We start from the raw sequence: 57,089 nt of genomic DNA on the forward strand, positions 1-57,089 counted from the left end.
ATGCTCCTGGCCTGGGACAACAGTGTGCAGATCCGGCTGCTGGTCAAGGACTCGTTCTTCAAGGGGCCGCTGGCCCCGGTCATGCGCGCCACCGGCGCCGTCGAGCTGGACCGGGCCAACCCGGGCGCCACGATCCGCACCCTGCTCGCCGAGTCCGAGACCGACGAGGCGTTCCTGCTCGGGATCGCGGCCGAGGGCACCCGGAGCAAGGGGGAGTACTGGAAGTCCGGCTTCTACCGGATCTCCCAGCAGACCGGCATCCCGATCACCCTCGCCTTCCTCGACGCCCCGTCGAAGACCGTCGGCTGGGGGCCGACCTTCTCGCCCACCGGCGACGTCGTCGCCGACATGGACCGGATCCGGGAGTTCTACGCCGACAAGACCGGCTTCAAGCCCAAGGGGACGACGCCCCCGCGGCTGCGCGAGGAGGGTCGCGCCGCAGGCTGAGCCGCGACGCCGTGCCGGAGGGGGGACTTGAACCCCCACGCCCGAAGGCACAGCATCCTAAGTGCTGCGTGTCTGCCGATTCCACCACTCCGGCTGGTTGGACCCGCGAAGTCTAGATGGCGAGCCGACGCTGCCGAGTCCTAGCCCGTTGCACGCCTCCGGTCGTTTCCGCCTGTGTCACCGGCGCTCTCGGAGGTCGGGCGACGGTGCCCTTCGGCCCGCTCGAGCGGCCGAGTGTCCCCTGGGGCGGTCGCGGAGTATCGCCCGCGGCTTCGACCGCTGAAGTTGTCGGTCTGCGAGTGGCAGTTCGGACACAGGAACCGCAGGTTCTCGGCTTCGTTGTTCTCGAAGTCGCCGTCGATGTGGTCGACGTGAAGTCGGAGAGGACGAGAACGCCAGGTCCCGTCGTTGGCACATCCTTCGCAGACGTAGGGTCGACCGATCTCCGCCAGTGCTCGTCGTAGTAGTGGTGGCTTGGTCCGCTTGCCGCTGCTTTCGGTGCGGATGAGGATCTGGGTAGCCGTGAGACGCACGCGCGCCGCTCCCCGCTGGCTGCGGACGAAGTGGCTGGTGTCGATCTCGAACCGTTTGATCATCCGGCTGATATGCGCGTGCGTCCCGCCAGCCTGGATGAGCCCGAGGTGCCGGAGCACGCCGGCGACCGACGTGGACTGGGCGACCGCATCGGCGAGGAGCTCAGGTGTGTACTTGCGCCACGTTCCCATGGGGGCAGCCTGATCACCGTCACCGACAGTCAGGCCCCGCCGTCCACAGGCCCGCAGATCGCACGGGGTGGCGCGTGGACACCGCCGACGCATCACCCTCCGGAGTCTTGGTACGGCGAGCCCCGCGGCCTAGGGTCAGGAGGGTGTCAACGGCGACGCAGGTGACGGACAAGTCCGAGCTCCTCGAGCGGGCGGCTGCGCTCGCGCGGTCCGGGACGGGGACGGGCGGCCCGCCCCACGAGCGGGTGGGCGAGCTGTTGCGGGCGTACTTCCGCCACGTCGCCGCGGAGGACCTCACGGACCGCACCGACGTCGACGTGTACGGCGCGTTCGCGTCGCACTACCGGCTGGCGGGCCGGCGGCCGCAGGGCACGGCGCAGGTCCGGGTGCTCACACCGACCCTGGGCGAGCAGGGCTGGTCGGCGAACGGTCACTCCGTGGTCGAGGTCGTCGTGGACGACATGCCGTTCCTGGTCGACTCGCTCACGATGGAGCTCTCGCGCCAGCTGCGCGAGGTGCACGTCGTGGTGCACCCGCACTTCGACGTCGAGCGCGACATCACCGGCGAGCTGCAGGCGGTGCACGTCATCGACGACGGGGCGCTCGACCCGCACGAGGGCACGGTCCGCGAGTCCTGGATGCACGTCGAGATCGGCCGGGTGTCCGAGGGCGAGGACCTCGAGGCCGTGGTCGACCAGATCCACCAGGTGCTGCGCGACGTGCGCGAGGCGACCGAGGACTGGGGCCGCACCCGCGGCCGGATGCTCGAGATCGTCGAGGAGCTCGGGGAGGCCGGACCCGAGGGGATCGACTCCGAGGAGGTGCGTCAGGCGCGCGAGCTGCTGACCTGGCTGGCCGACGACCACTTCACGTTTCTGGGCTACCGCGAGTACCAGCTCACCGACGACGACCGCCTCCTGGGCATCCCGGGCACCGGCCTCGGGATCCTGCGCAACGACCCCGACCTGACCGCGAGCACCCGGCTGCCCGACAAGGTGCGCGACAAGGCTCGCGAGCCGCGGCTGCTCGTGCTGGCCAAGGCCAACTCCCGCGCGACGGTCCACCGGCCGGCGTACCTCGACTACGTCGGCGTGAAGACCTTCGACGAGACCGGCCAGGTCACCGGGGAGCGGCGCTTCCTCGGGCTGCTGTCGAGCACGGCGTACGCCGAGTCGCTCACCCGCATCCCCCTGCTCCGCGAGCGCGCGGCCGAGGTCCTGCGCCGCAGCGGCTACAACCCGCGCAGCTACGCCGGCCGGGCGCTGATGGACACCCTGGAGAGCTATCCGCGCGACGAGCTGTTCCACACCCCGGTGGAGGAGCTCGCGCCGATGGCCGAGACCGCGATGCACGCCCGGGAACGCCGGGCGGTGCGCGCGATCATCCGGCGCGACGTCTACGGGCGGTACGTCTCGGTGCTCGTCTACCTGCCGCGCGACCGCTACAACACCGGCGTCCGCGAGAAGTTCTCCCGGATCCTGCAGGACCGGCTCGGCGCGGAGTCGGTCGAGTTCACCGTCCGGATCAACGAGTCGACGACCGCCCGGGTCCACTTCGTCGTCCACCTGCCCCAGGGCGCCGAGCTGCCCGACATCGACACCGCCGACCTCGAGCGCCGGCTCACCGAGGCCTCCCGCTCGTGGCACGACGACTTCCTGGCCGCCGTGATCGCGGAGTACGGCGAGGCGGCCGGCTCCGTCCTCGGGCGGCGGTACGTCGACGCCTGGCCCGAGGCCTACAAGGAGGACTTCTCGGCGCGGACCGCGTCGGTCGACCTCGGGCGGATCGAGGGCCTGCGTGGCGAAGAGGGCATCGACCTCTCGCTCTACCAGCCGCTGGACGCCGGTCGGGGCGAGGCCCGGCTGAAGGTCTACCGGGTCGGCGAGCCGCTGTCACTGTCGGCGGTGCTCCCGATGCTCTCGTCGATGGGCGTGGAGGTCGTCGACGAGCGGCCCTACGAGCTGGCCCGTCCCGAGGGGGAGCCGCGCTCGTTCGTCTACGAGTTCGGGCTGCGGTCCGGTGAGCACCTCCGCCCCGAGGCGCGCGAGCTGTTCCAGGACGCGCTGCGCGCGGTGTGGGACGGCTTCAACGAGACCGACGGCTTCAACGCCCTGGTGCTCGGCGCCGGGCTCACCTGGCGGCAGGCGACCGTGCTGCGCGCCTATGCGAAGTACATGCGCCAGGGTGGCTCGCCGTTCGCCCTGGACTCGATCGAGGGCGCGCTGGGCGCCAACGTCGACATCACCCGGCTGCTGGTGCGGCTCTTCGAGGCCCGCTTCGACCCGACGGTGCCGGACCGGGAGGCCGCCGAGGACGACCTGGTCGCGCGGATCGGCGCCGCGCTCGACGACGTCGCCAGCCTCGACCACGACCGGATCCTGCGCTCGTACCTGACCCAGGTGCGGGCCACCCTGCGCACGAACTACTTCCAGCGGGCCGACGGCCGGCCGAAGCCGTACATCAGCCTCAAGCTGGAGCCGTCGGCGATCCCGGACCTGCCCCACCCGCGGCCGAAGTTCGAGATCTTCGTCTACAGCCCGCGGGTCGAGGGCGTGCACCTGCGTTTCGGCTCGGTCGCGCGCGGGGGACTGCGCTGGTCCGACCGGCGCGACGACTTCCGCACCGAGGTGCTCGGCCTGGTCAAGGCGCAGATGGTGAAGAACACCGTGATCGTGCCGGTCGGGGCGAAGGGCGGCTTCTACGCCAAGAACCTGCCCGACCCGTCGGTGGACCGGGACGCGTGGCTCGCCGAGGGCGTGGCCTGCTACCGCACCTTCATCTGCGGGCTGCTCGACATCACCGACAACCTGGTCGAGGGCGAGACGGTGCCGCCGGCGGACGTCGTACGCCACGACGGCGACGACTCCTACCTCGTCGTCGCCGCCGACAAGGGCACGGCGACCTTCTCCGACATCGCCAACGGCGTCGCCACCGACTACGGCTTCTGGCTGGGCGACGCGTTCGCCAGCGGTGGCTCGGTCGGCTACGACCACAAGGCCATGGGCATCACCGCCCGGGGCGCGTGGGTCTCGGTGCAGCGGCACTTCCGCGAGCGCGGCGTCGACTGCCAGAGCGAGGACTTCACCGCGGTCGGCATCGGCGACATGTCCGGCGACGTCTTCGGCAACGGGATGCTCTGCTCCGAGCACACCCGGCTGGTGGCCGCGTTCGACCACCGCGACATCTTCCTGGACCCCGCGCCCGACGCGGCGACGTCGTACGCCGAGCGGAAGCGGCTCTTCGAGCTGCCCCGGTCGAGCTGGCAGGACTACGACACGACGCTGATCTCCGAGGGCGGCGGCGTCTACCCCCGCTCGGCCAAGAAGGTCCGGATCACCCCCCAGGTCCGCGCGGCTCTCGGGATCGCCGACGGGGTCGAGTCGATGACGCCGGCCGAGCTGATGCGGGCGATCCTCACCGCCCCCGTGGACCTGCTGTGGAACGGCGGCATCGGCACCTACGTCAAGGGCGCAGCCGAGACCCACGCCGACGCGGGCGACAAGGCCAACGACCCGATCCGGGTCGACGGCGGCGAGCTGCGCGCGGCCTGCGTGGGGGAGGGCGGCAACCTCGGCTTCACCCAGGCGGGCCGGATCGAGTACGCACTCCAGGGAGGTGGGGGAGCGGGCGGCCGGATCAACACCGACTTCATCGACAACTCGGCCGGGGTCGACACCTCCGACCACGAGGTCAACCTGAAGATCCTGCTCGACCGGGTGGTCCGCGACGGCGACCTGACGACCAAGCAGCGCAACGCCCTGCTGGCGGAGATGACCGACGAGATCGCCCACCTGGTGCTGGCCGACAACTACGAGCAGAACCTCGCGATCGCCAACTCGCTCAGCCACGCGCCGTCGCTGCTGCACGTGCACGAGGAGATGATGCGCAAGCTGGAGGCCGACGGCGTCCTGGACCGCGAGATCGAGGGACTGCCGCCCAGCAAGGAGGTACGCCGGCGCCTCGACCGCGGCGAGGGGCTCACGGCGCCCGAGCTGGCGGTGCTGCTGGCCTGGACCAAGATCGTGCTGGCCGACGAGCTGCTGGCCTCCGACCTCCCGGACGACCCGTACCTCGACCTGGACCTCCGGGCCTACTTCCCGAAGGCGGTCCGCGAGGGCTTCGCGACCCAGGTCGCGGCGCACCCCCTGCGCCGCGAGATCATCGTGACCCAGGTCGTCAACGACCTCGTCAACGGTGCCGGGATGACCTTCTGGCCGCGGCTGGGTGGCGAGACCGGGGCGGACGCCGCCGAGCTGACCCGCGCCAACTTCGTCGCCCGCGAGATCTTCGGCTCGCTGCCGCTGCGCCAGGAGCTCGCGAGTCAGGACAACGCGCTCGAGGCCGGGGTCCAGACCCGGATGCGCCTGGAGATGCGGACGCTGGTCGAGCGGGCGTCGCGCTGGCTGGTCACCAACCGGCGGCCCCCGATGGACAGCCAGGCCACCGTCGACCAGTTCCGAGGACTGGTGCAGGTGGGGATGGTCGAGCTGCCCGACCTGATCACCGGCCGGGAGCTCGACGCCTTCCTGGCGCGGCGCGACCGGCTGGTCGAGCAGGGCGTCCCGGAGGAGCTCGCCACCCGGGTCGCGGTGCTGCCGCCGGCGTACATGCTGCTCGGCATCGTCGAGAACGCCCAGCGCGCGGACCTCGATCCGCGCGACGTCGCGCGGGTCCACTTCGCGCTGGGGGAGCGGCTCGGCCTGCCGGCGCTGGTGCAGCGGATCCTCGCGCTGCCGCGCGCGGACCGCTGGCAGACGATGGCGCGGGCGGCGCTGCGCGACGACCTGCACGCCGTGCACTCCCAGCTCACCGCCCAGGTGCTGCGGACCACCCCGGACGACGAGCCGGCGCCGGGCCGGATCGCGAGCTGGGAGGACGGCGACGCGGTGACGGTCGCGCGGGCCGCCGCGACGCTCGACGAGATCTGTGCCGACGACCAGGCCGACCTGGCCCGGATGTCGGTGGGGCTGCGCGTCGTACGGGGGCTGCTCTCGAGCTGACCCCAGGCCCGATCGGGCTACAGACGGAGGACCGGAAGGGTGCCTAGCATCGCCGGGATTCTCGGCCTGACACCCGGATTGGCGACACCCTGTGACCTCGCGGCTCCTCCATCTCCTCACCGCTCTGGCTCTCGCACTCGTGGGGATGGTCGGCTTCTCGACGGTCGCCGCGGCGCCCGTGCAGGCCAAGGACCTCAACTGCTCCGACTTCCCGAACCAGGCGGCGGCGCAGAAGAACCTCGACGACAACCCGGGCGACCCCAACGGCCTCGACCACGACAACGACGGGATCGCCTGCGAGTCGAACCCCTGCCCCTGCGCGGGTCCGGGCGACCAGGACGCGCCCGACCCGCAGCCCGGCAAGCCGAAGCCCAAGCCGAAGCCGAAGCCCAAGCCCGTGATCAAGGTCGTCAAGGTGGTCAGCGGGGAGCTGGTCCGGGTGCGTGAGGGCAAGCGCCCGGCCACGACGCTGCACCTGCTCGGGGCGTCGGTGCCCGACGGCGACCGATGCCGCGCGAAGGCTGCGAAGAAGGACCTGCGCGGCTGGATCAAGCGGGGCATGGTCGTGAAGGTGCACCGCGACACGCGCGCACCCAACCGGGACTCCGACGGCTACCCGCTCCGGCACCTGGTGCGGGTCAAGGGGAACTACGACGTCGGCGGCAGCCAGGTCGCCAGCGGCTTCGCGGACGCCGAGGACCGGATCGACTACGCCGACAAGAAGCGCTACCTCCGCTGGGAGAAGAAGGCGGTCGCCGCCGGCGAGGGCTACCACGGCAGCTGTCCCTGACCGGCCACCAGTAGGGTCGCTGCCGTGCCAGCGATCGAGGTTGTCGACCTGACCATGACGTACGGCGAGCTGCGGGCGGTCGACGGCGTCAGCCTGGAGGTCGGCGAGGGTGAGTTCGTCGGCATCCTCGGCCCCAACGGCGCCGGGAAGACGACGTTCCTGGAGATCGTCGAGGGCCTGCGCCGTCCCGACTCCGGCACCGCGACGGTGCTCGGCCTGCCGGTCTGGCCCCGCAACCAGGAGCTGCTGCCGCGTATCGGCGTCCAGCTCCAGGCCTCGGCGTTCTTCGAACGGCTCACCGCCCGCGAGCAGATCCACACCTTCGCGGCGCTGTACGGCGTACCCCTGCGGGCCGCGGACGAGTGGCTGGAGCGGGTCGGTCTGGTCGAGAAGGCTGACACCCGGGTCGAGGACCTCTCGGGCGGGCAGGCCCAGCGCCTCTCGATCGCGTGCGCGCTGGTGCACGACCCCGACGTGGTGTTCCTCGACGAACCCACGGCCGCGCTGGACCCGCAGGCCCGGCGCAACCTGTGGGATCTGCTGTCGGGCCTCAACGACTCCGGCCGCACGGTCGTCCTGACCACGCACTACATGGACGAGGCCGAGGTGCTGTGCGACCGGGTGGCGATCATGGACGCCGGTCGGATCCTGCAGTTCGACAGCCCGGACGCGCTGATCCGCGGCCTCGACGCACCGACCCGGATCCTGCTCGCGGACGGGGAGGTGGTCACGACCCGCGACCCGGCCGCGGAGATCGCCCGGCTCGCGGACGAGCACCGCCTCGACGGCGTACGCGTGCAGACCGGCACGCTCGAGGACGTCTTCCTCGACCTGACCGGGCGGGAGTACCGCGCATGAGCGCCACGATGATGCGCTCGCCGTTCCTCGCGCTGTCCCTGGCGATCGTGCGCGGCTTCGTCCGTGACAAGGCGTCGGTGTTCTTCGCGCTGATCTTCCCGCTGATGTTCCTGGTGCTCTTCGGCGGGCTGTTCGCCGACCAGACCCAGTCGAAGGTCGAGATGGTCCAGGTCGGCACCGTCGCGCTGCTCGACGAGATGCCCGAGGGCGCTCGGGCCGCCTTCGACGAGACGTTCGAGGTCGAGCGCTCCGACGACCTGGACGCCGCGATCGCGAAGGTCCGCAAGGGCGACGCGGACGTGGCGATCGAGATGACCGGCGACACGGTCGTCGCCCACTACACCCAGACCGACCAGGTGAAGGCGGCCGTCACCCAGGGCGCGCTGCAGGCCTTCGTCGACGGCACGAACGTCGCGCTGTCCGGCCAGCCGCCGCGCTTCGCGCTGGAGACCGAGCGGGTCGAGGACGACTCGCTGTCGACGATCCAGTTCGTGACGCCGGGCCTGCTGGGCTGGGCCGTCGCGATGAGCGCGGCCTTCGGTGCCGCGGCCACGCTGCAGGGCTGGCGGCAGTCCAAGCTGCTGCGCCGACTCCAGCTCGCCCCGGTCTCGACCCGCACGGTCGTGGGGGCGCGGGTCACCGTGACGCTGGTGATCGCGCTGGTGCAGATGGCGATCTTCATCGGCCTCGGTGCGGCGGCGTTCGGGCTCACCCTGACCGGGTCGTGGTGGATGTCGATCCCGCTGCTGGTCGTCGGCACCCTCTGCTTCATGGCGCTCGGGCTGCTGGCCGGTGCGGTCACCCGGACCACCGAAGGCGCGGTGAACGCCGCGAACTTCATCGTGCTCCCGATGGCCTTCCTGAGCGGGTCGTTCTTCCCGCTGGACGCCGCCCCGGGCTGGCTGCAGGGCATCTCGAACGCGCTGCCGCTCAAGCACCTCAACGAGGGCATGCTCGACGTGATGGTCCGTGGCGAGGGGCCGTCGGCCGCGCTGGTGCCGCTCGCGATCCTGGCTGCGTTCGCGGTCGTGGTGACCCTGGTGGCCGCCCGGCTGTTCCGCTGGGAGACCAGCTGAGGGACGCCCGCGCCCCGGCCGCTCAGGCCAGCATCGTCACCGCCGCGGTCACCCCGGCGATCACGATGAGCACCCGGAACAGCGTGGGTGGGATCCGGCGGCCGACGCGGGCCCCGACGTACCCGCCGACGACGGAGCCGGCGGCGAGTAGGCCGGCGGCGGCCCAGTCGACCTCGGCCACGACCACGAAGATCAGCGCGGCGACCACGTTGCCGGCGAGGATCGCCAGGGTCTTCAGGCCGTTGACGATCCGCAGCTCCAGGTCGGTGCCGAAGCCCAGGACGGCCACCATCATCACGCCGGAGCCGGCGCCGAAGTAGCCGCCGTACACGCCGACGAGGCCGGCGAAGAACGTCGTCACCGGCGTCAGGTGATGGCGAGGGGCACGCGGTTCCTTCCCCCGGCGCAGCATGCGGGTGGTCGTCGGCTGGGCGCCGACGAGCAGGCAGGTGAACAGGATGAGGTACGGCACGACCGCCTCGAAGACGTCCGGCGGCAGGCCGAGCAGGAGGACGGCGCCCAGCACCGAGCCGACCATGCCGGTGCCGAGCACGATCAGCGTCACGACCGGGTGCTCGCGCAGCTCGGCGCGGTAGCCGAACGAGCCGCTGATCCCGGCCGGTGTCATGCCGATGGTGTTGGAGACGTTCGCGACCACGGGCGGCAGACCGACCGCCACCAGCACCGGGAAGCTCAGCAGCGAGGCCACCCCGACGGTCGAGGTGAGCACGCCGGCGCCGAGTCCGGCAGCAAGGACGGCGAGCTGCTCCCAGCCCGTCACGGGGCCTCGGTGGCGGACTCGCGGAGCACGGCGACGTCGCTGACCATCTCGACGTGGGCGTGCATCGCGGTGGCCGCCGCCTCGGGGTCGCCGGCGCGGATCGCCTCGGCGATGGCCCGGTGACCGGCGAGCGAGTTCTGCGGTCGTCCCGGCTGGGAGAGGGACTCGATCCGGGTCTCCTTGATCAGGTCGCCGATCTCGTCCATCAGGCGCGCGAGCAGCAGCGAGTGGGCGGCGGCGGTGACGGCGCCGTGGAAGCGCTCGTCGCCCTCGACGCCGCGACCGCCCGCGTCGATGTCGGCGGCCATCGCCGCGAGCGCGTCGTCGATGCGCGCCATGTCCTCGTCGGTACGCCGGACCGCGGCGAGCCCGGCGATCTTGGTCTCCAGCGCGTCGCGGGTCTCGATCACCTCGGGCAGCCGGTCGGCGTGCGCGCGGATCGCCTCGACGATCCGCTGCTGGCCGTGCGAGGCCTCGGTGAGCACGGTGCCGTCGCCGTGCCGGACCACCACCACCCCGATCACCTCGAGTGCGACCAGCGCCTGGCTGAGCGTGGCGCGGCTGACGCCGAGCCGGGTCGCGAGCTCGCGCTCGGGCGGCAGCCGGTCCCCGGCACGCAGTCCGTTGGCCTCGATCCAGGCGGTGATCTGGCCCGCGACCTGCTCGTACAGGCGGGTGCGCAGCAGCCGTTGGGGGAACTCGGTCATGAAACGCATCCTATTGACAGGTGGCTCGTTGGGCTATTGGCTAGGCCACTGAGCCATCGGCGTGATCGGGGTCACTCGGGTCCGGAGCGCGATGGTGCGGGAAGGAAGTCATGGGACCGGAATGGGTGGCGATCATCGCGTTGGTCGCCCTCTTCGTGATCGGCACGGTGCTGCCGATCAACATGGGCGCGCTGGCCTTCGTGGCCGCGTGGCTGGTCGGGATGTACTCCCTCGACCTGGACGAGAAGGAGATCATCTCCGGGATCAGCGGCGACCTGATCCTCACGATCGTCGGTGTCACCTACCTGTTCGCGATCGCGCGCAACAACGGCACCGTCGACCTGATCGTGCGGACGGCGGTCAAGGGCGTCGGGGGTCGCGTCGCGCTGATCCCCTGGGTGATGTTCGCGGTGACCGCCGTGCTCACCGGCGTGGGAGCGGTGAGCCCGGCGGCCTGCGCGATCATCGGGCCGATCGCGCTCGGCTTCGCCGGTCGGTACGGCATCAGCCCGCTGATGATGGGCATGTTCGTCGTCCACGGCGCTCAGGGCGGCGGCTTCTCGCCGATCAGCATCTACGGCTCGCTGACCAACTCGGTGATGAGCGACGCCGGGCTGCCGAACAGCGAGGTGACCATCTTCCTCGCCAGCCTCATCGTCAACCTGGTGATGGCCGCAATCCTCTTCGTGCTGCTCGGCGGCCGTCGCCTGATGGGCATGCGGGTCGACCCCGACGACCCGGACACCCTCGACGAGGACCTGCACCGCGGGGGAGCGGTGGTCCCCGCGCGCGGGACCGGCGCCTCGGCCCCGACCGGCACGCGGGCGCTCGGCGTACGGCGGGACCAGATCCTGACCCTGGCCGCGTTCGTCGGGGTGGCCGGCGTCGCGCTCGCCTTCGACAAGAACATCGGCTTCGTCTCGATCACCGCCGCGGTGGCACTGGCGATGCTCTCGCCGAACGAGCACAAGGACGCCGTCAAGCAGATCGCCTGGCCGACCGTGCTGCTGGTCGCGGGGATCAGCACCTACGCGACCATCCTGGAGCTCGCGGGCTCGCCGGAGTTCGTCGGCAACTGGGCGGCCGGCCTCGGCGTCGCCGCGCTCGGTGCGCTGGTGCTCTGCTACGTCGGCGGCGTGGTCTCGGCGTTCGCCTCCTCGACGGCCCTGCTGCCGGTGATCATCCCGATCGGGCTGCCGCTGATCGCGGAGGGCGGCATCAGTGCGGGGCTCTTCGTCGCCGCGCTCGCGGTGTCGTCCACCATCGTGGACGTGAGCCCGTTCTCGACCAACGGTGCCCTGATGCTGGCCAACAAGCCGGACTCCATCAGCGAGCCGGTGTACTACAAGCAGATCCTGACCTACAGCGTGATCGTCGTCCTCGTCGGTCCGCTCCTCGTATGGGCAGCCCTCGTGCTGCCGGGATGGTGATACCTGTGACCGGACCCCTCAGCGACGTTCTCGTCGTCGACCTCTCCCGCGCGCTCGCGGGGCCGCACGCCACGATGATGCTGGGCGACCTCGGCGCCCGCGTGATCAAGGTGGAGGCCCCCGGCGCGGGCGACGACACCCGCGGCTGGGGACCGCCGTTCGTGGGACCCGACGACGAGCGGATCTCGACGTACTTCCTCTCGGCGAACCGCAACAAGGAGTCGATCACCCTCGACCTGAAGGACGAGCACGACCGCGACCTGCTGCTCCGGCTCGTCGACCGCGCCGACGTGCTGGTGGAGAACTTCCGCACCGGCGTGCTGGAGCGCCTCGGCCTCGGCATCGCCGACCTGCAGGCACGCAACCCGCGGCTGGTCGTCCTCTCGATCACCGGCTTCGGCCACGACGGCCCCGAGGGCGGTCGCGCCGGCTACGACCAGATCGCCCAGGGCGAGGCCGGGCTGATGTCGCTCACCGGCTCCGGACCCGACGACCCGCAGCGGGTGGGTACGCCGATCGCCGACCTGCTCTCCGGCATGTACGGCGCGTACGGCGTCCTCGCGGCGCTGCACGAGCGGCAGACCACCGGCGTCGGGACGGTCGTGCGGACCTCGCTGCTCGCCGCCGTCGTCGGCGTGCACGCGTTTCAGGGCACCCGTTGGACGGTCGCCGGCGAGGTCGGCCGGGCGCAGGGCAACCACCACCCGTCGATCGCGCCGTACGGCCTGTTCCACTGCCGCGACGGCTTCGTGCAGATCGCCGTCGGCAGCGAGGGGCTGTGGAAGCGGCTGTGCGACGGGTTCGGGCTCGACCCGGCCGCGCCGGGCCTGGCCACCAACCCCGAGCGGGTCGCCGCGCGGCAGCGGGTGATCGAGGTGCTCGAGGGCGTCTTCGCCGACTGGGACGCCGAGCCGCTGCTGGCCAAGCTCGCCGAGCTCGGCGTACCGGCCGGCAAGGTGCGCACCCTGGACGAGGTCTACGCCTGGGACCAGACCGCCAGCCAGGGGCTGCTGCTCGACGTCGAGCACCCCACGCTCGGCACGGTGACGCTGCCCGGCGGGCCGTTGCGGTTCTTCGCCCCCGACGGCACGGAGACCACGCGCCGCGACCACGTCGCGCCGCCCCTGCTCGACCAGCACGGCGGATCCGTGCGCGAGTGGCTGGAGAGGGAGTGAGCCCGCAGCGACGCTGGGGTGCCCACGACCTGCTGGACCTGGTCCTCGACCCGGACTCGTTCGAGTCCTGGGACGAGCCCGTCGACGTCTCGCACCATCCCGAGTCCTACCGGCAGGCGCTCGCCGCCGCGGCCGAGAAGTCCGGCACCGACGAGTCCGTGCTGACCGGTCGCGGGCGGGTGCGGGGCCGTCCCGTGGCCGTGGTCGCCAACGAGTTCCGCTTCCTCGCCGGCTCCATCGGAGTCGCGTCGGCGCGCCGGATCGCGGCCGCCGTACGCCGCGCGACCGCGGAGGGTCTCCCGGTGCTCGCGACGACCGCCTCGGGCGGCACCCGGATGCAGGAGGGCACCGTCGCGTTCGTCGAGATGGTCGAGATCTCGCGCGCGCTCATGGACCACCGCGCGGCCGGTCTGCCGTACCTCGTCCACCTGCGGCACCCCACGACCGGCGGTGTGTACGCCTCGTGGGGGTCGCTCGGCCACGTCACGGTCGCCGAGCCCGAGGCGCTGGTCGGCTTCCTGGGTCCCAAGGTCTTCGAGGCGCTCCACGGGCGGCCGTTCCCGCCGCGGGTGCAGACCGCGGAGAACCTTGCGGCGAAGGGGGTCATCGACGGTGTCGTCACCGCCGAGGAGATCCCGGCGCTGGTCGACGCCGCCCTCGCCGTACTCGTGGATCCGCCGTCGGACCCGACGTTGGAGCGTCGTACGCCCCGGGAGCCGCGCGACCTGCCCGCCTGGGACTCGATCCAGCAGACCCGGAAGGTGGGGCGGGCCGGCGTACGCGACCTGCTGAGGTACGGCGCGGCCGGCACCCTGCAGCTGCGCGGCACCGACGAGGGCGAGCGGGACTCGACCGTGGTGGTCGCGCTGACCCGGATCGACGGGCAGCCCTGCGTGCTGGTCGGGCAGGACCGCAGCCGCCAGGTGCCGGGCCACGAGATGGGGCCGGCTGCGCTGCGCGAGGCGCGCCGCGGGATGCGGCTGGCCGACGAGCTCGGCCTGCCGCTGGTGACCGTCATCGACACCCCCGGCGCGGAGCTGTCGCAGCGCGCCGAGGAGGGCGCGATCGCCGGCGAGATCGCCCGCTGCATCGCGACCATGACCACGCTGCGGGTCCCGTCGGTCTCGGTGATCCTGGGCCAGGGCTGCGGCGGCGGCGCGCTCGCCCTCCTCCCGGCCGCGACGGTCGTCGCCGCCGAGCACGGCTGGCTCTCGCCCCTCCCGCCCGAGGGCGCGAGTGTGATCGTGCACGGCGACGTCGAGCACGCCGCCGAGATGGCCGCCGCCCAGCACGTCCGCGCCCGCGACCTGCTCGCCGCCGGCACGGTGCACCACGTCGTACCCGAGGTCGACGACGAGTCCGCCGAGTCCCTCGCCCGGGCGGTGGCTGCGGAGATCGGGCATCAACTGAGGGCGGCGGGGTAGTCCGTCACACCAGGGGGAGTAAGAGTTGTCTTAGGGCGCACCCTGTGACGGACTACCCCGACGCTCGCCCCGCCAGCGCAGGTACAGCACCGTCGCGACGCAGACGACCATCGGCCCGAGGGCGAGCACGAGGACGGCGAAGCCCTCGACCCCGTGCAGGGCGCCCAGGTGGAGCGGGGTCATCTCAGACCTCCGCAGGGGTACGACGATCGGTGGCGACGCCCGCCTCGGGCGCGCGGGCGTAGCGACTCACGCCCCAGCCGAGGCCGATGACCAGCACCAGGCTGCACAGCAGCACCACCAGGCCGGCGACCGTCCACAGCCAGCCGGGTACGTCGTCCTTCAGCTCGCGCTGCAGGATCAGCTTCTCCTCGCCGAACTCGCGCACCGACCCGTCGGCGACGGGCACCTCGGGCTCGCCCAGGGCGGTGTCCTCGGGCAGGTAGATGGGCATCGCGCGCAGCGACCGGCCGTCGTGGACGCGCACCATGGTCTTCCAGGTGCCGTCGACGGGGATCGGCTCGGTCGTCCGCCACAGGGTGGGGGAGACCTCCTCCAGCGGCTGGACGTGCAGCCCCGCGGAGTCGCGGCCGCCCTGCCAGGCGGTCACCGTCAGCCAGGCCTCCTCGCCGTCGACCGGCGGCTCGTTGAAGCGGAACTCCGCCTGCACCTCGCGCCCGTCGGGACCGTCCTGGTCGGCGACGATCGTCGTCTCGGCCTCCAGCCCGGAGGGGGCGAGGGCCAGGACGCCGTTGGTCACGGCCCCGGCGAGCACCAGGAGGGCGGCGCCGAAGACCAGCCGCGGGCGCCGTACGACGACGGGCAGCTCGCGCCGCAGCCCGAGCACCAGCAGGCCGGCCAGGACGCCGCCGGCCACGCCGCCGAGGGTCGCGAGCAGCACGCCCTCGACGAGGATGTCGGTGGTCCAGGAGAGCGTGAACGCGACCTGTGTCCAGGTGTACTCGGCGGCGAAGCCGACCGTGCCGATCAGGGTGCCGGCGACCGCGCCGACGACCAGCGGCCGGTGCTTCCACCGGGCCGCGACCGCCTCCACGATCAGGGCCTCGGCGAGGTACAGCGGTACGGCGGCCCACAGCTCGCCGAGCACCGGCCCGACCACGACGCTGACGCCGCCCCGGATCAGCAGGTAGAACACCACGGCCCCGACGGCGGCCCCGCGCCCGACCCACAGCCGGGCGACCACCAGGCTGAAGGCGGCGGCCGCCGCGATCATCAGCGGCTGCAGGACGAGCCGGAACTGCTCGACGCCGAAGTCGTACTCCGCCTGGAAGACGCTCATCCCGATCAGCAGGCCGCCGGTCAGCGAGCACCCGAGGACGTACGACGCCCGCCCCCCGCCGCTCGGGACCCGGCGACCGGCGCGACCCTCTTCCAGCAGCACGGCCATCGCGACCAGCGAGAGACCGGCGCCGCCGATGAGCATCAGGTGGGTCGGGCCCCACAGGGTGACGTCCTGCCCGAAGATCCGGTGCCAGACGTCGTCGAGCGGGAAGCCCAGCAGCGCGTAGCTGCCGGCGCCGGTCAGCAGCACCCCACCGGCAGGCGCTCGCCACCCCGGGGCGAGCTGGACGCCGGACGGACCGACATCGTCGGCGCGGGGGAGGGCGCACGCGAGCACGCCGGCGGCCGAGATCCCGAACAGGCCGAACAGGATCGGGTAGTGCGCCGGGTTGGCGAGCGGCCCCTCGTCGCGCCCGACGCCGATGTGCAGCGAGATGTCCCAGTACATGCCGAACAGGGCGGTCACCAGCGAGACCATCGCGACCATCAGCGGCAGGCTCGCCCAGCCGGCGATGCCGCCGAAGATCCGGGATCCGTCCATCCGCTGCAGCAGGCGGTCCAGTGCGGGCAGCCGGTCGGTGCGGTAGGCCAGGACGACCGCGAGCAGGGCGAGGGTCAGGGCCAGCGCGAGGCCGGAGGCGATCGCGACCTGGTCCAGCGAGGCGGCCCCGGCGGGGCGGTCCTCGACGACGGCGGGCAGCATCCGAGTTGCTTGCATCTCTTTATGTAACATCGAATGATGTAACAATGTCCAGAGGTACGATCACGGTCGTGGCGGCGGAGGTCTCGGGGGAGTCGGAGGAGTTCGTCGTCGAGGAGCTCTCCCGGCGCACGAACGTCTCGGTCCGCTCGCTGCGCTCGTACCAGTCGCGCCGGCTGCTGCCGCCGCCCGAGGTGCGCGGCCGCACCGGCTACTACGGCCCCGAGCACGTCGCCCGGGTCCGGCTGATCCAGGACCTGCGCGCCGCGGGGCTCAAGCTCGACGGCATCGCCCGGATGCTCGACGACGACGTCAGCGCCGATGACCAGCTCCTCGCCTTCACCCAGCAGGCGCGGGGGATGTTCGGCGACGCCCAGGCCGGGACGACGACGGTCGAGGACCTGGTGTCGCGATTCCGGATCCGCGAGGACGAGGCGCCCGAGGTGCTGGCCGCCGCCGTACGGCTCGGCCTGCTGCGTGAGGGTGCGGACGGGCAGATCGAGGAGCTCGCGCCCCGGCTGCTGGCCGCCGGGGAGGCGGCGATGGCGTCGCTCGGCCTGAGCGTCGGCGAGGCGCTCGACCTGCTCGCCCGGCTGCGTCGGCACGCCGACGGGGTCGCGCGGATCTACGTCGAGCTCTTCCTGGAGCGGGTGTGGGAGCCGTTCGTGGCCGCCGGCCGGCCGGCGGCGCAGTGGCCCCACGTCCAGCGCTCGCTCGACGCGCTCCGCCAGCTGGCCACCGAGGCGCTGGACGCGACCTTCGAGCTCGCGATGTCGCGCCGCGTCGATCAGACGCTCAGCCGGCTGCTCCCCGAGGCCGACTCGTAGCGCCAGCGGGCGTATCGAGACCCGCTCAGCTCGCCTTCTTGGCAGCCGCCTTCCTGGTGCTCTTCTTCGCCGCGGCCTTCTTGGCCGGCGTCTTCTTGGCGGCGGCCTTCTTCGCCGGCGCCTTCTTGGTGGTCTTCTTCGCCGGCTTCTCGTCGTCGGTCGACTCCCCGCGCGAGCTCTTGGCGGCGTCGACGGAGCGCTGCAGGGCGGCGAGCAGGTCGACGACCTCGCCGGAGGACTTCGTGGAGGTGGGGGTCCGTTGGACGTCGCCGCCCTCGACCTTGGCCTTGACCAGCGCCTGGACGGCGCCGGCGTAGTCGTCCTCGAACTCGGCGGGGTCGAAGTCGCCGGCGAGGGTCTCGACGAGCATGTTCGCCATCTTGACCTCGGCGGCCTTGACCTCGCCGGTGTCGACGGAGAAGTCGGGGGTGCGGATCTCGTCGGGCCACATCATCGTCTGCAGCACGATCACGTCGTCCTTGACCCGGAGTACGGCGATCGAGGTGCGGTTGCGGATCGCGACGGTCACGACCGCCATCCGGTCGGCGTCGAGCAGCGCCTGGCGGAGCAGGGCGTACGGCTTCGCGCCGGTCTTCTCGGGCTCCAGGTAGTAGGACTTCTCCAGGAGCATCGGGTCGATCTGGTCGCTGGGCACGAACTTCTCAACCGCGATCTCGCGCGAGGACGTCGACGGGAGCTCGGCGAGGTCGTCGTCGGAGAGGATCACCATCTCCCCGTCCTCGGTCTCGTAGCCCTTGGCGATGTCGGCGTACGGCACCTCCTCGCCGTCGATCGAGCAGATCCGCTGGTACTTGATCCGCCCGCCGTCCTTGGCGTGCACCTGCCGGAACGACACGTCGTGGGACTCGGTCGCGGCATAGAGCTTCACGGGCACGCTCACCAGCCCGAAGGAGACGGCACCCTTCCAGATCGCTCGCATAGTGATCAGTATGACCCGCGGGCGCGACGCCATTCATCGAACGCTTCGCGCGAGGTCCGCGTCGGCGTGTAGCCGAAGACCTCCTTGAGCCGGTCGTTGGCGAGTACCGGGCGGTACTGCAGGAACCTCGTCTGCTCCGGCCCGTACGGCGTGAGCCGCAGCCGGGACCCGATCGCGAGTGCCGCCCGCAGCACGGGCTCGGGGATCGTGAGCACCGGCTTGCCCAGCAGCCCGGCGATCTCGGTGATCGTCAGCGCCCCGTCGCCCGCCACGTTGAAGATGCCCGTCACCGGGCCGATGACGGCCTGCTGGATGATCGCGACGACGTCGGTGTCCCAGATGAACACGAACGGCGACTCGGAGCCCCGGATCCGCAGCAGTCGGGGTCGCTCGAACAGTGCGGTGATCTGGTTGTCGACCGAGCTGCCGAGGATGGTGCCGATCCGCAGCACCACCTGCTCCAGCGATCCGTAGGAGCCGAGCATCTCCTCGACCAGCCGCTTGTGGTGGCTGTAGGCGAACTCCTCGTTGCCCCGCACGGGCTGGTCCTCGGTGATCCACGCGGGGTTGTCGGCGTGGTAGCCGTACGCCGCCCCGCTGGACGACACCACCACGCGGCGGACTCCGTGCTCGACGCAGGCGTCGAGCACGTGGCGGGTGCCGGTCACGTCGACGGCGTACTCCAGCTCCCTCGTCGAGTCGGGTCCCGGCGTCACGATCGAGGCGAGGTGGACGACGACCTCCGGGCGCACCGACCCGATCACGTCGCGTACGGCGTCGCGCGACGTCACGTCCATGACGACCGCCGGCGCGCGCAGGTCCGCGCTGACGACGTCGTGGCCTGCGGCGGTGAGACCGCGGACGACCGAGGAGCCGAGGAACCCGCTGCCCCCGGTGACCAGGACCCGGGTCATGCCGCCGCCCTCACCGGGACGTCGACCGCCGAGCCGCGCAGCCGCCGCCACGTGATCGCCACCGCGAGGCCCGCGATGATGTCCCAGATGCCCCACCAGGCGGCGACCAGGGCCATCCCGCCGAGGCCGTCGAAGTAGCTGAACACCAGCAGCAGCCCGAGCCCGGCGTTGCGGATCCCGACCTCGAAGGTCATCGCTCGGGTGCTGGCGTCGGGCAGCCGGGTCGCCCGGCCGATGCCGTACCCGAGGGCCAGCGACAGGGCGTCGTGGAGGAAGACGGCGACCAGGACGATGCCGATGTAGTCGACGAAGATGTCCCAGTTGCGGGCCACCCCGACGACGATGATGGCGGCGAGGCCGACGTACGACACCGGCCCGACGATGCGGTGGGCCACCGCCGCGACCCGCGGCCAGAGGCGAGCGATGGTGATGCCGGCCGCGAACGGCACGCCGATGACCAGGGCGATCTCGAGGAGCATGTCGACGGCACTCAGGTCGATGTCCTCGAGCAGCGCGTCGCCGGTGGGGTGCAGGCCGCCCCAGAACGCCATGTTCAGCGGCATCAGGAAGATCGCGAGCACGTTGCTGACCGCGGTCATCGATACCGACAGCGCGACGTCGCCGCCCGCGCGGTGGGTGAGGATGTTGGAGACGTTCCCGGGCGGGCAGCAGGCCACCAGGATCAGCCCGAGCGCGACCGACCCGCGCAGGTCGAGCACCAGGGTCAGCACGAACGTGATGGCCGGCAGCAGCACGAACTGCGCCACCACCCCGATGGCGATGGCGCCGGGGCGCTTGAGCGCGGCGCTGAAGGACTCCAGCTTGGTGTCCAGCGCGATGCCGAACAGGATCAGGCCGATGACGATCTTCAGGGTCGTCAGCGACGACTCCTCGAAGGCGATCCGGATGTTGTCGACGTCGGTCATGAGTCCTCGTTCCTCAGTGCCGAGATCTCGGTGCGCACCGCCGAGCGGTAGGCGTCCTTGTTGACGTAGTACGACATCCGCTCGAGCCCGAGGTAGCGGTAGCCGCCGGACAGATCGGGCCGCGGTCCGGCGACCCGGGCGTCGAACGCCGCCGCGGCCGCCGGATCGTCCCGACGCGCCCGGAGGTACGACGCCACCAGCTCGGCCTGCTCGTAGCGGCCCTGCCAGCCGATCCCGGACGCCTCGATCATGCCGAGCACGAACAGGTCCCGGTGGGCCTGCGTGAAGATGTTGAGGTAGAGGTCCGGCGCCGAGCCCCGGCCCCGCCAGCGCAGCAGCGCCGGGTCCACGAACGGGTAGTGCAGGTGGTAGCCGGTGGCCAGCACCACGACGTCGTACGCCGACCGCGAGCCGTCACGGAACGCCACCCCGTCCCCGTCGAGCCGCTCGACGTCGGGACGGACGGTGATGTCGCCGTGCCCGAGGTGGTGCAGCACCAGCGAGTTCACGATCGGGTGCGACTCGTAGATCCGGTGGTCGGGCTCGGGGAAGCCGAACCGGGTGGGGTCGCCGGTGAACATCCGCAGCACCCGCGAGTCGATCGCCTGCTTGACCCGGGGCGGCAGCGGCTTCTTCCGCTGGTTGAGCGTGTCGGCCGGACGGCCGAAGAGGTACTTCGGCACGAAGTGGTATCCGCGGCGTACCGACAGGTCGACGGACGCGGCGTGGTGGACCGCGTCGACCGCGATGTCGCAGCCCGAGTTGCCGGCGCCGACGATCAGCACCCGCTTGCCCGCGAAGACGGTCGCGGACTTGTAGACGCTGGTGTGGAGGAGCTCGCCGTCGAAGGAGCCCGCGAAGGTGGGGACGTTCGGCTCGCTCAGCGTGCCGTTGGCGACCAGCACGCCCGCGTGCCGGGCGTCGTGGCTGCCCGCCGCCGACCGCGACGTGACCGTGAAGCCGCCGTCGGGGTGCGGGACGACCGCCGTGACCTCGGAGCCGAACTCGAAGCCCGGCGTCAGGTCGTACGTCGTCGCGAAGTCGCGGAAGTAGTCGAGCAGCTCGCGGTGCGACGGGTAGTCGGCGACGCCCTCGCGCATCGGGAACTCCGTGAACTGCGTCGTGGTCCGCGACGAGATCAGGTGCGCCGAGTCGTAGACGGTGCTCCGTGGGGCGGAGGCGTCCCACAGGCCCCCGACGCCGGCGCCCAGCTCGTAGCCCGCCCAGGGCAGCCCGGCCCGCTGCAGGTTGCGCGCCGCGGCCAGGCCGGACGGGCCCGCGCCGATGACGGCGTACGTCATGTCGGGGTCGCCCGGATCATTGTCGACCGCTCCGGTGGAGTTCACCGAGGCATGATGTCCGCATGCGCCCCATGCTCGCCACCCCGGGCCGTCACGTGCCGACCGGCGAGGACTGGTCGCACGAGGTGAAGTGGGACGGCGTGCGCGCCCTCACCGAGGTCCGCGACGGCGTGCTGCGGATGACCAGCCGCAACGAGAACGTCATCACCACCGCCTGGCCGGACCTCGCCACCAGCCCCTTCGGAGAGAGGGACCTGCTGGTCGACGGCGAGATCATCGCGCTCAACGAGCGCGGGCTCCCGGACTTCCGGACCCTGCAGGACCGGATGCACGTGCGGAACCACGCCACCGCAGCCCGGCTTGCCGAGGCGGTGCCGGCGACGTACATGGTCTTCGACCTGCTGCGCCTCGACGGCGCGGACCTCACCGGTCTCCCGCTGGAGGAGCGGCGTGCCCGGCTCCTCGACCTCGGCCTGACCGGCTGGCAGGTCCCGGTGGCGTACGACGACGGCGCGATGCTGTTCGACGCCACCCTGGCCCAGGACCTCGAGGGCGTGGTCAGCAAGCGCCGGACCTCGCGCTACCGGCCGGGGGAGCGGACGCCGCACTGGCAGAAGCTCGCCCACCGGCACCGGCTGTCGTACGTCGTCGGCGGCTGGCGCCCCCAGGAGGGCACGACCGACCGGCTGGCCGCCCTGCTGGTGGGGGAGCCGACCCCCGACGGGCTGGCCTACCGCGGCCGGGTCGGCAGCGGCATCGGGCCGAAGCAGGGCCGGGCGCTGGCCGAGCTGGTCGCCGGACTCGCGCGGTCCGCGAGCCCCTTCGACGACGAGGTCCCGGCGGTGGACGCCCGGGGCACGCACTGGCTGGAGCCCGTGCTGGTCGTGGACATCGACACCCACGGACGTGGGTACTCCCGGCTGCGACAGCCCTCGTTCCAGGGTGTCCGCAGCGACCTGACCCCGGAGGACCTGTGAAGCGCCTGCTCCCGCTCCTGCTGCTCGCGGTGCTGCTGCCCGCGGCGCCCGCGCAGGCCGCAGCCGACCCGGCGGCGTCGTACCGCGCCTCGACGATCCGGCTCGACGGCGTCCCGGTGCGGCTCGGGCCGCGCACCCGCCAGGTGGTGACGGTCAACCGGTCGGCCGGCCACCACGCGCGGCTGGTCTTCTGGGTGCAGCGCCAGGGGCGCTGGGTGGAGCGCTTCCGGACCACCGACGCCCGGATCGGGTACGGCGGGCTGGTGGCGGGGACGAAGCGGAAGCAGGGCACCGGCACCACGCCGCTCGGCACCTACGACCTGCGCTCGGCGTTCGGCACCCACCGACGCGACGACGCCTGGGCGCTGCCGTACCGGAAGATCCGGAAGGGCGACTTCTGGGTGCAGGACAACGGCTCCGACTTCTACAACCGGCTCCGCAACCAGCGGCAGGGTGGCTTCCGCTGGTGGCTGCCGACCAGCGACCCGAACTCCTCCGAGCGGCTGACCGACTACGGCCGCCAGTACGAGTACTCGATCGTCGTCGAGTACAACTGGCGCCAGGTCCGCAAGCGGGGATCGGGGATCTTCCTGCACGTCAACGGCCGCGGCGCCACCGCGGGCTGCGTCAGCGCGCCCCGCGCGGTGCTGCGCCGGCTGATGGCCCGCCTGGATCCCGACCGGGACCCCGTCATCGCGATCGGGCGCTGAGGCGTGGCCGGCACCGAGGTGCACGTCGACGTCGACGGCCGCACCCTGAAGATCAGCAACCTCGACAAGGTGCTCTACCCGCGCACCGGGACCACCAAGGGCGAGGTGCTGCACTACTACGCCCAGGTCGCCCCGACCCTGCTCCCACACCTGCGCGATCGGGCCGTGACCCGGATCCGCTGGCCGCACGGGACCGGCGACGGCAGCTTCTTCGAGAAGAACGCCCCCGCCGGTACGCCGTCGTGGGTCCGCACCGTGAAGGTGCCCAGCACCGGCAGCCGGTCGGGCAAGGGCGAGACCGAGCTGGTCTTCCCGATCGTCGACGACCTCGCCACGCTCACCTGGCTGGTGAACCTCGCCGCGCTCGAGCTGCACGTCCACCAATGGACCGTGGCCCGCAACGGCCGGCCCCGCAACGCCGACCGGCTGGTCATCGACCTCGACCCCGGCGACCCCGCCGGGTTGCACGAGTGCTGCCAGGTCGCGCTGCTGGTCCGCGACCGGCTCGCCGAGCGCGACCTGGACTGCCGACCGGTGCTCAGCGGCAGCAAGGGCCTGCACCTGTACGCCGACCTGCCGAAGCGGCTGCCCTCCGACGACTCGACGGCCCTGGCGAAGACGGTCGCGGAGGAGCTGCAGAAGGCGCACCCGAGCGACGTCACCGCCACCATGGCCAAGGCCAAGCGGGGCGGCAAGGTGTTCCTGGACTGGTCGCAGAACGCCGGCTCCAAGACGACGATCTCGCCGTACTCGCTGCGTGGCCGGGAGCGTCCGTACGTCGCCGCGCCGGTCTCGTGGGACGAGGTCGCCGAGGGCGCGGAGGACCCGCTGGGCCTGGAGCAGCTGACCTTCGACGAGGTGCTCGCACGCATCGAGGAGCACGGCGACCTGTTCGCCTGAGCGCCCTTCCGGAGCGGTTGAGACGCGGCTCACGCCGTGTTACCGAACCGTGGAAGCAGCGTGGAGTCGGTGTTCCCCCGGCGTGAAGCGCGCCTTCGTAACGTCTGTGTCGTCACCGAAGACGCGCTCCGGACGGGAGGTCCGACGATGAAGATCACGCTCAACCGCAAGCTGCTGCTGTCCGTCTCGTCGGTCCTGGCCGCCGGCCTGCTGGCCGTGGCGACCGGCCTGCTGAACAGCGACGCGAGCGCCGCCTCCGACGGCGTCCGGCTGGTCGGCGACGAGTCCGGCGGTGCGGTGCTGGTGGTGACCGCGATCGAGCCGGGCGACTCCGTCACCCGCACCGTGACCATCGAGAACACCACGGACGCCGAGGGCCGGCTGACCTTCACCGAGCAGGGCGGCCCCGCGACGTTCGCCGACGGCGACCTCCGGGTCGTCATCGAGCGCGACGGCGACGAGCTGTACGACGGCCGCTTCGGCGACATGGGCGACTTCGCCCAGGACGTCGGGCTGCTGCCGGCGGGGGAGAGCTCGACGTTCTCGTTCACCGTCTCGCTGCCCGACGACGCCGCCTTCGTGCCGCCGGACACCCAGCGCGCCGAGGCGTCGTACACCTGGCTGACCGAGAGGTCGTAGCCGCGACAGCAGGGCCGGCCCGCCCCGGGGGGAGTGCGGGACGGCCGACCGGGGGGACGACGGTCCGACCGGCGGTTCTGGGGGGACCGCCGGCCGGACCGATCGTCGTCCACCCCGACCCGGGCAGCGGGTCCTGGCCTGGTCCGTGCCCGGATCGCTCTATGCTGCACGCATGGCCCCGAGAGTGCTCGTCGTCGAGGACGAGGAGGACATCGCGTTCCCCTTGGTCCGCACCCTCGAGCGTGAGGGCTACGCGGTCGTCTGGGTCGACTCGGGCCAGAAGGCCCTCGACGACCTGGAGAAGGCTCCGGCCGACGTCGTCATCCTCGATCTCGGACTGCCCGACATGGACGGGCTCGAGGTCTGCAAGCGCGCCCGCGAGGCGGGCTTCGGCGGCGCGATCATGATCGTCACCGCACGCGCCGGCGAGCTGGACCGGGTGGTCGGGCTCGACTACGGCGCCGACGACTACCTCTCCAAGCCGTTCGGCCTGGCCGAGCTGCAGGCCCGGGTGCGCGCCCTGCTGCGCCGCACCTCTCCCGGTGGCGGGTTCGGCCACGACGACGTGCCCGAGGGCGGGCTGCGCATCGACGTGGCGGCGCGGCGGGTCTACGCCGGCGACGACGAGGTGCCGCTGACGGGCAAGGAGTTCGACGTCCTGACCATCCTCGCGTCCAACCGCGACAAGGTGGTCTCCCGCGGTCGGCTGATGTCGGACGTGTGGGACGAGAACTGGTACGGCTCGACGAAGACGCTGGACGTGACCATCGGTCGCCTCCGGCAGAAGCTCGAGAGCGTCGGGGTGTCGGAGAAGGTCGTGGCCGTTCGAGGTGTGGGATTCCGCCTCGAGGGCGCCCCCGATGCGTGAGCGGCTCGCTGCCTCCTTCGTCCTTCTCACGCTTGTCCTGCTGATCGCCGCGGGCCTGTTCCGCAGCTACACCCTGGGCCAGGAGCTGCGCGAGCAGCAGAGCGCCCGGCTCCATCACGAGGCCGTGCTCGCGGCCCGGGTCGTCGACGCCGAGCTGGACGCCGGCCGCCCGGTGGGCGCGGCGTTCCTCGCGGGCCTGGTCTTCGACCGCGAGCGGCTCGTCTTCACCCCCGCCGCCGCCACCGGCGAGCCCGTCGAGGCCCGCGGGCCGTCGTACGACGGGGAGGGCGGCGAGGTCGTCGCGAACGCCGCCGCCGACGGCGGCACGGTCACGGTCGCGGAGAGCGACCGGCTGGCCCGGGAGCTCGTGGTCGGCGACCCGTGGGCGCTCGCGGTGCTCGGGCTGCTCGCGCTCGCCGCCGCCGGCGTCGCGGGCCTGCTGGTCGCGCGCTGGCTGTCGGCTCCGTTCCAGCGGCTAGCGGACGCCGCCGGGGCGCTCGGCCGGGGGCGCTTCGACCTCGACCTGCCCCGGACCCGGATCCCGGAGGCGGCGGCCATCGCCCGGTCGCTGAGCACCAGCGCCGACCAGCTGCGCGAGCGGCTGCGGCGCGAGCAGGAGTTCGCCGCGCACACCTCGCACGCGCTCCGCTCGCCGCTGACCGGGCTGCGCCTGGAGCTGGAGGAGGCGCAGCTCCGAGACGACCTGCCCGGCGAGGTCCGGGGGACGCTGGGCCGCGCCCTCGAGGGCATCGCGCACGTCGACGCGGTGGCGGGCGAGCTGGTCGAGCTGCAGCGCGGCAGCCTCGTCGCCGGCGCCCAGGTCCCGCTGCGCGAGCTCGCCGTCCAGGTCGCCCAGCACTGGTCCGACGAGCTCGCGCTCGCGGGCCGGGAGCTGAGCGCCGCGGTCGAGGGGGACCTGGACCGCGGCTACACGCCCGGTCCCGTGGAGCACCTGCTGGACCTGGTCCTCGCCGCGGTGCTCGCCACCGGTGCCGGTCCCGTCCGCCTGGTGCTGGAGGGTGGCGCCGACGGGCACCTGCGGATCTCGGTGGCGCTCGAGCAGCCCGCCGTGGGACCCGACGGGGAGGACCTGCTCGTCTCCGCGCGCTCCGTGTGCGCCGCCCTCGGCGGGCGGTGGGTCGGGGCGGAGACGTCGGGCGACATCGAGATTCTGCTGCCGCGGCGCTGAGGTGGCTCTAGGGTCGGGCGGGCCTGGCTCTGGCTGGTCGCGAGCGGGCCGATCGGCCTGGCGGCGTACCTGCTGCTGGCGGGTCCGCTGCCGTACCTGCGCGCCCCGCGTCCCGGTGGACGGAGGCTCACGGGCGGCTGGGCGTTCCTGCTGGCGTTCGGTCTGGCCTCCCTCGCCGGCTGGTAACGCTCCTCCCGCCGAGTCGGCAGAAGTTGCGCGCCGAGTCGGCAGCACTTGCTGACAAGTCGGCGCCAACTGTGCGCAAGTTCTGCCGACTCGGCGTGGGAGCTGGCTCAGCGCGCGAGCGCGCCGACGGCGCGGGCGACGGCGTCCGCGAAGGCCGTGCGCGAGAGCCGGCCAGGCGAGACCTGCTCGTCGTCGAAGAGCGCCTGGGCGGCGCCGAGCGCGAACAGGATCCGGTACGCCGCCTCCGCGTCCTCCCGGCCGGTCCCCAGGCGGGTCCGCAGCCACCCGGTGACCGTCGTGGCGAGCAGGTGGCTGCAGCGCACGTTGCGCGCCTCGAACTCCGGCTGCTCACGGCCCTCCACCAGGTAGGCCCGCATCGCCCCGCGGTGCTCGGCGAAGATGTCGAGCGCGGCCCCGGCCAGCAGCCGCAGCGCCCGGTCGTCGTCGGGCTCGGCATCTGCGCGGGCGAAGGCGGCCGCGGTGGCCGACTCGATCTCGCCGAGGGCGACGTCCTGGGCGGCGAGCAGCAGCCCGGAGCGGTCGCCGAAGCGGTGGTAGAGCGAGCCGTTGGAGGCACCCGCGGCCTTCGCCACCGCAGCAACGGTCACCGCGCCCAGCCCACCGGTCGCGAGCAGGCCCAGGGTGGCGGCCAGCATCCGGTCGGCCGAGGACTCGCTGCGGGACTGCACGGGGATGCGCATGCCGGCACCCTAGCCAGATTGGAGCGAGTGCTCTAGTTTGAGGCGGCATGAGGCGCGATCACTGGCGGCGCGTGAACGACGCGCTGGACCCCGAGACGTCGTACGTCGAGATCTACCGCAACGTCGTCGCCCACGAGTTCCCCTGGGACATGAACCAGGCGCTGAGCTTCGCGCTGTTCCGCACCTACGCGGTGCCGGGGATCGGCCGGCTGCTCGACGCGACGGGCGAGTTCACGACCAACGTGCAGCGGCGCTACGACGACACCGCGCTGCTCCTCGAGCCGCCCACCCGCTACGGCTTCGACCACCCCGAGGCGCGGGCCGCGATCCGCCGGATCAACCAGATGCACCGCGCCTACGACATCCCCGACCACGAGTTCCGCTACGTGCTGTCGACGTTCGTGGTGGTGCCGAAGCGCTGGCTCGACGACTACGGCAAGCGCCCGCTCACGCCGGTCGAGGAGCGCGCGTCGGTGAACTACTACCGGCAGCTCGGGCGGCACATGAACATCCCCGACATCCCGGAGACGTACGACGCGTTCGCCGAGCTGATGGACACCTACGAGGCCGACCACTTCGCGTACGACGCCGGCGGCCGTCGGGTCGCCGACGCGACGATGGCGCTGATGCGCACCTTCTACGCGAAGCCGCTGCGCCGCCCGGCCGGCCTGTTCGCCCGCGCGCTGATGGACGACCCGCTCCGCGAGGCCTTCCGGTACGACGCCCCGCCCGCGCTCGTCCAGCGCGCGAGCCGGACCGCCCTCCGCGCCCGCGGCGTACTCCTCCGCGCCTTCCCGGCCCGCCGGGACCCGAAGCTGATCGAGGACATCTCCTGGATCCGCAGCTACCCCGACGGCCACGACCTCGAGCAGCTCGGCACCTTCCCGACCCCCGGCATCGCCGGCTGCCCCGTCCGCCACTGACCGCCGAGTCGGCAGAACTTGTAGACGCCTGCGGCCGATCTGTCAGCAACTAATGCCGACTCGACGGGTAACTTCTGCCGACTCGGCGGAGGTGCCCGGGGAATCGGGACATCCGGCCCTGAAGGTCGGGTCGCGGGGGCGCTGATGATCTCCCGGTGAGATCGCCGTACCTGCCTGCCCTGGTCGCCGCCTCCGCCCTTGCGGCCGGCCTGCTGACCACCGTCCCGACCCCGAGCACCGCCGCCGAGCCACCCGTGGCGCCGAGCCGTGCGGCCCCGCCCGCGACCCTGGTCGCGGGCGAGCCCACCAGCATCAGCGGCAAGGCGCGCCAGCGCGGGCGGGTCCAGCTGCAGCGCAGGGCCGGGAAGAAGTGGGTGAAGGTCGCGCAGCGGCGCACCGACAAGAAGCGCCGCTACACCTTCCGGCTCGCCGCGCCGGCCGCGACGACGACGTACCGGGTGAAGGCGGCGAAGGGCCGCTGGGCGAGCAAGGCGCGGGTCGTCCGGGTGACCCGTCAGGCCGGCTCGCTCGTCGCTCCCGCCGCGACCCAGGCCCGGACCGTGCTGCCGGTGACGGCCGGCTTCACCCCGGCCCGACCCGGTCGCCCGGTGCGGCTGGAGGCGCGGGCCGCCGGGGGCGCGTGGAGAACCCTCGGTCGCGGGGTCCAGGACGCCCGGGGCCGGGTCTCGTTCACGGTCACGCCGACCACGAGTACGGCGTACCGCGCCGTGAGCGACGCCTGGCGCGGAGCGGTGCCGGTGGCCTCGGCGACCGCGCCCGTGACGGTGCGGGCACCGCGGACGAAGCCCTGGGTGACGGGGTACTACGCGGGCTGGTTCTGGGAGGGGCAGTATGGCCCGACCGACGTCGACTTCGACGCCATGACCCACCTCGTCCTCGGGCGGGTCACGCCCGGTGGCGGTCATGTCTTCGGCGGCGCACCGGGCGAGATCATGGAGGCCGGCGGGCAGACCTTCCACGAGCCGAGCCCGTGGTCGCCGTACAAGCCCGACAGCGTCGAGGAGTGGATGATCGACGAGGCGCACCGGCACGGCACCGAGGCGCTGCTGATGCTCGGCGGTGACGCCGAGGCCGGGATGGGGTTCGTGGCCTCCAGCGCCGACCACGTGCGGGGCCGGTTCGTGAAGAACCTCGTCGACTACCTCGTCGAGCACGACTACGACGGCGTGGACGTCGACTGGGAGAACTGCTTCGGCGGCGAGGCGTGGGAGTGCGGGGTCGACATCACCGAGGAGGAGTCCACGCGGCGGCTGCTCGCGCTGCTGCTGGAGATCCGCGCCGAGATGGCGTCCCGTCCCCGCTACGCGAAGGACCCCGGGATCATCACCTTCCCCGGCTACGCCCTCAACCTGAACTGGCTCGAGCGCGGCGGCAAGGCCAAGCAGTGGCAGGCCGACGTCGCGCTGCGCGTCGACCAGTTCAACCTGATGTCGTACGGCATCGGCACCACCTGGAACAAGGACGGCTGGAGCTCGTGGTTCTCCGGCGCCCTGGACGGCGCCAGCCGGGACAACGGGACCCCGATCAGCATCCACAGCAGCATCGAGGCGTACGTCCGCACCGGCGTCCCGCGCTCGCGGCTCGGCATGGGGATCGGCTTCTACGGGATCTACTTCGGCCCGCTGATCACCGGCCCGCGCCAGCCCACCTGGGCCGACGAGGAGCTCGGCCGGGAGGCCAACGAGATCTACGAGACCAACGACGTCGCCCTGGCCTACTCCGAGCTGGAGTCGATGGGCTACCTCGACCACGGGGAGCTCGGCTGGGACGAGGACGCGAAGTCGTCGTACATCAGCTACCTCGACGAGCCGGACCCCGACGGCGGCTACGTCCCCGAGTCGGACCCGGAGCGCAACCCCGCCGGTTTCCTGTCCTTCGAGGACGAGCGGTCGATCGCGGCCAAGGGGGAGTACACCCGCGAGACGGGCCTCGGCGGCACCATCTTGTGGGTGCTCAACTACGGCGGCCTCGCCGACGGCAGCAACCCGCTCCTGGACGCGGTGAAGGAGTCCTTCCTAGGACCCTGACGGCGAGGGCTCGGTGTCGGCGTCGGTGAACGGCCGACCGCCGCCCACCGTGTCACTGACCTGCGCGCCGTCCAGGACCCGGTACGGCGCGGGGCTGCTGGCCGCGCGGTCGCGCAGCGGCGCCACGGGGACGTCGCTGCGCCCGGCGACCAGTAGGAGGTTGCCGGGCCGGCGGCCCCGGAGGGTCGCCGGCTCGGCGCTCAGCATCAGCGCCGGCAGGGCGGTGCGGACCGCGGCCACCACCCGGCGGGTCCACGCGAACGGCGCCCGGTCGGTGAGGTTGAGCAGCAGCAGCCCGTCCACCCCCAGCACCCGTGAGTACGCCGCCGCGCACTCGGTCGTCACCAGCGATCCCGGCACCCGGCCCGCGGCGAACGCGTCGACGACCAGCAGGTCGACCGAGCCGTCGCGGATCGCCTCCAGCCCGGATCTGCCGTCGACCGGCCGGACCTTGATCCCGCTCTGCCGGGGGAGCGGCAGCTCACGGCGGACCAGCTCGGTCACGTCGGCGGCCGGCTCCAGCACGATCTGCGCGGAGCGCGGCCGGGTGTGGGCGACGTACCTCGGCAGGGTTAGGGCGGCCCCGCCGACGTGCAGCACCCGCACCGGCGTCCCCGGCTCGCCCCACGCGTCGAGGACGTCGCCGATGCGGCGGACGTAGTCGAAGTCGAGGCGGGCGGGGTCGTCGAGGTCGACGTGGGACTGGTCGTGCCCGTCCATCCGCAGCACGAACGCGCCGGCTCGCTCGGTGGGGACGATCTCGGCGGGCTGCTGGTCGGGCACGGGACCCATCCTCCGGCAGCCGCCGCCCGCGTCGTACGCCGGGACGAAACGCGCCCGAAACGCTGACCCGGACTCTGGTCCGCTTCGGTAACACGAGCGACCCGGACCGGTGATCACCCGTCCCTAACGTCTAGCCCGCGTCCGATGACCGGACGCGGACTAGACAGGAGTAGTTCGTGAAGGTGACCGCCTCCACGCGCTGGCGCAGATTGGCCCTGGTCCCGCTCTTCGCGGGCCTGGCGCTTCCCGGATATGCCCCGACGCAGGCAGTAGCAGCAGCACCCCCGACCGCGGCCGACGAGCTCGTGCTGCCCGACCCCATGGACCGCGGCGAATACACGCCGCGGGTGATCCAGGAGGCCAAGCTGGGCACTGTCGCCCTGCACGAGCCGAACTCCGCCGGCGGCGCTCCGACGCCCAACACGGCGGCGGCGGCCGAGGATCTCGAGATCCGCGGCCAGCTCTACTACCCGGACTTCAGCCAGCGCACCGAGCGGTCGCCGGTGCTGGTCCTGGTGCACGGCAACCACGGCTCGTGCGACAGCGGCCAGGACTCGGCCAACGCGTCGTGCGCCCAGTTCAAGCGCAACGAGGCCGGCTACGCCTACCTCAGCGAGAACCTCGCCACCTGGGGCTACACCACCTTCTCGGTGTCGCAGGACCAGCTGATGATGCGCCAGGACAACGCCAAGGGGAAGGGCATGCACCAGCGGCGCATGCTCATCGCGGCGACGCTCGACGCCCTCGGTGCCGCCGACGCGGGCACCCTGGTCGACGGCGAGCACGTGAACGTCGGGACCACCCTCGCCGGCCACCTGGACATGACCCGGATCGGCCTGATGGGCCACTCCCGCGGCGGTGACGCGGTCACCAACTTCATCGACTACAACCGGATCCGCACCGACGGGCCGCGCTACCCGCTGCGCGGCGTGATCTCGCTGGCGCAGGTCGACTACGAGCGCAAGGCGCCGTACGGCGTGCCGTTCATGTCGATCCTCCCGTTCTGCGACGGCGACGTGTCGAACCTGCAGGGGGCGCGCACCTTCGAGCGCAGCCAGTACCTCGACGGCTCCGACCCGTTCCCGCGCATCCAGTCCTCGCAGCTGGGCGCGATCCACAACTGGTACAACACCGTCTGGTACGCCGACGGCGGTGCCGACGGCCAGAACAACAACGACGCCGCGTGCGGCAACTCGGCGCCGTTCGCGAACACCAACGTGCACCCGAACAACCTGCGGCTCAGCGGAGCGGCGAGCTCGACCGACCCGGCCGGGAACTACGTCATCGACAACTCCGACACCTACAACCCGCTGGTCAACACCAAGATCTCGGGTGACCCGGCGCGGATGGGCGACCAGGAGAAGATCGGCCTGGCCACGATGGCGGCGTTCTTCCGGCGCTACGTCGGCGGCGAGGGCGCGTTCGAGCCGTACATGACCGGCGAACTCTCGGACACCGAGTCGCACCTGCAGATCCCCGCGACGGCCTGCCCGACCAGCACCTCCGGCACCCGGATCGGCTGCGAGGAGTACGTCTCCACGAGCTACTTCCCGTCCGCCGCGGAGCGGGTCGACGTGATCCGTCCCGAGATCGAGAACCCGCTGGGCCTCAACGCGCTCGGCGGCACCCTGAGCGGCAGCGGGTTCGCGAACCCGTACGTCGACGGCAACGGCGTCTCGCCCAAGCCGAGGACGACCGCCGGCGGGTACGACTGGTGCAACCCCGAGCCCGACGACTTCGCCCCGGCGCAGCTCGGCAAGGGCACGCAGCCGACGGCCGCCAAGGCCTGCCCGCTGCCGGGCAAGGCCGAGCTGGGTGGCCAGAACGGCACCCGCGAGAACTCGCCGGTCAACCACTCCTACGGTCGCCAGCTGGCGCTCGCCTGGGAGCAGGGCAGCACCGCGCGGCTGACCGCCGACATCCCGGCCGCCTCGGCCGACGTCAGCGGCCTGAAGGCGCTCGCGATGGGCGCCGACGTCAACTTCTTCGACCTGCGCAACCCGGGCGCCGACAACCGCGGTGACAACACCCGGACCGGCACCAGCCCGAACTTCGCCTGGCCGAACGAGCTGCCGACGTCGTACGACCCGGCGAGCACGACGCAGGACTTCGTCATCGCGCTCACCGACGCGGCGGGCCGCGAGGGCACCGTCAAGGCGGGCGACGAGCGCTGGGGCAACGCCCTGCACATGTCGACCGGCACCAACACCGCGAACACGCACATCGTGCTGGACCAGATCCGCGTGCCGCTGAGCGAGTTCGCCGCCCAGGGCGTCGACCTCACCGAGGTCGCCGAGGTCGAGCTGCGCTTCGGCACGGCCGGTACGCCGGCCTCCGGCTCCATCCAGCTCGCCGACGTCCGCTTCCAGGAGGCGGTCGACGCTCCGCTGATCCTCTCCGACGGCACCGACGTCGACCAGGGCGCCGGCTCCGGCCCGGTCACGTCGGGTCCCGACCCGGCGGCCGTGATGGCGGCGTACGACAACACCCGCGGCAGCGTGTTGCTCAACGACAACGTCGCCGACCCGTTCGCGAACACCTCCTGGGTGGTCGACGACGACAAGGCGCAGTGCCCGACGGCCAACTTCACCTCGATCCAGCAGGCCGTCGACTTCGCCTCCCCGTGGGACACCATCGTGGTCTGCGAGGGCGTGTACGAGGAGTCGTCGACGCCGGTCTCCGGCCCCGGCAACCCGGTGTCGACCTCGGCGACCAACGGCCTGACGATCACCAAGCCCTTGAAGATCAAGGGCGCGGGCGCCGACAAGGTCACCATCAAGCCGGACCCGTCGATCGACTCGCTGGCGGGCCTCAAGCCCTACCTGCGCGACGGCGGCGGCAACGTGATCACCGTGTCGCGGCAGTCGCTCGGCTCGACCGACACCAACGAGCTGTTCGTCGACATCTCGGGCGTGACGGTCACCTCCGGTGACACCTGGGCCGAGGCGGGCATCGCCTACTTCGGCGCGGCCGGCCGGGTCTCGCAGAGCGTGGTCGGCCCGCTGCGGGCCGCCACCACGGCCGACGAGCTGGCCGAGCACCCGCACGGCTGGGGCATCGTCAAGACGGGCGTCGTCGAGGGGGCCGGCACCGGCACCGTCGAGACCGAGCTGACCGTCGCCGACAGCGTCGTCACCGGCTACCAGAGCGGGGGCATCCTGATCGACGGCGCCAAGGGCGTCGACGGCGGGCCGAACAACGTGGCCCGCACCGGCATCGAGCAGCACGGCTACGTGAGCGGCACGGTCGTCCGGGGCAAGGCGAACAGCCTCTACCCGCAGACCGGCGTGAAGTTCACCAGCGGCGCGGACGGGTTCGTGAGGTCCAGCCGGATCACCGGCAACTACTTCCGGCCCGACCCGTCGACGTCGTACGGCATCCTGCTCACCGACGCCCGCACCGAGACGGCCGGGGCGCTCACCGCCTCGGGCAACGTCCTCACGGGCAACGGCTGGGCGGCGTACAACGCGAACGCCGAGAACACCGCGGTCCGCACCGGCGCGCCGTTCGTCGTCTCGTCGAGCTACTTCGGTCCGGCCGCGCCGGTCGCCGGCGGGCCCGCGGACGCGGACACGGGTGCCGAGGCGATCTCGGGTTCGAGCTCGGTCACGGTCTCCTCGCGGGCGTCCACCGTCCCCGGCGGGATCCCGACGTCGTACGGCGTGGTTGCCGACGAGGCACCCACGGCCGAGCTGGTCGACCCGTTCGCGGGCACCGAGGTCGCGGTCGGTACGACGGTGAAGCCGCTCGTCCGGGCGGGTGACGACTTCGCGGTGCGGAAGGTCACCCTGCTGGTCGACGGGAAGCCGGTCGCGGACGCCGAGCGCGCGCCGTACCTCTTCACCTGGACGCCGGCTCCGTCGTACGCCGGCCGCAGCGTCAGCCTCACCACGGTCGTCACCGACTCCTCGGGCACGGAGACGACCTCGGCTCCGCTGAGGCTCACGGTCGCCAAGGCGCCGGTCGTCGTCACGCCGCCGAAGCCGACCGTGTCGGCCTCGGTCGCCAAGCGCGACACGAGGAAGGGCATCGTCGTCCTGAACGTGAAGGTCAACGGCGCGGGCACCATCCGCCTCGCCGGCGGCCGCATCGCCGCGACGCGGACGAAGGTGGCCGGTCCCGGCACCGTCAAGGTCCGGGTCGCCGCCAAGGGCGCCTACCGGAAGCTGCTGGTCCGCAAGGGCCGCATCTCCGCCCCCGTCCGGATCACCTTCACCGCGGAAGGAGGCACCGCCGTCACGAAGCGCACCGTGACCCTCGTCCGCAAGAAGCGCTGATCCAGCACCACCAGCACGACAGCACCACAGCACGACGCGAAGGGCTCCCGGCACTCCCGCCGGGAGCCCTTCGCCGAGTCGGCAGAACTTGCGCGCCGAGTCGGCAGAACTTGCCGTCAGGCTTTTCTTTACGTTCTCCACAGATTCGTTCGCGGGCCGCCGGGGTAGACCGCTGGCACCTACCTTCGTGACAGCACTCCGTTCTCGGGCTCGAGGAGCGTCATGGCGATGACCCACGCCGTCCCTGCGCACGGGCAGGGCATGGTCGACGAGCTCGACCAGCACGTCCGGGAGCTGGTACGCCGCGAGGGGGTCGACCCCCAGCGCGACGCCCACGTCGTACGCCGGATCGCGGAGTCGGTGGTGCGCGACCACGACGAGCGCAGCCTGACCGGCCAGGTCGTGCCGGTCGCCGACCCGAGCGCGATGGTCGGTGAGCTCGTGGCGCGCGTGGCCGGCTACGGCCCGCTGCAGGCGTACCTCGACGACTCGAGCGTCGAGGAGATCTGGATCAACGATCCCTCGCGGGTCTTCGTGGCCCGCAACGGCCGCCACGAGCTGACCAACCTGATGCTGACGCAGGCCCAGGTCGACGAGCTGGTCGAGCGGATGCTGAAGTCCAGCGGTCGCCGGATCGACCTCTCCCAGCCGTTCGTCGACGCCATGCTGCCCGACGGCCATCGCCTGCACGTGGTGCTGCAGGGCATCAGCCGCGGCTTCTCGGCCGTGAACATCCGCAAGTTCGTGCTGCGCGCGACCCGGGTGAGCGACCTGGTCGAGCTCGGCAGCCTGACCAGCCAGGCGGCGGCGTTCCTCGAGGCGTCGGTGCGGGCCGGCCTCAACATCCTGGTCGCCGGCGGCACCCAGGCGGGCAAGACCACGATGCTCAACTGCCTCGCCGCGGCGATCCCCGGCGGGGAACGGGTGGTGAGTGCGGAGGAGGTCTTCGAGCTGCGCTTTCCCCACCCGGACTGGGTGCCGATGCAGACCCGGCAGGCAGGCCTGGAGGGCACCGGCGAGATCCGGCTGCGCGACCTCGTCAAGGAGAGCCTCCGGATGCGACCGAGCCGGGTCATCGTGGGGGAGGTGCGTGCCGAGGAGTGCCTCGACCTGCTGCTCGCGCTCAACTCCGGGCTGCCCGGCATGTGCACCATCCACGCGAACAGCGCCCGTGAGGCGCTGGTGAAGATGTGCACGTTGCCGCTGCTGGCCGGCGAGAACATCTCGGCGCGGTTCGTGGTGCCGACCGTCGCGGCGTCCGTCGACCTGGTGGTCCACCTGGGCGTCGACCACCACGGCGTACGCCGGGTCAACGAGATCGTCGGCGTACCGGGGCGCGTCGAGAACGACATCATCGAGGCCGAGCCGATCTTCGAGCGCCGCGACGGGGAGCTGCGCCGCACGCGCGGGATGCCGCCGCGGGTGGCGTCCTTCGAGCGGGTCGGCATCGACGTGCACCGGCTGCTGACCGACGGGGAGCGTTGATGGGCGCGCTGGTCGGGTTGGGCGTCGGCGTCGGGTTGATGCTGATCTGGTCGGCGTTCTTCGTACCGCGGCGGCCGCGGGAGGCGGGCGATCGGTCGCGGGAGCGAGCGACCCGGCGTACGTCCGAGCTGCTGGCGCGCGCCGGTCTGGGCACGGTCTCGCCGGTCGGGTTCGTCCTGCTCTGCCTCGGGTGCGGGCTGCTCTGCGGGCTGGTGGTCCAGGTGGCCGCCCGCACCCCGCCGGTCGCGATGGTCTTCGCCGTCCTCGGGAGCTACCTGCCGGTCGCGATCGTGTCCGGGCGCGCTCGGCGGCGCCAGCGCGAGCTGGCCGAGGTCTGGCCCGAGGCGGTCGACAACCTCGCCTCGGCCGTCCGGGCCGGGATGTCGCTGCCCGACGCGCTGTCGGCACTCGGCACCCGCGGCCCCGAGGCGCTGCAGGAGCCGTTCGCGCGGTTCGCGCTCGACTACCAGGTCACGGGCCGGTTCGGCGACTGCCTCGACCGGCTGAAGGAGCGGCTGGCGGACCCCGTCGGCGACCGGGTGGTGGAGGGACTCCGGATCGCCCGCGAGGTCGGCGGCGGCGAGCTCGGCCGGCTGCTGCGCAACCTGTCGGGCTACCTGCGCGACGAGGCGCGGACCCGCTCCGAGCTGGAGTCGCGCCAGGCCTGGACCGTCAACGGCGCCCGGCTCGCGGTCGCCGCTCCCTGGCTGGTGCTGCTGACCATGTCCTCCCAGCCCGACGTGATCGGTCGCTACAACTCGACCACCGGGGTGGTCGTGCTCGTGGTCGGCGCCGTCACCTGCGTCGCGGCGTACCGGTTGATGATGCGGCTGGGCCGGCTGCCGGTCGAGCGGCGGATCCTGTCGTGACCCTCGCTGCGTGGGGAGCGGTGCTGGGCGGGATGCTCGGCGCCGGTCTGGTCCTCGTCGCGAGCCGGGTGGTCGCGCTGCGCCGTACTCCCATCGCCGTGCGCGTCCTGCCGTACATCCGGGACCTGCCCCAGCTCGAGCGGCTCGGCGGCCGGGTGCCCGACACGACCCCGGCGGCCGTCGGGGTCTTCGGGCCGGTCCTGGTCTCGGCGGCCGGGCTCGTCGAGCGGGTGCTGGGCGGCGCGTCCTCCGTACGCCGCCGGCTGGAACGAGCCGGCATCGACAAGACCGTGCACGAGTTCCGGATCGAGCAGGTGCAGTGGGGGCTGGCCGGGTTCGCCGTCGCCGCCGCCTACGCGCTGGTCAGGGCGGTGACCGACCCCGGGGGAGTCGTGTTCGGCCTGGTGCTCTGCGCGATCGGGTTCGTGGTCGGGGTGCTCGGTCGCGACACCCACCTCTCCGGCCAGGTCAAGGCGAGGGAGCGGCGGATCCTCGCGGAGTTCCCGGCGATCGCCGAGCTGCTCGCGCTCGCGGTCGCCGCGGGCGAGGGACCGGTCGCCGCTCTCGACCGGGTCGTACGACGCAGCGGCGGCGAGCTCTCCGACGACCTGGGCCGGGTGCTCGCCGCGGTCCGCACCGGCGAGCCCGTCACGACCGCTTTCGACGAGCTCGCCTCGCGCACCGGCCTGCCGCTGGTCGCCCGCTTCGCCCAGGGGATCTCGGTCGCGGTCGAGCGCGGCACCCCGCTGGCCGACGTCCTGCACGCCCAGGCTGCCGACGTCCGGGAGGCGGGCCGCCGCGAGCTGATCGAGATCGCGGCCCGCAAGGAGGTCCTGATGATGGTGCCGGTCGTCTTCCTCGTGCTGCCCGTGACCGTCCTGTTCGCCTTCTGGCCCGGCGTCATCGGCCTCTCGCTCACCGCCCCCTGACCTCTCGAGAACGGAGACCCCATGTCCCGACCCCTGCTGCTCCTCATGCGGCTGCACGCGGCACTCGTCGTCGGCGTCCGGCGACGCGACGACCGCGGCGACGTGCCCGGCTGGGTCATGGTCGCCGTCATGACGGCGGGAATCGTCGTCGTGATCGGCGGTGTGGCCCGCGAGCAGCTCTCCGGGTTGTTGAGCGATGCCCTCAGCTCGGTGAGATGAGCCGTCGCCGCGACGACGGGTCCGCGGTCGTCGACTTCGTCCTGGTGCTGCTGGTGCTGGTGCCGTTCGTCCTTGGGGATCGTCCAGGTCGCGCTGGTGCTGCACGTGCGCAACACCCTGGCTGCCGCGGCAGCCGAGGGAGCGCGGTACGCCGCCACCGCGGACCGCGGTCCGGCCGAGGGCGAGGCGGTCACCCGGGAGCAGGTCGACGACGCGATCGCCGGCCGGTTCGCCGAGGACGTCGCGGTGAGCAGGACGACCATCGGTGGGCAGCCGATGGTGGTGGTGACGATCCGCGCGAGCGTCCCGGCGCTGGGTCTCGGCGGGCCGGGCGTCGCGTTGGAGGTCAGGGGGCACGCGGTGGAGGAGCCGCAGTGACGCGCCGGGACGAGGCGGGGAGCGCCGTCATCGAGTTGGTCTGGGTCGGGATCCTGCTCTTGGTACCGCTGCTGTGGATCGTGCTCTCGGTCTTCGAGGTCCAGTCCGGTGCGTACGCCGTTACCTCGGCCGCCCGGGCCGCTGGCCGGGCCTACGCGCTGGCGCCGGACGACGGCCAGGGGCAGGAGCGGGCGACGGCCGCCGCCCGTCAGGCGCTGGCCGACCAGGGGCTGCCGGACGACGCGCCGCTGGAGGTGACGGTGACCTGTACGCCGTACCCGGAGAACTGCCACGCCGGCACCTCGGTGATCACCGTCCGGATCGAGTCGAGCGTCGACCTGCTGATCCCCGACGTGCTCGGCGGCGGCCGGCCGTCGTTCGCGCTGGACGCGACACACGCGGTGCCGATCGGGCAGTACCAGGAGGTGGGCGGGTGAGGCGCGACGAGTCCGGCCAGGTCACGTTGCTGGTCATCGGCTTCGCGACGGTGATCGCGATGGCGGTGGTGCTGGTGATCGACGCGTCGGCGGCGTACCTCCAGCGCTCCGGGCTGGACACTCTCGCCGACGGTGCCGCTCTGCACGGCGCGGACCTCGGTGCCACTGGGGTGGACGTCTACACCGGCGGCGTCCCCGACCAGCGCCTCGCGCTGACCGAGGCCGACGCGCAGCGGGCGGTCGAGGAGTACCTCCGCTCGGTCGGTGCCTACGCCAGCTACCCCGGCCTGGTCGCGCAGGTCGCGATCGCCGACGGCGACACGGTCCGCGTCGAGCTCCGCGCCCCGCTGGACCTGCCGCTGAGCTTCCCCGGCTCGCCCGGCGGCGGCACCGTCGCCGCCTCCGGCTCGGCGGTCTCCACGGTCGACTGACCCCTCGGCCTCGGCGAAGCCGCCCGGCCGAAGGGGACACCGAGCCCTGCCGGACGGGACGCTCTCGACGTCACGATGCGGCGGTGCGACTCCACCGTCTTCTCGTCCCCCTGCTCGCGCTCCTGCTCGCCGTCACCGTCCTGAGCGCCTCGAATGCGTCGGCCGCTCGGGCCGGGGTACGGCTCACCGCACCGGGCGCCGTCGAGGTCGGTCAGCGGACGGTGCTGACCGTCCGTATCACGCCCGCTCGCGCGAAGCGCCCTGTCGTCGTCCAGCGCAAGAGCGGCCAGCGCTGGGTCACGGTCGGCAGTGGCCGCACCGACCGGAAGGGGAGCGTCCGGATCGCGACGTCGTTCCCCACCGCGGGCCGAGTCACGGTGCGGGCGACCGCCCGGGCACACCGGGGTCAGCGTGCCCGGACGGCGACCACGGTGGTCACCGTCCGGCCGAAGGCGCCGGGCACGGTCGAGCTCGGCGTCGACGGCGGTACGGCGATGGTCGGCCAGCCGAGTCGGCTACTGGCTCGGGTGCGTCCCGCCCAGGCCGGGCGGACCGTGGAGTTCCAGCGCCAGCAGGGCTCCGGCTGGGCGGCCATCGGCCGGGCGACCACGGACCGGACCGGGCTCGCGACCCTGCGCACCACCTTCGCCGCGGCCGGACCGGTGCGGGTCCGCGCGGTCGCGATCGCGTACGCCGGGCGCGGCGCCGCCACCAGCCCGACCGTCACGGTGACGGTCCGGTCCACGCCACCGCCGCCGCTCGACGACGAGTTCCCGCGCGACGGCGAGCTCAGCCTCCAGACGCCGGACTGGGTGCTCACCGGCTCGGTCTTCGACGTCCGGCTCCCGGTCACCGCGACCACCGCCATCGACACGGCCGCGCTCGTCGTCACCCCGCCGAGTGCGGGCGAGCGGGTCACGCCGCCCGACGAGCTGACGGCGGTCGCGGGCGGTCTCGGCACCACCGTCACCGCCCTCGCGGCCGGCGCCACCCGTACGCCGGTGCTGCGCTGGAGGGCACCGCTCGCACCCGGAGAACTCACGGTCCGCGCCCGGCTCACCGTCGGGGGAGTGGTGCGTGAGCTGAGCGCGAAGATCCGGGTCGTCGCGGAGCCGTCGGGTGGTGAAGTCTTCACCGACGCGCTCGAGATATGGCGCGAGAGCAGGGAGGCACCGGTCGACCCGGAGCGCGTCAAGGACTTCCCGCCGCGGTCCCTCGGCACCCGGCCGATCCCGACGTACGCCGCCGCGCTGGCCGCCGCCACGGCGTACGTGGAGAGCCGGTTCGACGAGTCCCAGCGGGCAGCGTGGCAGGAGTTCCTGACCGTCCAGGACCCCGAGGTGATCGACGACGTGCTGGTCACCGCGTTCGCGAGCAACCATGCAGTCGCTGCACTCGCCATCGCCCTGCGCGGCCACGAGCTCGCGCCGAACGACCCGGTGCACCTGTCCAACGCGGCCGTCGCGGCCAACGGGCTGGACCGGCCGGAGTGGGCGATCGCGTTCGGGCGCCGGGCCGGTGAGCTCCCGCCGGGTCCGGCCGTGGGGCTCGACCAGGAGGCGGTCCGGCTCACCAACGTCGCGCACGCGTGGGCGCTGATGGGCGACTACGGCAACGCCGAGCAGCACCTGCGCCGCGCCCTGCTGCACGCCCCGCAGAACCCGCTCGTCCACGAGGAGCTGGCCGCCGTGGTGCAGTTCCGCTCGGGCAAGGAGGCCGCCCTCCCGCACCTGCGCCGGTCGCTGCGCAAGACCGACGACCCCGATCCGCTGGAGGACCACCCCGACAGCGCGCCGTACCGCTCCTCCCGGGTGCCGGCGAGCGACGTGTTCGACCTCAGCCGCGGGCTCCAGGGCGGTCTGACCCTGCCCGAGCTCCCCGACAGTCTCGAAGAGCTGTCGGCCGGCGACGGCTGGATGGGCTACTGGGACCAGCAGGAGGACGCGCTGTTCGCCCGGCACCAGGCCGTCCAACGCGAGATCGGGACGACCATCGCCCAGCTCCGCGACGAGGACCTGCACCCGATCGCCCGGCAGCGGATCGGCGACGTGATCCGCCACATCGGCTCCGACGGCGACCTCGCCGTCGCCGAGGCGTACGCCGAGCTGGACGCCGCCCAGGACGCGGCGCTCTCGCCGAACGCCTGCCAGGACGTCTTCCCGGACCACGCCTACTGCGACTACAACGGCACCGAGACCTCGTGCGGCAGCTCGCGGGCGGTGTTCGCCGAGTGGCGCCGCCGGACCGGCCGGTGGTACGCCGCCGTGCGGGACTACCACGAGGTCGCCTGGCCGGTCTTCACCGGACTTCAGGCCCAGCTGAGCAACCCGGTCGCGTTCAAGCTCGCCGGACTCCAGGCGGAGGCCAACCTGGTGCAGAAGATGTACCACGCCGCGATCAACGTGAACGCCACCGGATTCGCCATGCCCCGGGAGGAGGAGTGCAACGGCAGCGACCCGCTCGACGATCCGCAGGAGGCCGACCTCGACGCGTCGGATCCCGTCGCCTGCGCGCCGGACTCCGACATCTCGAAGCTCGCCTTCGAGGTGGACCTGCTGGTGACGAAGTTCAAGGCCAGCTGCGAGAAGTTCTCCCTGGAGTCGTCCCTCGGCGCCTACGGCTTCCTCGAGGGCTACGCCAAGTACGAACAGGGCTGGAAGGCCAACGGGGCCACGATCTTCGTCGGCGGCAAGGCGCAGATCCCCAGCGTCGCGTCGTTCGACAGCGTCGTCTACCTGGAGACCGACGGGCAGGGCGGGGTCAAGGACGTCGGCCTCGAGGTCGGCCCGGAGGTCGAGCTCGGCGGGTCGATCAAGCTGACGACGTACTCCGACAAGATCCGGATGAGCGCGATGAGCGTGTTCGTCGGGGAGTGATCCGGCTCAGGTGAGGCAGAGGCAGAACGGGTGCCCGGCGGGGTCGAGGAAGACCCGGAAGGTGTCGCCGGGCTGATGCTCGGCCAGCGTGGCGCCGAGCGCGAGGACCTGGGGCTCGGCCGCGTCGAGGTCGTCGACCACCACGTCCAGGTGCAGCTGCTGCGGGACGTCCTGGCTCGGCCACGTCGGCGCGCGGTAGTCCTCGACCTGCTGGAAGGACAGGCAGCGGCCGTCGCCACGGACGTCGACCCAGTCCTCGTTGGGCTCGGCCTGCCAGCCGAGCAGCTCGGCGTAGAACCCCGCGAGGGCGGGCGCGTCGGGGCAGTCGAAGACGAAGCTGGGGGAGTGGGCGATGGCCATGGGCCGACGTTACGCCGGACCGGGCCAGGGCGTCGTCCGTGCCATCGCGACCGCGCGGCTCGTGACGAACGGGTCGGCCTGGTTGAACAGCCAGGGCCGGCCGAACCACAAGAAGCCGTCGACGTACGTCGCCGCCGCCTTCCGGACGTCCTCGGGAAGGCCCCACTCGGGGCTCCCCGGGCGGGCCGTGGGCGGGATGCCGAGGGTCACGCAGCGGCGCATGCTCGCCCGCGTGCACACCCGGGCGTTGTCCTTGAGGTCACGACGCGAGGCGGGGATGACCTCGGGCCACGTCATCGGCCGGCCGCTCTTGGCGGTGTCGACGATGAAGTGTTTCGTGCCGTAGCCGTCGCGGCGCAGGATGTCGACGATCGCGACGCCGTGCCGCACGTTCTCGGCCGCGCCGTTGTAGTGCGTGGAGTCGAGGGCGAAGCCGCGGGCGTACCGGACGCCGGTCAGCTTCAGTGCCTGCGCGCAGGTCTCGGGGTTCGCGCCCCGCTCGTTCTGGCACCAGTCGGCGGCGCCGGCGTCGAGGTAGACGCTGGTCCGGGGGAGTGCGGAGAGCCGCTGGGTGGCCCAGGTCAGCAGCCGCGCCTTGGCCTTCCGGTCGGGGGCGCACCACAGGAACGGCATGTCGGGCTGCATGACGACCGCGGTCGGGGTGCTGCCGATCCCGGCGGCCAGCTGGTTGATCCAGCGCCGGTAGCTGCGCTTCTCCGCCGTCGTCGAGCGTCGGACGCACGCCTCGCCCTCCCACGGCTTCATCCGGAACACGGCGAGCTGCACCAGCTTCTCGGGGTCGCCGGCCTGCGAGGAGGCGATGTACTTGGTGACCTGGTCGCGGATGGACGCGTCGGGGACGAAGGCGCCGTACCACTTCGTGCGCGGGCGCAGCGCGATCGTCGCGATGAGCCGCTTCTTGCGGCCCCGGGCGCGCTGGTACGGCGCGGTGACCTGGTCCTGCGGTCCGCTGTAGACGCCCCAGAGGCGTCCGGCGAGCGGGTTCGTCGGGTTCTCGACGTGCGGCTGCTGCACGCGCTGCCAGACCTCGGCGCCGCCGGCACGCGCGGACGGGGTCGCGGCCGTGGTGGGGGTCGTCAGCAGACCGGCCACGAGCGCGGCCAGCGCCAGCAGCACGGCGGTACGACGGGTGCGGTGGGTCATCCTGCATGCGCCCCGCGGGGCGCTCCTCTCGAGACGGGTGGCGGCTACATCGGCCAGGCACCCGGAGACCTGAGTCCTCGCGGAATTGAACCCTGCCCGGAGCCGTCCCGCGTCGGGTTCGGCCGAATCCAGGCCTTCGCATCGAGGTGGCGAGCGCCGTACGGTGGCGAGATGCGTCTGATCCGACTGCTGACCCCCCTCCTGGTCGCGCTCCTCGTGGCGACCACCGTCCCCGCCCAGGCTGCGACCCCCGAGCAGCGCTACGGCAACGTCGCCCACCGAGCCACGAACGCCGAGCGCGACCAGCGCGACCGGGTGGACCTGCGCAAGAACAAGTGCCTGCAGCGCTTCGCCGTCCGGCAGGCGAAGCGGATGGCGGCCCAGCGCCGCATGTACCACCAGGACCTCGGGCCGATCCTGCGCCGGTGCCGCATGAGCATGGTCGGCGAGAACGTCGCCTACGGGTTCCCCAGCGGCCGCGCCGTCGTCCGCGGCTGGATGAACTCCGACGGACACCGTGCGAACATCCTCCAGCCGCGCTACCGGCTGATGGCGATCGGCGCCCGCAAGGGCGGCGGCCAGTGGTACGTCGCCCAGGTGTTCGGTCGCAAGTAGGAGTTGTCACCGCCGCGCCGTAACCTTGTCCATCGTGGCAGGCCGTGATTACGACGTAGAGGTCAAGCAGCTCCAGGCGACGATGGGCACCATCGGCCAGGTCCTCGACCTGGACGCGATGCAGCGGGACATCGCCGACCTCAGCGACCAGGTCGCCGCCCCCGACCTCTGGGACGACGTCGACCGCGCCACCCGGATCACCGGCGCGCTCTCCGCGCTCCAGGGCACCCTCGACCGCTTCAACGAGCTGCTCGGGCGGATCGAGGACGTCGGCATCATGGCCGAGCTCGGCCGGGAGGAGGGCGACGAGGAGTCGCTCGCCGAGGCCGAGCGCGAGCTGGAGAAGGTCAAGAAGGCCGTCGAGTCGCTCGAGGTCCGCACCCTGCTCAACGGCGAGTACGACGCCCGCGAGGCGCTCGTGTCGATCCGTGCCGGCGCCGGTGGCGTCGACGCCGCCGACTTCGCCGAGATGCTGATGCGGATGTACGTCCGCTGGGCCGAGCAGCACGACTACAAGGTCGAGGTCTTCGAGACGTCGTACGCCGAGGAGGCCGGCCTGAAGTCGGCCACCTTCGCCATCCACGCGCCGTACACCTACGGCACGCTCTCCGTCGAGGCCGGTACGCACCGCCTCGTCCGGATCAGCCCGTTCGACAACCAGGGCCGGCGCCAGACGTCGTTCGCGGCCGTCGAGGTCGTGCCGGTCCTGGAGCAGACCGACGAGATCGACGTCCCCGACGAGGAGATCCGCGTCGACGTCTACCGCTCCGGCGGCCCCGGCGGCCAGTCGGTCAACACCACCGACTCCGCCGTCCGGCTGACCCACATCCCCACCGGCACCGTCGTCTCCTGCCAGAACGAGAAGAGCCAGCTGCAGAACAAGGCCAGCGCGATGATCGTGCTGAAGGCCAAGCTCCTCGCGCTGAAGAAGGCCGAGGAGAAGGCCCACCTCGACTCCATGCGCGGCGACGTCCAGGCCAGCTGGGGCGACCAGATGCGCAACTACGTCCTGAACCCGTACCAGATCGTCAAGGACCTGCGCACCGGCTACGAGGAGGGCAACCCCTCCTCCGTCTTCGACGGCGACCTCGACGGCTTCCTCGAAGCCGGCATCCGCTGGCGCCGCGGCGCCGAGAAGGCCGCCGAGAACTGACCTCCTCGCCCGACGCCGGTCGAGGTGCGAGACGCTGGTTGAGGTGCAAAGGACGAAGTCCTGAGCCTCGAAACCCGGCCAGCCGAGAAGCAGCGCCGGGTACGACGGGCGTCGAACGTGAGGCTGGTTGAGGTGTGAAGGACGAAGTCCTGAGCCTCGAAACCCCGTGAGCCGAGAATCGGCGTCGGTACGGCGCTGGGTTGCTGTCGCGGTTCGGCACGCGGCTGCTTCGAAGATCACAGAGATAACGGGGTCACCGCGTGCGGCACTCGTCGTACCTGGTCGCGGTCGCCTGCAGGTTGGCGGCTGCTTCGGGTCGACCGCTGTGGTCACCGCAGCGAAGGAGAAGCGAGTACGACGGACGCCAAGTGACGCTGGTTGAGGTGCGAAGGACGAAGTCCTGAGCCTCGAAACCCAGTGAGCCGAGAAGCTGCGCCGGGTACGACGGGCGTCGAACGTGACGCTGGTTGAGGTGTGAGGCGCTCCAGCGCCGAGCCTCGAAACCCAGCGAGCCGAGAAGCAGCGGCGAGCGAGCACTCCCAGCCGCTGTGGATGACGAACGCGGACTGTCGGTGCCCGCGCCTACCATCTTTGTATGGCCACTCGGGAACTCCACGACTGCGACAACGCATCCGCGTTGCTCGCCTACGTGGGCGCCGCGCGGCAGGCGGAGGCCCGGGGTGCCGCCCAGCAGCTGGCCGCCGCGGTGGCCTGGGCGGGGATGCACTCGACGGATTCGTACGACGATGCGGCAGTCCTGGTCCCGGGCGCTGAGGAGTCGCTGACGATCGCCGGCGAGGGTGCCCCGCTGGTGGCGGAGTTCTCCGTGCTGGAGTTCGCCGCCGCGCTCGGCCTGTCCTCCGACGCGGGTCGGATGTTCTTGGGTGAGGCGGTCGAGCTGGCGCACCGCCTCCCGCGCATCTACGCCCGCGTGCAGTCCCTCGACTTGCCGGTGTGGAAGGCCCGCCGGATCGCGAAGACCACCCTCGACCTGCCCATGGCAGGCGCCGCCTACGTCGACGCTCACCTGGCGTCCGTGGCGCACAAGGTCTCGATCGCGCAGCTCGACCGCACGGTCGAGGAGGCCCGGGTCCGGTTCGACCCCGACGAAGCCCTCGCCCGTCAGGTCGCCGCGCAGGAGGGACGGCACTTCGACATCGAGACCCGCCAGGTCTCCTTCGACGGCTGCGTCGACGTCCACGGCACCCTCGACCTCGCCGACGCCCTCGACCTCGAAGACGCCGTCGCCAGACGCGCGCGCGACCTCGGCGCGCTCGGTCTGGACGCCCCGTTGGACGTACGGCGCTCCATCGCCGTCGGCGACCTGGCTCGGCGCCAGCTCTCGCTCGACCTGGCGGCGGCGGAGCCGGAGGATCGGCCCAAGGCCCGCCAAGTGCTGTTGCACGTGCATCTCTCCGAAGCGGCCCTCGCTGGTGCTAGCACCGATCTGGACCTCGCCCGGGTGGAGGAGACCCGCTCCTTCGTGTCGGCCGAGCAGGTGCGCTCCTGGTGTGCGAACCCGGACACGCAGGTGGTGGTGAGGCCGGTCATCGACCTGGCCGATCACGTGCACGTGGATGCCTACGAGGTCCCGGACCGGTTGCGTGAGCGTCAGGTCCTGCTGCAACACACGTGCGTGTTCCCGTGGTGCCAGAGACGAGCTCGGCGGGCGGACTGCGACCACATCGATCCCGCCGCGCGTGGCGGTCCGACGTGTGACTGCAACATCGCACCCTTGTGCCGGCGACATCATCGGGCGAAGACCCATACGCGATGGCGCTACGACAAGATCGACGACACCTCGTTCGTGTGGCGTACACCCAACGGTCTGCTCTTCCAGCGCGACCATCTCGGCACCAGCCCGCTCGACACCCTGCAGCCCTGACCGCGGCACCGCCCGGCAGGGCTACAGGCACGCCACTCCGTCGCTGGTTGAGGTGCGAGCGGAGCGAGCCTCGAAACCTGGCGAGTCGAACGACCGCGTCGACCAAAGGCTGCTTCTCACCTCGCCGGGTTTCGAGGCTCAGGACTTCGTCCTTCGCACCTCAACCAGCGTCACGAACCCGCGTCACGAACCCGCGTCGTGGGGTGCGGGACACGGGTACCGGCCCGGCATGGGCGTGATCAGGGTCGGCATCTCGGGCTGGTCGTACGCCCGCTGGCGGGGCGACTACTACCCGCGCGGGCTCAAGAAGCGCGAGGAGCTGGCGTATGCCGCGGGGCGGCTCGGCAGCATCGAGATCAACGGGTCCTTCTACTCGCTCCAGCGGCCGACGTCGTACGCACGCTGGGCGGCGGAGACGCCTGACGGCTTCGTCTTCGCGGTCAAGGGCGGGCGCTACGTGACCCATATGAAGCGGCTGCGCGACGTCGAGGCGCCGCTGGCGAACTTCTTCGCCAGCGGCGTCCTCGCGCTCGGAGCCAAGCTCGGCCCGATCCTGTGGCAGCTCCCCGAGCGGCTGGAGTACGACGCCGGGCTGCTCGCCGCGTTCTTCGAGCAGCTGCCGCGCACCACGCAGGAGGTGGCCGACCTGGCCCGCCGGCACGACGACAAGCTGGCCGACGACCGGACCGTCACGAGCACCGACCTGGACCTGCCGGTGCGGCACGCGCTGGAGTTCCGCAGCCCGACGTACTGCACCGACGAGGCCTTCGCCCTGCTCCGCGAGCACGACGTGGCGTGCGTGGTGGCCGACACGGCGGGCCGCTTCCCGATGGCCGAGGCGGTGACCAGCGACCTGATCTACGTGCGGCTGCACGGCGACACCGAGCTCTACGCCAGCGGGTACGACGACGCCGCCCTGCGCCGGTGGGCCGAGCGGTGCCGGTCGTGGGCGGAGGGCGGCGATGTCGACGAGGTGGTGGTCTACTTCGACAACGACGCGCGGGGCCACGCCCCGCACGACGCCGAACGGCTCCAGGAGCTCCTGGGCACAGATCACGCTCCCTTCGCGACGGCGACGGCGCGCTGATACCGGGCGGCGTACTGGCTCGGCGGGCGGGTCAGCCCGAAGTGGTCGCGCAGGGTGCTGCCGCCGTACTCGTAGCGGAACAGGCCGCGCCGGCGCAGCAGCGGGACCACCTCGTCGGCGAACAGCTCGAAGCCGCCGCTGAGCCACGGCGGCATGACGTTGAAGCCGTCCGCGGCGCCGTTCTCGTACCACTCCTGCATCTGGTCGGCGATCAGCTCCGGCGTCCCCACGACCACGCGGTGACCCCGCGCGCCGGCGAGCCGGTGCAGCAGCTGACGGATGGTCGGCTGCTCGCGGTCGACGATGTCGAGGACCAGCTGCGAGCGGCTGCTCACCGCCCGGTCCCCGCGCACGTCCACCAGGTGCCGGGGGAACGGCCCGTCGAGGTCGTACGACGAGAGGTCGGCGCCCGTCAGCCGGTACAGCTGCTCCAGGGAGTACGCCGGCTGCGTGAGCGCGTTCAGGTCCTCGTACCGCTCCTCGGCCTCGCGGACGGTGGAGCCGATCACCGGGCTGATCCCCGGCAGCACCTTCACCTGCTGCGGCGGACGGCCGAGCCGCCGCGCCCGGTCCTTGATGTCGCGGTAGAACTCCTGCGCGTTGCCGAGGGTCTGGTGGGCGGTGAAGATCGCCTCCGCCCACCGGGCCGCGAAGCCGCGGCCGTCGTCGGAGGAGCCCGCCTGCACGTAGACCGGCCGCCCCTGCGGGGAGCGCGCCGTGTTGAGCGGACCCGCGACCGAGAAGTGCTTGCCGACGTGGTCGATCGCGTGGATCCGGTCGGTGTCGGCGAACACCCCGCTCACGGCGTCGGCGACGTACGCCTCGTCCTCCCAGCTGTCCCAGAGCTTCGTGACCACGTCGACGAACTCGTCGGCGCGCGCGTAGCGCTCCGCGTGCACGGGGTGCTCGGCCAGCCCGAAGTTGTAGGCCGCGTCGGGCGCACCCGTGGTGACGATGTTCCACCCCGCCCGGCCGCCCGAGAGGTGGTCGAGGGAGGCGAAGAGCCGGGCCAGGTTGTACGGCTCGTAGTACGTCGTCGACGCCGTGCCGATCAGCCCGATGCGGCTCGTCACGGCCGCGATCGCCGACATCCAGGTGAGCGGCTCGAGTCGGAAGCGGGATGCGTAGCGGATGTTGTCGGCGAGCGCGGGGCCGTCGGCGAAGAAGATCGCGTCGAACCGCGCCTCCTCGGCCCGCTGGGCGAGTCGCTGGTAGTAGCCGATGTCGAGGACGCTCGCCGGGTCGGAGTCGGGATGTCGCCACGCCGCCTCGTGGTGGCCGCCGGGATAGATGAACAGGTTGAGGTGCATGGTCACGATGCGGCCCTCCGCTCGTAGTCGGCCCCGGTGAGCTGCTGGTCGTCCTCGACGCCCAGCTCGGCCAGCAGCCGCGTGCGCAGGGCGGCGAACTGCGGGTCGGCCTGGGTACGCCGCCCGCCGATCTCGACGCGCAGGTCGGACGCGACCACGCCGTCGTCGAGCACGATCACCCGGTCGGCGAGGACGATCGCCTCGTCGACGTCGTGGGTGACCAGCAGGACCGCGGGCCGGTGGGTCGCGCAGAGCCGCTTCAGCAGCACGTGCATCCGGATCCGGGTCAGCGCGTCGAGGGCGCCGAAGGGCTCGTCGGCGAGCAGCAGCTGCGGCTCGCGCACCAGCGAGCGGGCCAGGGCCGCCCGCTGCTGCTCGCCGCCGGACAGCTCGTGCGGCCAGGCCCGTTCGCGGCCGGCGAGGCCGACCTCCTCCAGGGCCTGCCGACCGCGGGCGCCGGCGTGCTTCTCGCGCAGCCCGAAGGTGACGTTGTCGAGGACCCGACGCCAGGGCAGCAGCCGGGAGTCCTGGAAGACCACCGACACCTGCTCGGGCACCTCGACGGTGCCCGAGCCGGCGACGTCGCGGTCGAGACCGGCCAGGCTCCGCAGCAGCGTGCTCTTGCCGCTGCCGCTGCGTCCGATGAGCGCGACGAACTCGCCCGCGGCGATGTCCAGGTCCAGCCCGTTGAGTACGCCGCCGGCCTCGCTGAAGCTGCGACGCAGTCCGCGGACCCGGACGGCGGTGGTGGGGGAGCTCAGCCTCCCAGCGTGCGACGCCATGACAGTGCCTTCCTCTCGACGAGTCGGATCGCCCCGTCGGCCAGCAGGCCGAGCGCGGCGTACAGCACCAGTCCGACGACGATGACGTCGGTCTGGCCGTAGCTGGAGGCCAGCGTGATCATGTAGCCGATCCCGCTGGTGGAGTTGACCTGCTCGACGACCACCAGGGCCAGGAGCGCGGAGGTCACCGCGAAGCGCAGGCCGAGCAGGAAGCCCGGCAGCGCCCCGGGCAGCACCACGCTGCGTACGAACTCGGTCCGGCCCACCCCGACGGTCTCGGCGAGCTCGGCGTAGCGGTGGTCGATCCCGCGCAGGCCGTTGTGGGTGTGGATGTAGACCGGCACGATCACGCCGAGCGCGATGGTGACGACCTTCATCTCCTCGTTGATCCCGAGCCACAGGATGAGCAGGGGGATCAGCGCGAGGCTGGGGATGGACCGCTTCACCTGCACGGGGCCGTCGATGACGGCCTCGCCGAGGCGCGACAGGCCGGCCACCAGGGCCAGCCCGAGCCCCACGACGATGCCGAGCGCCAGTCCCAGGCCGACCCGGGTGGCCGAGGTCAGCAGGTTCTCCTGCAGCCGGCCGCTCTCGACGAGGTCGCGGGCGGTCGCCAGGACCGTCCACGGCTCGGTCAGGGTGCGCGGGTCGAGCGCGCCGGTCGCGGACCCGATGCACCAGGCGAGGACCAGCAGGACCGGACCGAGCACGATGGCGAACGGCACCCGGCGACCCGGGCCCAGGCGCCGCCCGACGACGCGCTCGTCGACGACCGGCGAGACGTGGGCGGGTGCTTCCAGGGTCACGGTCATCACGCGCCCCCGTTCGCGGCGATCGACTCGGCGATGACCTTCTCGTAGCGCCGGTCGTAGAGGTCGGCCAGGTCGAGCGGCTCGCGGTCCTGCTCCTCGGCGAGCAGGTCGGCGATCTCCTGGTGTCGGGAGATCACGTCGGTCCAGTCGGTCGGCACCTCGAACGTGCCGAGCGCCTCGACGATCGCCCGCGCGTCCTCCTCGGCGAGACCCTCGTGCTCGACGTAGTAGCCCTGCGCGAACTCGTCGGGATGCGTCGCGATCCACTGCTGCGCCAGCGCCCAGACGCCGACGTACTCCTTGATCGCGGCGGCCTTGTCGGCGTCCTCGATCACCGCGGTCGGCGCGTAGAGCGTCCAGGCGTCGTCGCGGACCCCGGGGGAGATCGTGGTGCCGCCGTCCTGCTCGTACTTGGCGAGGTACGGCGGGACCAGCGCCTGCCCCAGCGGCGCGACGTCGACCTGGCCGCTGCCGAGGGCGTTGACGTAGACGTCGTCGACGCTCGCCATCTCGACCAGTTCGACGTCGTCCTGGGTCAGGCCCGCCTCCCGCAGCACCCGCAGGACGACCGAGCCCTGCGCCTGCCCGGGGGAGTAGGCGATCCTCTTGCCACGCAGGTCGGCCGGCTCCTCGACGCCGGCGCCGGGCGCGACGCCGAGCTCGTACGTCGGGTGCTCGAGCGGGTCGACCGTCTCGCGGGCGGCGACGATCTTGACGTCCGTGCCGGTCCACTGGGCGAACAGCGGCGGGATGTCGGCGACGGCGCCGAGGTCGAGCGCGTCCCCGCGGAACGCCTCGAGGGTCTTCGGCCCGCCGCTGATGTTGGCCCACTCGACCTCGACGTCCAGCTCCTCGTCGAGTCCGGAGAGCTCCAGCGCGGTCTGGGTCGCGGGGTCGCCGACGCGCAGGACGGTGTCCTGCGGGCTCTGCTCGGGGAGGGCGGCGCTCAGCTCCAGCCGGGGACCGTCGTCCTCACCGCCGCAGGCGACGAGCACGAACGGCACGGTCAGGCAGGCCACGGCCAGCGCCAGGGTCGGGAAGCGACGGCGGCGGGCGGTGGGGCGGCCCGAGATCGGCTGCGGGGGGTGCATGGCTCTCCTTCGCATAAATGACAAAGTCGAGCAAATTAATACACATTTATGGAGGCATGGCTACCGGCGTCCGCTCAGTGGGGCGGACCGGGGCGCGGCTCAGGCGGGGTCGGAGGCGCTCGCGAGCGCGACGGCCGCGCACCAGCGGTCCGCCCGGTCGACGAGCTCGTCCCGGGGGACCGCGGTGGGGGCGCTCAGCGAGCAGGAGAGCCAGGCGTCGCCGAAGAGACCGCGGTGCGAGACGGTCCGGAGGCCCTCGTCCGCGCAGACCACGGCGACCGAGGAGACGCCGTACGCCGACGCCTCGGGCAGGGGCCGGCAGCCCGGGGCCTGGGTCGCGGCGCGGGCGAGCCGCGCGGCCCGCTCGGCCGAGACCGGCGGGGCGAAGACCCAGCCGCGGGCCACGGCGCCGTCGGCGGCCGTCCACGAGCAGCCGAACTCGTGGGCGACGTCGGTCACCTCCGCGGCGATCGGCACCTCGTCGCCGTTGTCGTACGACGCGCTCCCGGCGGGCTCGCCGCCGAGCGCGCCGGCGACCTGTGCCGCGGTGATCGCGGGGCAGAACCCGGTCCGGTGGGCGGCCAGGACGGAGGTGTCGAGATCGGCCAGGGCGAGGTCGGCCGGGGCCGGCGGCGCCGGGTCGGGATCGTCCGGACCGGTCGCCACGACGCCGATCGCGACGCTGGCCACGGTCGCCAGCACGGCTGCGAGCAGCGAGCGGACGGCGGTGGGCACGCTCACAGCGTAGAGAAACAGTGTCCAGGGTCCGCGCCGTCCTCAGGAACCTCGCGTAACGTCTCGTGGGTGATTCGCTTCGAGAAGGTCACCAAGTCCTACCCCGGCACGGGCAGCCCCGCGCTCGACCAGGTGTCGGTGGACGTGGAGAAGGGCGAGTTCGTCTTCCTCGTCGGCACGTCCGGCTCGGGCAAGTCGACGGCCCTGCGCCTCGTGCTGCGCGAGACGCGGCCGACGTCGGGCCGGGTGTACGTCGCGGGCAAGGAGATCAACCGCCTCGCCAGCTGGAAGGTGCCGCGGCTGCGGCGCCAGATCGGCACCGTCTTCCAGGACTTCCGGCTGCTGCAGAACAAGACGGTGAGCGAGAACGTCGCCTTCGCCCTGCAGGTGATCGGGCGCTCGCGCTCCGACATCCGCAACCTGGTGCCCGAGACCCTGGAGATGGTGGGCCTCGACGGCAAGGGCGACCGGATGCCCGACGAGCTCTCCGGCGGCGAGCAGCAGCGCGTGGCGGTCGCCCGGGCGTTCGTGAACCGGCCGATGATCCTGATCGCCGACGAGCCCACCGGCAACCTCGACCCGACCACCTCGGTCGGCATCATGAAGCTCCTCGACCGGATCAACCGCACCGGCACCACCGTCGTGATGGCCACCCACGACCACGGCATCGTCGACCAGATGCGCAAGCGCGTCGTGGAGCTCGACCACGGCCGCGTGGTCCGCGACCAGGCCCAGGGCGTCTACGGCTTCCAGCACTGACCCGCCCGCCCGCGACCCGTCGTACCCCCGATCCAGGAGTCCTTCCACCCTCATGCAGCTGCGCTACGTCTTCACCGAGCTCGGACAGGGGTTGCGCCGCAACCTGTCCATGCACATCGCCGTCGTCCTGACCCTGTTCGTGTCGCTGTCGCTGGTCGGCGCGGGCGTGCTGCTGCGCGACCAGGCGCAGCTCGTCGAGGACCGGTTCGGCAACGAGTTCGAGATCGCGGTCACGCTCTGCCGGGACAACGACCGGAGCAACCCCGCGTGCGCGGCCGAGGCCGACCAGGCGCAGATCGCCGCCGTCCAGGCCGTCATCGACGACAGCCCGGAGGTCGAGAGCACCCGCTTCGAGACCAAGGAGCAGGCGTTCGAGGAGCTCAAGGAGATGTACGACGAGGACTACCTGGAGGGTCCGAACGCCGCCATCACCGCCGACGACATGCCCCAGCAGATCTGGATCACGTTGAAGGACCCCCAGAAGTACGAGGGCGTCACCAGCTCCGTGCAGGGCCTCGACGGGGTCGCGGGCGTCAACGACCAGCGCGAGCTGGTGGAACCGATGTTCGACATCATCGACACCCTCCGCGACGGCTCGCTCGGCATCGCGATCGTCCTCGTGGTGGCGGCCCTGCTGCTGGTCGCCAACACGATCCGGTTGGCCGCGTTCGCCCGCCGCAAGGAGATCGGGATCATGCGCCTGGTGGGCGCCTCGACCATCTACATCACCCTGCCGTTCCTGCTCGAGGCGGTGGTGATCGCCGCGATCAGCGTGCTGCTGGCGGGCGGGGCGCTCGCCGCGCTGATCCACTTCGGCGTCGAGGGCCGTCTCGCCGACACCCTGGAGTTCATCCCGTGGATCAGCTGGGGGGACACGACGACGGCCGCGATCGTCATCGCCATCCTCGGGCCGGTGCTCACCCTGCTGCCGACACTCCTGCTGACGCGCAAATACATCAAAGTCTGATCCGCGCGGGTTACCGTCGCTGCGCCCTCTTCCCCGAACTCGAAGGCAGACCCGGTGCGCTACTTCCCCAGCGCCTCGCGCCCCCGCCTGTCCGCGGCCGTCCTGGCCTGCGCACTGGCGATCGGCGCGACGGCCGTTCCGCTGGCCCAGGCCGCTGACGACGACCTGAAGGGCGAGCAGAACAAGGTCGAGAAGCAGATCGAGCACGCCCACGACGACCTCGAGCACTCCAGCAAGGAGGTCCGCCGGGCGGCCGCCCGGCTGGAGGCCGCCCAGGCCAAGCTCGACGCCGCCCAGGACGAGTACGCCGTCGCCCGCGCCAAGCTGACCGCCGCCCAGGCCCGCGACGCCGAGCTGCGCACCAAGCTCGCCGAGGCCGAGGCACGGTTGGCCGAGGCCCGTGCCGACCTCACGGCGGGGGAGCAGGCGGTCAAGGACCAGCGCGCCCGCTTCGTCGACCGGGTGACCGGGCTCTACACCGAGGGCGACCCGCGTCTGCTCGGGCTCGCGTCGATCCTCTCCGCCGACGACCCCAACGACCTGCTGCGGCGGGTCCAGGCCAACGACACGATGGTCGCCAAGGAGGACGCGGCGTACGACGAGCTGCGCAGCATCGAGGTGCTGCTCCGGGTGCGCGAGACCCAGGTCGAGGCCGCGCAGCAGGCGGTCGCCGAGCAGCAGGCCGCCGCGGCCGCGCACGTCGAGACCATGCAGACCCTCACCGCCGAGGCTGCGAGCGCCCGGGCCGAGGTCGCCGGGCTGTTCGACCAGGCCCGCGCCGCCCGCCGCGCCGCCGGTGCCGCCCAGCAGCACGACCGCCTGGTGCTGCGCCAGCTGAAGAAGCGCGAGGCGAAGATCAAGGAGCAGATCCTGGAGGCGGCCCGCCGCGCCGCGCGCCGCGGCGGCGGCTACACCGGCCAGAGCGACGGCTTCCTCAGCTCCCCGGTCGCCGGGGCGCGGGTCACCTCCCCGTTCGGCTACCGCGAGCACCCGATCTACCACTACTGGGGCCTGCACGACGGCACCGACTTCGGTGCCGGCTGCGGCACCCCGCTGCGCGCGGTCGCCGACGGCACCGTGATGCAGTCGTACTGGTCCTCGGTCTACGGCAACCGGCTCTACGTCAACGTCGGCCGCGCCAACGACAAGTTCCTCACCGCCGTCTACAACCACGCCACCCGCTACACCGTGGGTCCGGGCGACCGGGTCCGCCGCGGCCAG

At 72.2% G+C, this 57,089-nt stretch carries 51 protein-coding genes and 1 tRNA gene (2 of these 52 running past the window's edge); 33 read left to right on the forward strand and 19 right to left on the reverse strand.

The genetic code is table 11. The features are described from left to right. On the forward strand, positions 1 to 447 hold the 3' portion of the coding sequence (locus tag VMF51_RS22015) for a lysophospholipid acyltransferase family protein (RefSeq protein ID WP_325476621.1). 141 nt of this gene lie to the left of the window's left edge; 447 of the gene's 588 nt are visible here — the last part of the coding sequence; the start codon falls outside the window, past its left edge; the stop codon is at positions 445 to 447. Between the two features lie 12 nt (positions 448 to 459). On the opposite strand, the gene VMF51_RS22020 is transcribed toward VMF51_RS22015, so the two are convergent. After that, positions 460 to 541: transfer RNA gene (locus VMF51_RS22020), tRNA-Leu, on the reverse strand. A gap of 46 nt (positions 542 to 587) precedes the next feature. Then, on the reverse strand, positions 588 to 1,172 hold the full coding sequence (locus tag VMF51_RS22025; RefSeq protein ID WP_325476622.1) for an HNH endonuclease: 585 nt from the start codon (positions 1,170 to 1,172) through the stop codon (positions 588 to 590). Positions 1,173 to 1,315: 143 nt separating this feature from the next. Between VMF51_RS22025 and VMF51_RS22030 the strand changes: the two genes are divergently transcribed. From VMF51_RS22030 to VMF51_RS22045, 4 genes are all read left to right on the forward strand, one after another. Beyond that, on the forward strand, positions 1,316 to 6,172 hold the full coding sequence (locus tag VMF51_RS22030; protein WP_325476623.1) for an NAD-glutamate dehydrogenase: 4,857 nt from the start codon (positions 1,316 to 1,318) through the stop codon (positions 6,170 to 6,172). Positions 6,173 to 6,263: 91 nt separating this feature from the next. After that, positions 6,264 to 6,962 carry an excalibur calcium-binding domain-containing protein gene (locus VMF51_RS22035; protein WP_325476624.1) on the forward strand — a complete coding sequence of 233 codons (699 nt, stop codon included), beginning with the start codon at positions 6,264 to 6,266 and terminating at the stop codon, positions 6,960 to 6,962. Between the two features lie 24 nt (positions 6,963 to 6,986). Beyond that, positions 6,987 to 7,820: an ABC transporter ATP-binding protein gene (locus VMF51_RS22040; RefSeq protein ID WP_325476625.1), complete on the forward strand. Its 834-nt coding sequence runs from the start codon at positions 6,987 to 6,989 to the stop codon at positions 7,818 to 7,820. Next, the gene (locus VMF51_RS22045) at positions 7,817 to 8,896 is read left to right on the forward strand and encodes an ABC transporter permease (RefSeq protein WP_325476626.1); all 1,080 of its coding nucleotides are present in this window, start codon (positions 7,817 to 7,819) and stop codon (positions 8,894 to 8,896) included. Before VMF51_RS22040 ends, VMF51_RS22045 begins: the two co-directional genes overlap by 4 nt. Positions 8,897 to 8,918: 22 nt before the next feature. Here VMF51_RS22045 and VMF51_RS22050 read toward each other — a convergent pair whose 3' ends face one another. After that, entirely contained in the window at positions 8,919 to 9,677 is a 759-nt protein-coding gene (locus VMF51_RS22050; protein WP_325476627.1) for a sulfite exporter TauE/SafE family protein, read from the reverse strand. Continuing rightward, positions 9,674 to 10,384: a FadR/GntR family transcriptional regulator gene (locus tag VMF51_RS22055; protein WP_325476628.1), complete on the reverse strand. Its 711-nt coding sequence runs from the start codon at positions 10,382 to 10,384 to the stop codon at positions 9,674 to 9,676. Before VMF51_RS22055 ends, VMF51_RS22050 begins: the two co-directional genes overlap by 4 nt. Positions 10,385 to 10,494: 110 nt before the next feature. Between VMF51_RS22055 and VMF51_RS22060 the strand changes: the two genes are divergently transcribed. The 3 genes from VMF51_RS22060 to VMF51_RS22070 are packed head-to-tail and all read left to right on the forward strand — an operon-like array spanning position 10,495 to position 14,413. Continuing rightward, a complete protein-coding gene (locus VMF51_RS22060) occupies positions 10,495 to 11,814 on the forward strand; it encodes an SLC13 family permease (protein WP_325476629.1) in 1,320 nt (439 codons plus the stop codon). A gap of 5 nt (positions 11,815 to 11,819) precedes the next feature. After that, on the forward strand, positions 11,820 to 12,989 hold the full coding sequence (locus VMF51_RS22065) for a CoA transferase (RefSeq protein WP_325476630.1): 1,170 nt from the start codon (positions 11,820 to 11,822) through the stop codon (positions 12,987 to 12,989). Further along, positions 12,986 to 14,413 (forward strand): carboxyl transferase domain-containing protein, encoded by a 1,428-nt coding sequence (locus VMF51_RS22070; RefSeq protein ID WP_325476631.1) that lies wholly within the window; start codon positions 12,986 to 12,988, stop codon positions 14,411 to 14,413. The genes VMF51_RS22065 and VMF51_RS22070 overlap by 4 nt, the downstream gene beginning before the upstream one ends. Before the next feature lie 30 nt (positions 14,414 to 14,443). On the opposite strand, the gene VMF51_RS22075 is transcribed toward VMF51_RS22070, so the two are convergent. Further along, a complete protein-coding gene (locus VMF51_RS22075; protein WP_325476632.1) occupies positions 14,444 to 14,596 on the reverse strand; it encodes a hypothetical protein in 153 nt (50 codons plus the stop codon). Between the two features lies 1 nt (position 14,597). Beyond that, the gene (locus VMF51_RS22080; protein ID WP_325476633.1) at positions 14,598 to 16,433 is read right to left on the reverse strand and encodes a hypothetical protein; all 1,836 of its coding nucleotides are present in this window, start codon (positions 16,431 to 16,433) and stop codon (positions 14,598 to 14,600) included. Positions 16,434 to 16,462: 29 nt separating this feature from the next. Here VMF51_RS22080 and VMF51_RS22085 point away from each other — a divergent pair, with 29 nt between their 5' ends. Beyond that, a complete protein-coding gene (locus VMF51_RS22085) occupies positions 16,463 to 17,242 on the forward strand; it encodes a MerR family transcriptional regulator (RefSeq protein ID WP_325476634.1) in 780 nt (259 codons plus the stop codon). 25 nt (positions 17,243 to 17,267) lie between these two features. Here the strand turns inward: VMF51_RS22085 and VMF51_RS22090 are convergent, their stop codons facing one another. Genes VMF51_RS22090 through VMF51_RS22105 form a run of 4 tightly spaced genes read right to left on the reverse strand, consistent with a single transcriptional unit; the run spans position 17,268 to position 21,368 of the window. Then, positions 17,268 to 18,182, reverse strand: a complete 915-nt coding sequence (locus VMF51_RS22090) for a Ku protein (RefSeq protein ID WP_325476635.1) — start codon at positions 18,180 to 18,182, stop codon at positions 17,268 to 17,270. 5 nt (positions 18,183 to 18,187) lie between these two features. Continuing rightward, the gene (locus tag VMF51_RS22095) at positions 18,188 to 19,096 is read right to left on the reverse strand and encodes an SDR family oxidoreductase (RefSeq protein WP_325476636.1); all 909 of its coding nucleotides are present in this window, start codon (positions 19,094 to 19,096) and stop codon (positions 18,188 to 18,190) included. Then, positions 19,093 to 20,022 (reverse strand): bile acid:sodium symporter family protein, encoded by a 930-nt coding sequence (locus VMF51_RS22100; RefSeq protein ID WP_325476637.1) that lies wholly within the window; start codon positions 20,020 to 20,022, stop codon positions 19,093 to 19,095. The genes VMF51_RS22095 and VMF51_RS22100 overlap by 4 nt, the downstream gene beginning before the upstream one ends. Further along, positions 20,019 to 21,368 carry an NAD(P)/FAD-dependent oxidoreductase gene (locus VMF51_RS22105; RefSeq protein WP_325476638.1) on the reverse strand — a complete coding sequence of 450 codons (1,350 nt, stop codon included), beginning with the start codon at positions 21,366 to 21,368 and terminating at the stop codon, positions 20,019 to 20,021. Before VMF51_RS22105 ends, VMF51_RS22100 begins: the two co-directional genes overlap by 4 nt. A 17-nt stretch (positions 21,369 to 21,385) precedes the next feature. On the opposite strand from VMF51_RS22105, the gene ligD (VMF51_RS22110) reads away from it, so the two are divergent. The 6 genes from ligD (VMF51_RS22110) to VMF51_RS22135 all read left to right on the forward strand — a co-directional run bounded on the left by ligD (VMF51_RS22110) (position 21,386) and on the right by VMF51_RS22135 (position 26,606). Continuing rightward, entirely contained in the window at positions 21,386 to 22,300 is a 915-nt protein-coding gene (ligD, locus tag VMF51_RS22110; RefSeq protein WP_325476639.1) for a non-homologous end-joining DNA ligase, read from the forward strand. Continuing rightward, a complete protein-coding gene (locus VMF51_RS22115) occupies positions 22,297 to 23,010 on the forward strand; it encodes a L,D-transpeptidase family protein (RefSeq protein WP_325476640.1) in 714 nt (237 codons plus the stop codon). Before ligD (VMF51_RS22110) ends, VMF51_RS22115 begins: the two co-directional genes overlap by 4 nt. A 3-nt stretch (positions 23,011 to 23,013) precedes the next feature. Then, the gene (gene ligD / locus VMF51_RS22120; RefSeq protein ID WP_325476641.1) at positions 23,014 to 23,910 is read left to right on the forward strand and encodes a non-homologous end-joining DNA ligase; all 897 of its coding nucleotides are present in this window, start codon (positions 23,014 to 23,016) and stop codon (positions 23,908 to 23,910) included. A 147-nt stretch (positions 23,911 to 24,057) separates the two neighbouring features. Beyond that, positions 24,058 to 24,549: a hypothetical protein gene (locus VMF51_RS22125; RefSeq protein WP_325476642.1), complete on the forward strand. Its 492-nt coding sequence runs from the start codon at positions 24,058 to 24,060 to the stop codon at positions 24,547 to 24,549. 172 nt (positions 24,550 to 24,721) lie between these two features. Further along, on the forward strand, positions 24,722 to 25,417 hold the full coding sequence (locus VMF51_RS22130; RefSeq protein ID WP_244929573.1) for a response regulator transcription factor: 696 nt from the start codon (positions 24,722 to 24,724) through the stop codon (positions 25,415 to 25,417). After that, on the forward strand, positions 25,410 to 26,606 hold the full coding sequence (locus tag VMF51_RS22135) for a HAMP domain-containing protein (protein WP_325476643.1): 1,197 nt from the start codon (positions 25,410 to 25,412) through the stop codon (positions 26,604 to 26,606). Before VMF51_RS22130 ends, VMF51_RS22135 begins: the two co-directional genes overlap by 8 nt. A gap of 293 nt (positions 26,607 to 26,899) precedes the next feature. On the opposite strand, the gene VMF51_RS22140 is transcribed toward VMF51_RS22135, so the two are convergent. Further along, the gene (locus tag VMF51_RS22140; RefSeq protein ID WP_325476644.1) at positions 26,900 to 27,493 is read right to left on the reverse strand and encodes a TetR family transcriptional regulator; all 594 of its coding nucleotides are present in this window, start codon (positions 27,491 to 27,493) and stop codon (positions 26,900 to 26,902) included. 47 nt (positions 27,494 to 27,540) lie between these two features. On the opposite strand from VMF51_RS22140, the gene VMF51_RS22145 reads away from it, so the two are divergent. Then, positions 27,541 to 28,416, forward strand: coding sequence for an oxygenase MpaB family protein (locus VMF51_RS22145; RefSeq protein WP_325476645.1), 876 nt, complete (start codon positions 27,541 to 27,543; stop codon positions 28,414 to 28,416). A 155-nt stretch (positions 28,417 to 28,571) separates the two neighbouring features. After that, a complete protein-coding gene (locus VMF51_RS22150; protein WP_325476646.1) occupies positions 28,572 to 30,464 on the forward strand; it encodes a glycosyl hydrolase family 18 protein in 1,893 nt (630 codons plus the stop codon). On the opposite strand, the gene VMF51_RS22155 is transcribed toward VMF51_RS22150, so the two are convergent. Then, entirely contained in the window at positions 30,453 to 31,247 is a 795-nt protein-coding gene (locus VMF51_RS22155; protein WP_325476647.1) for a fused MFS/spermidine synthase, read from the reverse strand. The two genes, VMF51_RS22150 and VMF51_RS22155, sit on opposite strands and share 12 nt — an antisense overlap. A 176-nt stretch (positions 31,248 to 31,423) precedes the next feature. Here VMF51_RS22155 and VMF51_RS22160 point away from each other — a divergent pair, with 176 nt between their 5' ends. The 9 genes from VMF51_RS22160 to VMF51_RS22200 all read left to right on the forward strand — a co-directional run bounded on the left by VMF51_RS22160 (position 31,424) and on the right by VMF51_RS22200 (position 43,148). Next, a complete protein-coding gene (locus tag VMF51_RS22160; protein ID WP_325476648.1) occupies positions 31,424 to 35,524 on the forward strand; it encodes an Ig-like domain-containing protein in 4,101 nt (1,366 codons plus the stop codon). Positions 35,525 to 35,746: 222 nt separating this feature from the next. Further along, entirely contained in the window at positions 35,747 to 37,009 is a 1,263-nt protein-coding gene (locus VMF51_RS22165) for a CpaF family protein (protein WP_325476649.1), read from the forward strand. Further along, positions 37,009 to 37,878: a type II secretion system F family protein gene (locus VMF51_RS22170; protein WP_325476650.1), complete on the forward strand. Its 870-nt coding sequence runs from the start codon at positions 37,009 to 37,011 to the stop codon at positions 37,876 to 37,878. Before VMF51_RS22165 ends, VMF51_RS22170 begins: the two co-directional genes overlap by 1 nt. Continuing rightward, positions 37,875 to 38,807, forward strand: a complete 933-nt coding sequence (locus VMF51_RS22175) for a type II secretion system F family protein (protein ID WP_325476651.1) — start codon at positions 37,875 to 37,877, stop codon at positions 38,805 to 38,807. The genes VMF51_RS22170 and VMF51_RS22175 overlap by 4 nt, the downstream gene beginning before the upstream one ends. A gap of 21 nt (positions 38,808 to 38,828) precedes the next feature. Further along, positions 38,829 to 39,026, forward strand: a complete 198-nt coding sequence (locus VMF51_RS22180; RefSeq protein ID WP_325476652.1) for a hypothetical protein — start codon at positions 38,829 to 38,831, stop codon at positions 39,024 to 39,026. Between the two features lie 72 nt (positions 39,027 to 39,098). Then, positions 39,099 to 39,404: a TadE/TadG family type IV pilus assembly protein gene (locus VMF51_RS22185; RefSeq protein ID WP_325476653.1), complete on the forward strand. Its 306-nt coding sequence runs from the start codon at positions 39,099 to 39,101 to the stop codon at positions 39,402 to 39,404. Further along, the gene (locus VMF51_RS22190) at positions 39,401 to 39,841 is read left to right on the forward strand and encodes a hypothetical protein (protein ID WP_325476654.1); all 441 of its coding nucleotides are present in this window, start codon (positions 39,401 to 39,403) and stop codon (positions 39,839 to 39,841) included. The genes VMF51_RS22185 and VMF51_RS22190 overlap by 4 nt, the downstream gene beginning before the upstream one ends. Next, positions 39,838 to 40,272: a pilus assembly protein TadG-related protein gene (locus VMF51_RS22195; protein WP_325476655.1), complete on the forward strand. Its 435-nt coding sequence runs from the start codon at positions 39,838 to 39,840 to the stop codon at positions 40,270 to 40,272. The genes VMF51_RS22190 and VMF51_RS22195 overlap by 4 nt, the downstream gene beginning before the upstream one ends. Before the next feature lie 83 nt (positions 40,273 to 40,355). Then, positions 40,356 to 43,148, forward strand: coding sequence for a hypothetical protein (locus tag VMF51_RS22200; protein WP_325476656.1), 2,793 nt, complete (start codon positions 40,356 to 40,358; stop codon positions 43,146 to 43,148). A 6-nt stretch (positions 43,149 to 43,154) separates the two neighbouring features. Here the strand turns inward: VMF51_RS22200 and VMF51_RS22205 are convergent, their stop codons facing one another. Together VMF51_RS22205 and VMF51_RS22210 are read right to left on the reverse strand one after the other, a co-directional pair. Beyond that, on the reverse strand, positions 43,155 to 43,508 hold the full coding sequence (locus tag VMF51_RS22205) for a VOC family protein (RefSeq protein WP_325476657.1): 354 nt from the start codon (positions 43,506 to 43,508) through the stop codon (positions 43,155 to 43,157). Positions 43,509 to 43,517: 9 nt separating this feature from the next. Next, positions 43,518 to 44,672, reverse strand: a complete 1,155-nt coding sequence (locus tag VMF51_RS22210) for a glycoside hydrolase family 6 protein (RefSeq protein WP_325476658.1) — start codon at positions 44,670 to 44,672, stop codon at positions 43,518 to 43,520. A 171-nt stretch (positions 44,673 to 44,843) separates the two neighbouring features. Between VMF51_RS22210 and VMF51_RS22215 the strand changes: the two genes are divergently transcribed. The 4 genes from VMF51_RS22215 (at position 44,844) to VMF51_RS22230 (ending at position 49,412) form a co-directional block, all read left to right on the forward strand. Further along, positions 44,844 to 45,287: a CAP domain-containing protein gene (locus tag VMF51_RS22215; protein WP_325476659.1), complete on the forward strand. Its 444-nt coding sequence runs from the start codon at positions 44,844 to 44,846 to the stop codon at positions 45,285 to 45,287. Between the two features lie 34 nt (positions 45,288 to 45,321). Then, positions 45,322 to 46,440: a peptide chain release factor 2 gene (gene prfB / locus VMF51_RS22220; RefSeq protein WP_325476660.1), complete on the forward strand. Its 1,119-nt coding sequence runs from the start codon at positions 45,322 to 45,324 to the stop codon at positions 46,438 to 46,440. Positions 46,441 to 47,035: 595 nt separating this feature from the next. Next, a complete protein-coding gene (locus tag VMF51_RS22225) occupies positions 47,036 to 48,325 on the forward strand; it encodes an HNH endonuclease (protein WP_325476661.1) in 1,290 nt (429 codons plus the stop codon). 229 nt (positions 48,326 to 48,554) lie between these two features. Further along, positions 48,555 to 49,412, forward strand: a complete 858-nt coding sequence (locus VMF51_RS22230) for a DUF72 domain-containing protein (protein WP_325476662.1) — start codon at positions 48,555 to 48,557, stop codon at positions 49,410 to 49,412. Here the strand turns inward: VMF51_RS22230 and VMF51_RS22235 are convergent. The 5 genes from VMF51_RS22235 to VMF51_RS22255 form a co-directional block, all read right to left on the reverse strand. Next, the gene (locus tag VMF51_RS22235; RefSeq protein WP_325476706.1) at positions 49,379 to 50,722 is read right to left on the reverse strand and encodes an LLM class flavin-dependent oxidoreductase; all 1,344 of its coding nucleotides are present in this window, start codon (positions 50,720 to 50,722) and stop codon (positions 49,379 to 49,381) included. The two genes, VMF51_RS22230 and VMF51_RS22235, sit on opposite strands and share 34 nt — an antisense overlap. 2 nt (positions 50,723 to 50,724) lie before the next feature. Further along, positions 50,725 to 51,504, reverse strand: coding sequence for an ABC transporter ATP-binding protein (locus VMF51_RS22240; protein WP_325476663.1), 780 nt, complete (start codon positions 51,502 to 51,504; stop codon positions 50,725 to 50,727). Continuing rightward, positions 51,480 to 52,316 carry an ABC transporter permease gene (locus tag VMF51_RS22245; RefSeq protein WP_325476664.1) on the reverse strand — a complete coding sequence of 279 codons (837 nt, stop codon included), beginning with the start codon at positions 52,314 to 52,316 and terminating at the stop codon, positions 51,480 to 51,482. Before VMF51_RS22245 ends, VMF51_RS22240 begins: the two co-directional genes overlap by 25 nt. Beyond that, a complete protein-coding gene (locus tag VMF51_RS22250; protein ID WP_325476665.1) occupies positions 52,316 to 53,407 on the reverse strand; it encodes an ABC transporter substrate-binding protein in 1,092 nt (363 codons plus the stop codon). The genes VMF51_RS22245 and VMF51_RS22250 overlap by 1 nt, the downstream gene beginning before the upstream one ends. A gap of 99 nt (positions 53,408 to 53,506) precedes the next feature. Further along, positions 53,507 to 54,142 carry a hypothetical protein gene (locus tag VMF51_RS22255; RefSeq protein ID WP_325476666.1) on the reverse strand — a complete coding sequence of 212 codons (636 nt, stop codon included), beginning with the start codon at positions 54,140 to 54,142 and terminating at the stop codon, positions 53,507 to 53,509. A gap of 69 nt (positions 54,143 to 54,211) precedes the next feature. On the opposite strand from VMF51_RS22255, the gene ftsE reads away from it, so the two are divergent. The 3 genes in view from ftsE to VMF51_RS22270 are tightly spaced (at most 54 nt apart) and all read left to right on the forward strand, a layout consistent with a single transcriptional unit that may run on beyond the window. Continuing rightward, on the forward strand, positions 54,212 to 54,901 hold the full coding sequence (gene ftsE, locus VMF51_RS22260; protein ID WP_325476667.1) for a cell division ATP-binding protein FtsE: 690 nt from the start codon (positions 54,212 to 54,214) through the stop codon (positions 54,899 to 54,901). A 52-nt stretch (positions 54,902 to 54,953) separates the two neighbouring features. After that, entirely contained in the window at positions 54,954 to 55,868 is a 915-nt protein-coding gene (ftsX, locus tag VMF51_RS22265; RefSeq protein ID WP_325476668.1) for a permease-like cell division protein FtsX, read from the forward strand. Between the two features lie 54 nt (positions 55,869 to 55,922). Continuing rightward, on the forward strand, positions 55,923 to 57,089 hold the 5' portion of the coding sequence (locus tag VMF51_RS22270; protein ID WP_325476669.1) for a M23 family metallopeptidase. 102 nt of this gene lie beyond the right edge of the window; the window shows 1,167 of its 1,269 coding nt (coding positions 1-1,167); its start codon is at positions 55,923 to 55,925; the stop codon falls past the right edge of the window.

It is taken from the genome of Nocardioides sp. (genome assembly GCF_035503875.1).
Classification (GTDB): Bacteria; Actinomycetota; Actinomycetes; order Propionibacteriales; family Nocardioidaceae; genus Nocardioides.

What these genes read in the sequence shown, in the direction of transcription:
- VMF51_RS22025 (WP_325476622.1), bottom strand. Translation starts at nt 1,172, where the DNA reads ATGGGAACGTGGCGCAAGTACACACCTGAGCTCCTCGCCGATGCGGTC.
- VMF51_RS22045 (WP_325476626.1), top strand. Translation starts at nt 7,817, where the DNA reads ATGAGCGCCACGATGATGCGCTCGCCGTTCCTCGCGCTGTCCCTGGCG.
- VMF51_RS22055 (WP_325476628.1), bottom strand. Translation starts at nt 10,384, where the DNA reads ATGACCGAGTTCCCCCAACGGCTGCTGCGCACCCGCCTGTACGAGCAG.
- VMF51_RS22060 (WP_325476629.1), top strand. Translation starts at nt 10,495, where the DNA reads ATGGGACCGGAATGGGTGGCGATCATCGCGTTGGTCGCCCTCTTCGTG.
- VMF51_RS22075 (WP_325476632.1), bottom strand. Translation starts at nt 14,596, where the DNA reads ATGACCCCGCTCCACCTGGGCGCCCTGCACGGGGTCGAGGGCTTCGCC.
- VMF51_RS22080 (WP_325476633.1), bottom strand. Translation starts at nt 16,433, where the DNA reads ATGCAAGCAACTCGGATGCTGCCCGCCGTCGTCGAGGACCGCCCCGCC.
- VMF51_RS22085 (WP_325476634.1), top strand. Translation starts at nt 16,463, where the DNA reads ATGTCCAGAGGTACGATCACGGTCGTGGCGGCGGAGGTCTCGGGGGAG.
- VMF51_RS22090 (WP_325476635.1), bottom strand. Translation starts at nt 18,182, where the DNA reads ATGCGAGCGATCTGGAAGGGTGCCGTCTCCTTCGGGCTGGTGAGCGTG.
- VMF51_RS22095 (WP_325476636.1), bottom strand. Translation starts at nt 19,096, where the DNA reads ATGACCCGGGTCCTGGTCACCGGGGGCAGCGGGTTCCTCGGCTCCTCG.
- VMF51_RS22100 (WP_325476637.1), bottom strand. Translation starts at nt 20,022, where the DNA reads ATGACCGACGTCGACAACATCCGGATCGCCTTCGAGGAGTCGTCGCTG.
- ligD (WP_325476639.1), top strand. Translation starts at nt 21,386, where the DNA reads ATGCGCCCCATGCTCGCCACCCCGGGCCGTCACGTGCCGACCGGCGAG.
- VMF51_RS22125 (WP_325476642.1), top strand. Translation starts at nt 24,058, where the DNA reads ATGAAGATCACGCTCAACCGCAAGCTGCTGCTGTCCGTCTCGTCGGTC.
- VMF51_RS22130 (WP_244929573.1), top strand. Translation starts at nt 24,722, where the DNA reads ATGGCCCCGAGAGTGCTCGTCGTCGAGGACGAGGAGGACATCGCGTTC.
- VMF51_RS22135 (WP_325476643.1), top strand. Translation starts at nt 25,410, where the DNA reads ATGCGTGAGCGGCTCGCTGCCTCCTTCGTCCTTCTCACGCTTGTCCTG.
- VMF51_RS22140 (WP_325476644.1), bottom strand. Translation starts at nt 27,493, where the DNA reads ATGCGCATCCCCGTGCAGTCCCGCAGCGAGTCCTCGGCCGACCGGATG.
- VMF51_RS22145 (WP_325476645.1), top strand. Translation starts at nt 27,541, where the DNA reads ATGAGGCGCGATCACTGGCGGCGCGTGAACGACGCGCTGGACCCCGAG.
- VMF51_RS22165 (WP_325476649.1), top strand. Translation starts at nt 35,747, where the DNA reads ATGGCGATGACCCACGCCGTCCCTGCGCACGGGCAGGGCATGGTCGAC.
- VMF51_RS22170 (WP_325476650.1), top strand. Translation starts at nt 37,009, where the DNA reads ATGGGCGCGCTGGTCGGGTTGGGCGTCGGCGTCGGGTTGATGCTGATC.
- VMF51_RS22180 (WP_325476652.1), top strand. Translation starts at nt 38,829, where the DNA reads ATGTCCCGACCCCTGCTGCTCCTCATGCGGCTGCACGCGGCACTCGTC.
- VMF51_RS22205 (WP_325476657.1), bottom strand. Translation starts at nt 43,508, where the DNA reads ATGGCCATCGCCCACTCCCCCAGCTTCGTCTTCGACTGCCCCGACGCG.
- VMF51_RS22210 (WP_325476658.1), bottom strand. Translation starts at nt 44,672, where the DNA reads ATGACCCACCGCACCCGTCGTACCGCCGTGCTGCTGGCGCTGGCCGCG.
- VMF51_RS22215 (WP_325476659.1), top strand. Translation starts at nt 44,844, where the DNA reads ATGCGTCTGATCCGACTGCTGACCCCCCTCCTGGTCGCGCTCCTCGTG.
- VMF51_RS22225 (WP_325476661.1), top strand. Translation starts at nt 47,036, where the DNA reads ATGGCCACTCGGGAACTCCACGACTGCGACAACGCATCCGCGTTGCTC.
- VMF51_RS22230 (WP_325476662.1), top strand. Translation starts at nt 48,555, where the DNA reads ATGGGCGTGATCAGGGTCGGCATCTCGGGCTGGTCGTACGCCCGCTGG.
- VMF51_RS22235 (WP_325476706.1), bottom strand. Translation starts at nt 50,722, where the DNA reads ATGCACCTCAACCTGTTCATCTATCCCGGCGGCCACCACGAGGCGGCG.
- VMF51_RS22240 (WP_325476663.1), bottom strand. Translation starts at nt 51,504, where the DNA reads ATGGCGTCGCACGCTGGGAGGCTGAGCTCCCCCACCACCGCCGTCCGG.
- VMF51_RS22245 (WP_325476664.1), bottom strand. Translation starts at nt 52,316, where the DNA reads ATGACCGTGACCCTGGAAGCACCCGCCCACGTCTCGCCGGTCGTCGAC.
- VMF51_RS22250 (WP_325476665.1), bottom strand. Translation starts at nt 53,407, where the DNA reads ATGCACCCCCCGCAGCCGATCTCGGGCCGCCCCACCGCCCGCCGCCGT.
- ftsX (WP_325476668.1), top strand. Translation starts at nt 54,954, where the DNA reads ATGCAGCTGCGCTACGTCTTCACCGAGCTCGGACAGGGGTTGCGCCGC.